Annotated in this window: 57 protein-coding genes (2 of these 57 only partly in view); 33 read left to right on the top strand and 24 right to left on the bottom strand. The window is 71.4% G+C overall.

All coding sequences use genetic code 11. The features are described 5' to 3' along the window. The 3 genes in view from ABIC47_RS06015 to ABIC47_RS06005 are tightly spaced (each overlapping or abutting the next) and all read right to left on the bottom strand, a layout consistent with a single transcriptional unit that may run on beyond the window. A protein-coding gene (locus ABIC47_RS06015) for a class II aldolase/adducin family protein (RefSeq protein WP_354478292.1) crosses the window boundary here: on the bottom strand, positions 1-280 show its beginning. The gene continues 386 nt to the left of window position 1, outside the view; only the first 280 of its 666 coding nucleotides appear in the window; its start codon is at positions 278-280; its stop codon lies beyond the left edge, outside the window. Next, positions 277-1,572: a 3-oxo-tetronate kinase gene (otnK, locus tag ABIC47_RS06010; RefSeq protein WP_354478289.1), complete on the bottom strand. Its 1,296-nt coding sequence runs from the start codon at positions 1,570-1,572 to the stop codon at positions 277-279. The genes ABIC47_RS06015 and otnK overlap by 4 nt, the downstream gene beginning before the upstream one ends. Next, positions 1,572-2,408: a DeoR/GlpR family DNA-binding transcription regulator gene (locus ABIC47_RS06005; RefSeq protein WP_354478286.1), complete on the bottom strand. Its 837-nt coding sequence runs from the start codon at positions 2,406-2,408 to the stop codon at positions 1,572-1,574. Before ABIC47_RS06005 ends, otnK begins: the two co-directional genes overlap by 1 nt. A gap of 78 nt (positions 2,409-2,486) precedes the next feature. Between ABIC47_RS06005 and ABIC47_RS06000 the strand changes: the two genes are divergently transcribed. From ABIC47_RS06000 to ABIC47_RS05970, 7 genes are read left to right on the top strand one after another with little or no spacing between them, the layout of a single operon-like run. After that, positions 2,487-3,977: an FGGY-family carbohydrate kinase gene (locus ABIC47_RS06000; protein ID WP_354478283.1), complete on the top strand. Its 1,491-nt coding sequence runs from the start codon at positions 2,487-2,489 to the stop codon at positions 3,975-3,977. Further along, positions 3,974-4,873, top strand: coding sequence for a hypothetical protein (locus tag ABIC47_RS05995; RefSeq protein WP_089879173.1), 900 nt, complete (start codon positions 3,974-3,976; stop codon positions 4,871-4,873). Before ABIC47_RS06000 ends, ABIC47_RS05995 begins: the two co-directional genes overlap by 4 nt. Then, a complete protein-coding gene (locus ABIC47_RS05990; protein ID WP_354478712.1) occupies positions 4,873-5,712 on the top strand; it encodes a hypothetical protein in 840 nt (279 codons plus the stop codon). Before ABIC47_RS05995 ends, ABIC47_RS05990 begins: the two co-directional genes overlap by 1 nt. Then, on the top strand, positions 5,709-7,181 hold the full coding sequence (gene gtfA / locus ABIC47_RS05985; protein ID WP_354478280.1) for a sucrose phosphorylase: 1,473 nt from the start codon (positions 5,709-5,711) through the stop codon (positions 7,179-7,181). The genes ABIC47_RS05990 and gtfA overlap by 4 nt, the downstream gene beginning before the upstream one ends. A 23-nt stretch (positions 7,182-7,204) precedes the next feature. Further along, positions 7,205-9,106: an alpha-amylase family protein gene (locus tag ABIC47_RS05980; protein WP_354478277.1), complete on the top strand. Its 1,902-nt coding sequence runs from the start codon at positions 7,205-7,207 to the stop codon at positions 9,104-9,106. Continuing rightward, entirely contained in the window at positions 9,103-10,986 is a 1,884-nt protein-coding gene (locus tag ABIC47_RS05975) for an MBL fold metallo-hydrolase (RefSeq protein ID WP_354478274.1), read from the top strand. Before ABIC47_RS05980 ends, ABIC47_RS05975 begins: the two co-directional genes overlap by 4 nt. A 9-nt stretch (positions 10,987-10,995) precedes the next feature. After that, the gene (locus ABIC47_RS05970) at positions 10,996-11,757 is read left to right on the top strand and encodes an alpha/beta fold hydrolase (RefSeq protein ID WP_354478271.1); all 762 of its coding nucleotides are present in this window, start codon (positions 10,996-10,998) and stop codon (positions 11,755-11,757) included. 115 nt (positions 11,758-11,872) lie between these two features. Here ABIC47_RS05970 and ABIC47_RS05965 read toward each other — a convergent pair whose 3' ends face one another. Then, positions 11,873-12,367: an SRPBCC family protein gene (locus ABIC47_RS05965; protein ID WP_018192733.1), complete on the bottom strand. Its 495-nt coding sequence runs from the start codon at positions 12,365-12,367 to the stop codon at positions 11,873-11,875. Next, positions 12,364-12,741, bottom strand: a complete 378-nt coding sequence (locus tag ABIC47_RS05960; protein WP_354478268.1) for an ArsR/SmtB family transcription factor — start codon at positions 12,739-12,741, stop codon at positions 12,364-12,366. Before ABIC47_RS05960 ends, ABIC47_RS05965 begins: the two co-directional genes overlap by 4 nt. Before the next feature lie 199 nt (positions 12,742-12,940). On the opposite strand from ABIC47_RS05960, the gene ABIC47_RS05955 reads away from it, so the two are divergent. Genes ABIC47_RS05955 through ABIC47_RS05940 form a run of 4 tightly spaced genes read left to right on the top strand, consistent with a single transcriptional unit; the run spans position 12,941 to position 19,116 of the window. Next, the gene (locus ABIC47_RS05955) at positions 12,941-13,942 is read left to right on the top strand and encodes an ROK family protein (RefSeq protein WP_018192731.1); all 1,002 of its coding nucleotides are present in this window, start codon (positions 12,941-12,943) and stop codon (positions 13,940-13,942) included. Next, positions 13,935-14,519 (top strand): D-sedoheptulose-7-phosphate isomerase, encoded by a 585-nt coding sequence (locus ABIC47_RS05950; RefSeq protein WP_018192730.1) that lies wholly within the window; start codon positions 13,935-13,937, stop codon positions 14,517-14,519. The genes ABIC47_RS05955 and ABIC47_RS05950 overlap by 8 nt, the downstream gene beginning before the upstream one ends. Further along, positions 14,516-17,266 carry an alpha-mannosidase gene (locus ABIC47_RS05945; protein ID WP_354478264.1) on the top strand — a complete coding sequence of 917 codons (2,751 nt, stop codon included), beginning with the start codon at positions 14,516-14,518 and terminating at the stop codon, positions 17,264-17,266. The genes ABIC47_RS05950 and ABIC47_RS05945 overlap by 4 nt, the downstream gene beginning before the upstream one ends. Then, positions 17,263-19,116, top strand: a complete 1,854-nt coding sequence (locus ABIC47_RS05940) for a YyaL domain-containing protein (protein WP_354478261.1) — start codon at positions 17,263-17,265, stop codon at positions 19,114-19,116. Before ABIC47_RS05945 ends, ABIC47_RS05940 begins: the two co-directional genes overlap by 4 nt. A 68-nt stretch (positions 19,117-19,184) precedes the next feature. Here the strand turns inward: ABIC47_RS05940 and ABIC47_RS05935 are convergent, their stop codons facing one another. Next, the gene (locus ABIC47_RS05935) at positions 19,185-19,370 is read right to left on the bottom strand and encodes a hypothetical protein (protein WP_354478258.1); all 186 of its coding nucleotides are present in this window, start codon (positions 19,368-19,370) and stop codon (positions 19,185-19,187) included. 88 nt (positions 19,371-19,458) lie between these two features. On the opposite strand from ABIC47_RS05935, the gene ABIC47_RS05930 reads away from it, so the two are divergent. Beyond that, the gene (locus ABIC47_RS05930) at positions 19,459-20,046 is read left to right on the top strand and encodes a CGNR zinc finger domain-containing protein (RefSeq protein ID WP_354478256.1); all 588 of its coding nucleotides are present in this window, start codon (positions 19,459-19,461) and stop codon (positions 20,044-20,046) included. 89 nt (positions 20,047-20,135) lie between these two features. Here ABIC47_RS05930 and ABIC47_RS05925 read toward each other — a convergent pair whose 3' ends face one another. The 3 genes from ABIC47_RS05925 to ABIC47_RS05915 form a co-directional block, all read right to left on the bottom strand. After that, positions 20,136-21,707 carry a transporter gene (locus ABIC47_RS05925; RefSeq protein ID WP_354478254.1) on the bottom strand — a complete coding sequence of 524 codons (1,572 nt, stop codon included), beginning with the start codon at positions 21,705-21,707 and terminating at the stop codon, positions 20,136-20,138. Continuing rightward, positions 21,689-22,462 (bottom strand): ABC transporter ATP-binding protein, encoded by a 774-nt coding sequence (locus ABIC47_RS05920; protein WP_018192723.1) that lies wholly within the window; start codon positions 22,460-22,462, stop codon positions 21,689-21,691. Before ABIC47_RS05920 ends, ABIC47_RS05925 begins: the two co-directional genes overlap by 19 nt. A 301-nt stretch (positions 22,463-22,763) precedes the next feature. Continuing rightward, positions 22,764-25,049: a glycoside hydrolase family 38 N-terminal domain-containing protein gene (locus ABIC47_RS05915; protein ID WP_354478251.1), complete on the bottom strand. Its 2,286-nt coding sequence runs from the start codon at positions 25,047-25,049 to the stop codon at positions 22,764-22,766. 261 nt (positions 25,050-25,310) lie between these two features. On the opposite strand from ABIC47_RS05915, the gene ABIC47_RS05910 reads away from it, so the two are divergent. After that, a complete protein-coding gene (locus ABIC47_RS05910) occupies positions 25,311-26,681 on the top strand; it encodes an extracellular solute-binding protein (protein WP_354478248.1) in 1,371 nt (456 codons plus the stop codon). A 349-nt stretch (positions 26,682-27,030) separates the two neighbouring features. Here ABIC47_RS05910 and ABIC47_RS05905 read toward each other — a convergent pair whose 3' ends face one another. The 3 genes from ABIC47_RS05905 to ABIC47_RS05895 all read right to left on the bottom strand — a co-directional run bounded on the left by ABIC47_RS05905 (position 27,031) and on the right by ABIC47_RS05895 (position 30,361). Beyond that, entirely contained in the window at positions 27,031-28,284 is a 1,254-nt protein-coding gene (locus ABIC47_RS05905; protein WP_354478245.1) for an MFS transporter, read from the bottom strand. A 134-nt stretch (positions 28,285-28,418) separates the two neighbouring features. After that, positions 28,419-29,393, bottom strand: coding sequence for a carbohydrate ABC transporter permease (locus tag ABIC47_RS05900; protein WP_018192719.1), 975 nt, complete (start codon positions 29,391-29,393; stop codon positions 28,419-28,421). Next, a complete protein-coding gene (locus ABIC47_RS05895) occupies positions 29,393-30,361 on the bottom strand; it encodes a carbohydrate ABC transporter permease (protein ID WP_089879095.1) in 969 nt (322 codons plus the stop codon). The genes ABIC47_RS05900 and ABIC47_RS05895 overlap by 1 nt, the downstream gene beginning before the upstream one ends. A 478-nt stretch (positions 30,362-30,839) precedes the next feature. Between ABIC47_RS05895 and ABIC47_RS05890 the strand changes: the two genes are divergently transcribed. The 9 genes from ABIC47_RS05890 to ABIC47_RS05850 all read left to right on the top strand — a co-directional run bounded on the left by ABIC47_RS05890 (position 30,840) and on the right by ABIC47_RS05850 (position 39,422). Further along, entirely contained in the window at positions 30,840-31,874 is a 1,035-nt protein-coding gene (locus ABIC47_RS05890; RefSeq protein ID WP_018192717.1) for a LacI family DNA-binding transcriptional regulator, read from the top strand. A 621-nt stretch (positions 31,875-32,495) separates the two neighbouring features. Then, entirely contained in the window at positions 32,496-33,650 is a 1,155-nt protein-coding gene (locus ABIC47_RS05885; RefSeq protein ID WP_354478241.1) for a BadF/BadG/BcrA/BcrD ATPase family protein, read from the top strand. Next, the gene (locus tag ABIC47_RS05880) at positions 33,647-34,906 is read left to right on the top strand and encodes a 6-phospho-beta-glucosidase (RefSeq protein WP_354478238.1); all 1,260 of its coding nucleotides are present in this window, start codon (positions 33,647-33,649) and stop codon (positions 34,904-34,906) included. Before ABIC47_RS05885 ends, ABIC47_RS05880 begins: the two co-directional genes overlap by 4 nt. Continuing rightward, positions 34,903-36,453 (top strand): FAD-dependent oxidoreductase, encoded by a 1,551-nt coding sequence (locus tag ABIC47_RS05875; RefSeq protein WP_354478235.1) that lies wholly within the window; start codon positions 34,903-34,905, stop codon positions 36,451-36,453. The genes ABIC47_RS05880 and ABIC47_RS05875 overlap by 4 nt, the downstream gene beginning before the upstream one ends. Before the next feature lie 74 nt (positions 36,454-36,527). Further along, positions 36,528-36,845 (top strand): DUF7882 family protein, encoded by a 318-nt coding sequence (locus ABIC47_RS05870; protein ID WP_018192713.1) that lies wholly within the window; start codon positions 36,528-36,530, stop codon positions 36,843-36,845. Between the two features lie 74 nt (positions 36,846-36,919). Beyond that, entirely contained in the window at positions 36,920-37,402 is a 483-nt protein-coding gene (locus ABIC47_RS05865) for a hypothetical protein (protein WP_354478232.1), read from the top strand. After that, on the top strand, positions 37,383-37,832 hold the full coding sequence (locus tag ABIC47_RS05860) for a DUF6098 family protein (RefSeq protein ID WP_354478230.1): 450 nt from the start codon (positions 37,383-37,385) through the stop codon (positions 37,830-37,832). Before ABIC47_RS05865 ends, ABIC47_RS05860 begins: the two co-directional genes overlap by 20 nt. Next, entirely contained in the window at positions 37,825-38,460 is a 636-nt protein-coding gene (locus ABIC47_RS05855) for a hypothetical protein (protein WP_354478227.1), read from the top strand. The genes ABIC47_RS05860 and ABIC47_RS05855 overlap by 8 nt, the downstream gene beginning before the upstream one ends. Further along, entirely contained in the window at positions 38,457-39,422 is a 966-nt protein-coding gene (locus ABIC47_RS05850; RefSeq protein WP_354478224.1) for a glycosyltransferase, read from the top strand. Before ABIC47_RS05855 ends, ABIC47_RS05850 begins: the two co-directional genes overlap by 4 nt. Before the next feature lie 5 nt (positions 39,423-39,427). On the opposite strand, the gene ABIC47_RS05845 is transcribed toward ABIC47_RS05850, so the two are convergent. From ABIC47_RS05845 to ABIC47_RS05820, 6 genes are all read right to left on the bottom strand, one after another. Further along, positions 39,428-40,303: a hypothetical protein gene (locus ABIC47_RS05845; RefSeq protein ID WP_089879070.1), complete on the bottom strand. Its 876-nt coding sequence runs from the start codon at positions 40,301-40,303 to the stop codon at positions 39,428-39,430. Positions 40,304-40,325: 22 nt separating this feature from the next. Further along, a complete protein-coding gene (locus ABIC47_RS05840; protein ID WP_018192707.1) occupies positions 40,326-40,589 on the bottom strand; it encodes a DUF7218 family protein in 264 nt (87 codons plus the stop codon). Between the two features lie 61 nt (positions 40,590-40,650). Next, positions 40,651-41,304 (bottom strand): hypothetical protein, encoded by a 654-nt coding sequence (locus ABIC47_RS05835; protein ID WP_354478220.1) that lies wholly within the window; start codon positions 41,302-41,304, stop codon positions 40,651-40,653. A gap of 97 nt (positions 41,305-41,401) precedes the next feature. After that, positions 41,402-42,925: an FAD-dependent oxidoreductase gene (locus ABIC47_RS05830; protein WP_354478217.1), complete on the bottom strand. Its 1,524-nt coding sequence runs from the start codon at positions 42,923-42,925 to the stop codon at positions 41,402-41,404. A gap of 45 nt (positions 42,926-42,970) precedes the next feature. Continuing rightward, positions 42,971-43,252, bottom strand: a complete 282-nt coding sequence (locus ABIC47_RS05825) for a hypothetical protein (RefSeq protein ID WP_018192703.1) — start codon at positions 43,250-43,252, stop codon at positions 42,971-42,973. Positions 43,253-43,333: 81 nt separating this feature from the next. Next, positions 43,334-43,672 carry a hypothetical protein gene (locus tag ABIC47_RS05820; RefSeq protein WP_020076312.1) on the bottom strand — a complete coding sequence of 113 codons (339 nt, stop codon included), beginning with the start codon at positions 43,670-43,672 and terminating at the stop codon, positions 43,334-43,336. 87 nt (positions 43,673-43,759) lie between these two features. Here ABIC47_RS05820 and ABIC47_RS05815 point away from each other — a divergent pair, with 87 nt between their 5' ends. The 4 genes from ABIC47_RS05815 to ABIC47_RS05800 all read left to right on the top strand — a co-directional run bounded on the left by ABIC47_RS05815 (position 43,760) and on the right by ABIC47_RS05800 (position 47,069). Beyond that, the gene (locus tag ABIC47_RS05815) at positions 43,760-44,371 is read left to right on the top strand and encodes a flavodoxin family protein (protein ID WP_018192701.1); all 612 of its coding nucleotides are present in this window, start codon (positions 43,760-43,762) and stop codon (positions 44,369-44,371) included. 22 nt (positions 44,372-44,393) lie between these two features. Continuing rightward, positions 44,394-45,185 (top strand): putative protein N(5)-glutamine methyltransferase, encoded by a 792-nt coding sequence (locus ABIC47_RS05810; RefSeq protein ID WP_354478212.1) that lies wholly within the window; start codon positions 44,394-44,396, stop codon positions 45,183-45,185. Positions 45,186-45,239: 54 nt separating this feature from the next. Next, positions 45,240-46,055, top strand: a complete 816-nt coding sequence (locus tag ABIC47_RS05805; protein ID WP_354478209.1) for a TspO-related membrane protein — start codon at positions 45,240-45,242, stop codon at positions 46,053-46,055. A gap of 90 nt (positions 46,056-46,145) precedes the next feature. Further along, positions 46,146-47,069 (top strand): AEC family transporter, encoded by a 924-nt coding sequence (locus ABIC47_RS05800; protein ID WP_354478206.1) that lies wholly within the window; start codon positions 46,146-46,148, stop codon positions 47,067-47,069. Between the two features lie 33 nt (positions 47,070-47,102). On the opposite strand, the gene ABIC47_RS05795 is transcribed toward ABIC47_RS05800, so the two are convergent. Both ABIC47_RS05795 and ABIC47_RS05790 read right to left on the bottom strand, forming a co-directional pair. After that, on the bottom strand, positions 47,103-47,618 hold the full coding sequence (locus ABIC47_RS05795) for a tetratricopeptide repeat protein (protein WP_354478203.1): 516 nt from the start codon (positions 47,616-47,618) through the stop codon (positions 47,103-47,105). Positions 47,619-47,627: 9 nt separating this feature from the next. Next, positions 47,628-48,161, bottom strand: a complete 534-nt coding sequence (locus tag ABIC47_RS05790; protein WP_231374520.1) for a TOPRIM nucleotidyl transferase/hydrolase domain-containing protein — start codon at positions 48,159-48,161, stop codon at positions 47,628-47,630. 65 nt (positions 48,162-48,226) lie between these two features. On the opposite strand from ABIC47_RS05790, the gene ABIC47_RS05785 reads away from it, so the two are divergent. After that, positions 48,227-48,517: a hypothetical protein gene (locus ABIC47_RS05785; RefSeq protein WP_018192695.1), complete on the top strand. Its 291-nt coding sequence runs from the start codon at positions 48,227-48,229 to the stop codon at positions 48,515-48,517. A gap of 1 nt (position 48,518) precedes the next feature. Here ABIC47_RS05785 and ABIC47_RS05780 read toward each other — a convergent pair whose 3' ends face one another. Beyond that, positions 48,519-49,064: a hypothetical protein gene (locus ABIC47_RS05780; protein WP_354478199.1), complete on the bottom strand. Its 546-nt coding sequence runs from the start codon at positions 49,062-49,064 to the stop codon at positions 48,519-48,521. A 35-nt stretch (positions 49,065-49,099) separates the two neighbouring features. Next, positions 49,100-49,369, bottom strand: coding sequence for a hypothetical protein (locus tag ABIC47_RS05775; protein ID WP_018192693.1), 270 nt, complete (start codon positions 49,367-49,369; stop codon positions 49,100-49,102). Positions 49,370-49,453: 84 nt separating this feature from the next. Between ABIC47_RS05775 and ABIC47_RS05770 the strand changes: the two genes are divergently transcribed. Further along, positions 49,454-50,383: an aldo/keto reductase gene (locus ABIC47_RS05770; protein ID WP_020076319.1), complete on the top strand. Its 930-nt coding sequence runs from the start codon at positions 49,454-49,456 to the stop codon at positions 50,381-50,383. A gap of 174 nt (positions 50,384-50,557) precedes the next feature. Further along, positions 50,558-51,766 (top strand): GDSL-type esterase/lipase family protein, encoded by a 1,209-nt coding sequence (locus ABIC47_RS05765; protein ID WP_354478194.1) that lies wholly within the window; start codon positions 50,558-50,560, stop codon positions 51,764-51,766. Positions 51,767-51,775: 9 nt separating this feature from the next. Here the strand turns inward: ABIC47_RS05765 and ABIC47_RS05760 are convergent, their stop codons facing one another. Further along, positions 51,776-52,684, bottom strand: a complete 909-nt coding sequence (locus ABIC47_RS05760) for a 5'-3' exonuclease (RefSeq protein WP_354478709.1) — start codon at positions 52,682-52,684, stop codon at positions 51,776-51,778. Positions 52,685-52,773: 89 nt separating this feature from the next. Between ABIC47_RS05760 and ABIC47_RS05755 the strand changes: the two genes are divergently transcribed. Then, complete coding sequence (locus tag ABIC47_RS05755) at positions 52,774-53,223, top strand: SRPBCC family protein (protein ID WP_018192689.1); 450 nt, start codon at positions 52,774-52,776, stop codon at positions 53,221-53,223. On the opposite strand, the gene ABIC47_RS05750 is transcribed toward ABIC47_RS05755, so the two are convergent. Further along, entirely contained in the window at positions 53,220-53,579 is a 360-nt protein-coding gene (locus ABIC47_RS05750) for a nuclear transport factor 2 family protein (protein WP_089879034.1), read from the bottom strand. The genes ABIC47_RS05755 and ABIC47_RS05750 overlap by 4 nt on opposite strands. A 46-nt stretch (positions 53,580-53,625) precedes the next feature. Between ABIC47_RS05750 and ABIC47_RS05745 the strand changes: the two genes are divergently transcribed. The 3 genes from ABIC47_RS05745 to ABIC47_RS05735 all read left to right on the top strand — a co-directional run. Further along, positions 53,626-54,030, top strand: a complete 405-nt coding sequence (locus ABIC47_RS05745) for an NUDIX domain-containing protein (RefSeq protein ID WP_354478189.1) — start codon at positions 53,626-53,628, stop codon at positions 54,028-54,030. A gap of 73 nt (positions 54,031-54,103) precedes the next feature. Next, entirely contained in the window at positions 54,104-55,318 is a 1,215-nt protein-coding gene (locus tag ABIC47_RS05740; RefSeq protein ID WP_354478186.1) for an alpha/beta hydrolase family protein, read from the top strand. Between the two features lie 53 nt (positions 55,319-55,371). Further along, positions 55,372-55,475, top strand: partial view of a VOC family protein gene (locus ABIC47_RS05735; protein WP_354478183.1) — the start only. The gene runs 262 nt beyond the window's last position; only the first 104 of its 366 coding nucleotides appear in the window; it begins with the start codon at positions 55,372-55,374; the stop codon falls past the right edge of the window.

Genomic DNA, 55,475 nt, shown 5'->3' with positions numbered 1-55,475 from the left:
CGGCGTACATCGCGGCGTGCAGCGGCAGCTCCTTGGTGGGTCGCGGTGCGCCCTCCTGATCGGCGGGCGTCGCGGCCAGCTGCTCTTCGGTGACGGAGCGCAGGGAGGAGCCGGTCGGCGTCGCGATGATGCGGGAGCCGACGCGCACGCTCACGTTGCCCGAGCTTCCGGGCGACAGGCCGGCCGCTGACAGGTGGCGGCAGGCGCGGACGACCGCCGCGCGGGCCTCCGCCTCGCGCGCATCCCTCTCCCGCAGGGCCGTGTCCTCGGAGCGCGTCACGGTGCCACCTCCCACGCGTCGGTGAACAGGGTCGGGCGACCGAAGTTTCCCGACTTGAGCAGCACGGCGACGGTGCGGCCTGAGCCTGTGCGGGCGACCGCCCACGGCACGCCGGGGGCGGCCTGCACGCCGATCCGCAGGCGCTCGATGCCCAGGCGGGTGGTCACGGCGCCGGAGGTCTCGCCTCCCGCGACGAGCAGATGACTGACCTCCAGCTCGTCGACGGCCCAGGCCGCGAGTTCGGAGAGGGCGTTCTCCAGCAGTGCCGCGGCCCGCTCGGCGCCCAGTTCGCGCTGTGCGGTCGCCACATCCGGCGACGCGTGCAGCAGGACGGGCGTCAGCCGGTCGGTGCGCGAGGCGAGGGCATCGCGGAGGCGGTCGAGCGTGCCGGGGTCGCGAGCGAGGTCGAGCGGGTCGAGTTCGTGGCGTTCGCCGGTGAAAGCAGCGATCTGACTGCGGGTGGCGGCGGAAGCGCTTCCGGCGAGGATGAGACGGCCTGTCACGGGGACGGCCGGGAGGGAGGCGGCGGGTCCGGTGGCGCCGAACTCGCGGACCGCGACGCGCGCCAGCGCGGTCCCCACCCCTGCGCCGCCGCCCGCGACGACGGGACGCTCGGCGGCCACGCGGAGGACGGCCGCCGCGACGGTGTCGAGGTCGTCTTCGGTGAGGGCGTCCACGAGGGTGTGTCCGTCGCCGATGCGGTCGACGACCGCGTCGGCCCCGCGCTGCACGTCCAGCCAGCGCACCAGGGAGACGGGCGCGGAGGTCTGCGGGGCGAGCAGGCGGACGACGTTCGAGTCGCGCATGGGCGTCAGCGGGTGGTCGCGCATCGGGGACTCGGCCAGCGGCACCCCGTCGGCGAAGAGCACGCCCTGGTACTGGGTGCGCGCGGCGTCCGGGGTCGCGGGAGTCCCGATGGTGACAGCGGTCGGCGCATCGGCTGTGGCGCCTTCCGCAGCGACGGCCGCGAGCGCGTCCGCGATCGGCCCGATGTTGCCCTCCGGCGTCGAATCGAAGGTCGAGCAGTACTTCTGGTACAGCAGCGTCGCGCCCGCGCCCACGAGGAACCGGGCGGCCTCCGACGAGGCGGCGACCGCGTGCGCCACGGGCGCGGTCCGTACCTTCAGGGCGACGACCGCGCACGACGAACCGGCCGGGGCGAACACATCATCCGGCGATACGTCCGAAACCGGGGTGCCGAGCAGCACGCTCGCCGGGAGCCCCGCTTCGGCGACGCGTCCGGCCAGGTCGCAGGCTCCGGTGACGTCGTCGGCGACAGCGCCGAGCCGCATCACGAGACACCGACCCCCGGTGCGTCGGTGGTGGCGCTGGTCGCGCGGGAGGTCAGAGCGTCCGGCGCGAGGTGCTCGCCGGCGACCACGACGGTCGCACCGGCGTCGCGCAGCGCCTGCAGGTCGTCGGGGTGGGCGCCCGGGTCGGTGAGGATCACATCCACCAGGTCCAGGCCGCCGACGCGGATCGGGGCGCGCGCTCCGAGCTTGGAGTGGTCGACCAGCAGGATGGTGGTGCGGGCCGCGCGGGCGAGCTCCTGCTTGAGTTCGGCGTCGAGTGCGTTGGCGCAGAGGATGCCGGTGGTGTCGACCGCCGTCGCCGAGAGGACGGCGATGTCGACGGAGTAGTCGGCGATGGTCCGGCGTGCGGTGGCGCCGGCGAAGGAGCGGGTCTCGCTCTGGTACACGCCGCCGACGGCGACGAGCTCGACGTCGGCACGCTCGATGGCGGCCTGGATGACCGGCGCGGAGTGGCTCACGATCGTGGTGCCGGGCTGCAGCATCCCGGTCAGGGGTGCGACGGAGGTGCCGGCGTCGAGGGCGACCGTGACGGCGCCGTCGAGAAGGTCGAGGCAGGCCTCGGCGATGGCGTGCTTCTCGCCGCTGCCGGTGACGGCGCGCTCGTCGAAGGGACGCCCGTGGCCGAGGTTCGGGAGGCTGGCGCCGCCGATCACCCGCCGGGCGAGCCCCTCCCCTTCGAGCTGCCGGAGGTCGCGGCGGATGGTCATCTCGGAGACGCCGAGCTCTTCCGCGACGCGCGACGACGACACGTAGCCCTCGGCGGAGAGCCGTCGGAGCAGCTCCTCTCGGCGGGCGGGGGCATCGGTGTAACGCACCCGTCCATCCAAGCGGCTGCCCCGAACACTTGTCAACAAACGCACAAATCTTGACGTGAATGTTCAGAAGTGAACAGAATGGAGCACGTGACCTCCGCCTCTCTCGCCGCCCTCGGCGTGGACGTCGGCACCACCAACACCAAGGTGGTCCTGGCGCTGCTGGGTGATTCCGCGCGCGAAGAGCGGACGCTGACCGTCCCGACGCCCGGAAACGGCGCGGGGCTCCAGGCGGTCGTGCTGGGGGCGATCCGGGAGATCGCCGCCGACAGCCCGTACCCGATCGCCGCGCTCGGCGTGGCCTCGATGGGCGAGACCGGCTGCCTGGTCGCCCCGGACGGACGCCCCCAGGGCGACCTCCTGCGCTGGGCCGACGGAGACACGCCGACCGCCGACCGCCTGGTCGCGGCCGCCGGCGCCGAAGCGCTGTACGCGGCGACCGGCGTGCCCGCCCCGGCCAAGTCGCCGCTGACGCACTGGCTCCGGCTGGCGGCAGACGGGGATGCGCGGCTCGCCGATGCGCGCTGGCGCGGCGCCGACGGACTGATCGTCGAGGCGCTCACCGGAGAGGCGGCCACGGACCACACGCTCGCCGCCCGCACCATGGCGTATCGCCTGCCCGAGCGCGGGGGCGCGCTCGCCGCATCCTTCGACCCCGAGCTGCTCGCGCTCGCCGGCGTGACCCCTGAGCGCTTCCCGCGCGTCGTCGAGCCGGGCGGTATCGCCGGGACCCTGACCGTCTCGGCCGCTGCCGCGCTTGGCCTCCCAGCCGGGCTGCCCGTGGTCGTCGCCGGCCACGACCACGCCGTCGGCGCCTGGGCCGCGGGAGTCCGCGCACCCGGCCAGGCCGCCGACTCGGTCGGCACCGCGGAAGCGCTGCTGCGGGTCGCCGACGACGTCTCCCGGCAGGGCGCGCGCCGCCACGGGATGAGCCTCGCGCGCACCGTGGACGGCGCCCACGAGACGCTGCTGGCGGGCAATCCCACCGCCGGTGCGCTGGTGGAATGGGCGTTCGCCGAGCTGCTGCCCGGGGCCGATCGCCACGATGTGCAGGAGCAGGCGCTCGGGCTCGCGGGCGGCCCGGTCGAGGCCGTCCTGCTCCCGTACCTCCGCGGGCGCCAGTCGCCCGCGCCGGACCCCTCCGCGACGCTGCGCCTCGTCGAGCTCGCGTCCGCGGGCGACGCGGGCACCGCATCCACCGGGCTGGCCGACCCCGCGGCGACGCTGACCGCCGTGCTCGCCGGACTCGCGCTCCAGCTGGCGTGGATGGATGCGGCCCAGACCGACCTCGCCGGCCCGCGTTCCGGCGACCTCGCCGTGCTCGGCGGTCCGGGTGCGGCCAACGGTGCCTGGTGGCGGCTCAAGCGGCGTTTCGTCCCCGGCGCGTTGCGTCGCGTGGACGCTGCGGAGCCGGTCGCCACCGGCGCCGCCATGCTGGCCGCCCACCGCGTCACCGGCCTCACGACCTCGCTGCCCCTGCGCAGCGCCGACAGCGCCGCGTCCGCGGGCGATCCGGCACTGCTGGACGCCTTCGTGCGCGCGGCCACGCTCCACGACAAGGAACACGCATGACCGACACCACCTCCCGCCCGGCGCTCGACCTCGACGCCATCGCCCGTCCCAGCGGCGGCCTCGCGATGGTCGCGATGGATCAGCGCGAGAGCCTCCGCCACATGTTCGACCTGGCGGGCGCGGGACGCCCGGCGGACGACGTGCTCATCCGGTTCAAGCTCGACGTCGCCGAGGCGCTCGGCCCGCTCGCATCCGGTTTCCTGATCGACCGGCACTACGGGTTCGAGGCCGTGCGCGACGCGCTCCCCGCCGAGACGGGCCTCATCCTCGCCGCAGACGCCCTGACGCAGGAGGACGGCGGTCCGGTCGAGGAGACCGCACTCGACGAGGTCGTCCTCGACCAGACCGATCTGGCCGGCGTCTCTGCGCTGAAGCTGCTCGTGATCTGGCGGCGCGACGCCAAGCGCGAGCAGCGCGTCCGGCTGGTCGAGCGGTTCGTCGCCGAGTGCCGCACGCGTGGCGTGCTCTCCGTGCTGGAGCCGGTCGTCCGGGCCACCCCCGAGGAGCTCGACGCCGGCACCTGGGATCTGGATGTCGCCATCCGCGAGGCGGCGGAGGAGCTGTCGCCGCTCGGCCAGAGCCTCTACAAGGTGCAGGTGCCGATGTCGGGCACCGGTGATGAAGCAGCGCAGCGCGAGGCGAGCGAGAAGCTCAACGCCTCCATCACCGGGCCGTGGGTCGTGCTCTCGCAGGGCGTCGATCGGCCGGCGTTCCTGCCCGCGGTCGAGGCGGCCTGCCGGGCGGGTGCGAGCGGCTTCCTCGCCGGTCGTGCCCTGTGGAGCGACGTCGTCGGCCGCGACGACGTGCCGTCGGCTCTGCGCGAGCTGTCGGTCCCGCGTCTCGAAGCGCTCATCGAGGTCGTCGACCGCGAGGCCCGGCCGTGGCGGGAGGCGTGATGATCGCGGGACTGCTGCACACCGTCCCGGCGCTCGCGCCGACGTTCGACGCGCTCGTCGCCGATGCCGTTCCCGGTGCCTCCCGTGAGCATGTCGTCGACGCGTGGATGCTCGAGACGGCCATCGCCGAGGGCGTCACCCCCGCGGTGCGCGAGCGCGTCGCCGGGCACCTCCGTCACCTCGCCGAGTCCGGCGCCGACGCCGTGCTCGTGACCTGCTCGTCGATCGGCGAGGCCGCGGAGGAGGCGGCTGTCGCGCTCCGCATCCCCGTCATCCGCGTCGACGCCGCCATGGCCGCCGAGTCCGTCCGTCTCGCCGCCCACGCCAACAGCTCCGGAGTTTTTCGGCCTGACACGCCGTCCGAGGGCGGAAAAACTCAGGAGCTGTCGGCTGGGGGGATCGCGGTGCTCGCGACGAACACCGCGACACTCGGGCCGACCACCCGGCTGATCGAGCGGGAGGCGGCGGCGCGCGGCGTCGCGGTCGACGTCACCGCGACGGTCGTCGAGGGCGCTGCGGCCGCACGGGCCGCCGGCGACCAGGCGACCCACGACCGGCTCATCGCCGACGAGGTGCGCCGGCTCGCGGAGAGCGGAACGGCCTCCGTCCTCGTCCTCGCCCAGGCCTCCATGGCCCCGGCCGCCGAATCGGCCGGCGTCGACCTCCCCGTGCTCACCTCCCCGGCCGGCGGCGTCGCCGGCCTGCGGGAGGCCCTGACCCCGTCGGACCCGGGAACGCCGGACGCCAGCGCGAACCGGCCGGCGCCTCCCGGGTCCGGCGGTACCTCCACCGCGGCGAGCCAGGCGGACGGGACCCCGGCGGACGGAGCCCGCGCATGACCGGCGTCGACCTGCTCGCCTACGCCGACCGCCTCGGCGGCGACTTACCCCGCCTGCGCGCCCTGCTCGGGGGCCCGCTGCGCGACTTCGCCGGGGTGCACATCCTGCCGTTCTTCGTGCCTTTCGACGGCGCCGACGCGGGCTTCGACCCCATCGACCACGGCGCGGTCGACCCTCGCCTGGGCACCTGGGACGACGTTCGTGCCCTCGCCGCGGAGCGCGAGGTGACCGCCGACCTGATCGTCAACCACGTGTCGAGCGACTCCGCCGAGTTCGTGGACTGGCTGGCGAACGGCGAGCAGTCCGCCCACGACGGGATGTTCCTCACCTTCGACACGGTCTTCCCCGACGGCGCGACCGAGGACAGCATCACGGCGTTCTACCGCCCGCGGCCCGGTCTGCCGTTCACGGCGTACCGGATGGCGGACGGCCGCCGCCGGTTGGTGTGGACCACCTTCATGCCGACCCAGGTCGACCTGGATGTGGCCAACGACCGGGCCCGCGCATACCTGCGGCGCATCCTCGCGACCCTGCGGTCGGGCGGGGTCACCACGGTCCGTCTGGACGCAGTCGGTTACGCCGTCAAGACGCCCGGAACGGACAGCTTCATGACCCCGGAGACGCTGGAGTTCGTCCGCGAGATCGTCGCGATGGCCCGCGATGAGGGGCTCCGCGTGCTCGTGGAGGTGCACGCCCACTACACGCAGCAGCTCGCCATCGCGCCGCTCGTCGATTACGTCTACGACTTCGCGCTCGCACCGCTGCTGCTCCACAGCCTGGGCACGGGCACCTCCGATCGCCTCGTCGAGTGGATGCGCATCCGCCCGCAGAACGCGATCACCGTGCTCGACACCCACGACGGCATCGGCATCATCGACGCCGGACCCTCCGGCGACCGGCCCGGGCTCATCGACCAGGGCGAGATGGCCGCCATCTTCGAGCGCGCCGCCGTCGCGACCGGCGGCCACTCGACCGTCGCCTCCGTCATTCCCGCGTGGATGAGCCTTCCGCACCAGATCAACGCGACCTTCTTCTCCGCGCTCGGCGCCGACGCCCGCAGCTACCTGCTCGCCCGGGCGGTGCAGCTCTGGCTCCCGGGCACACCGCAGCTGTACTACGTCGGGCTGCTCGGCGGTCTGGATGACGTCGCGCTCTTCCAGCGGACCGGCCAGGGCCGCGACGTCAACCGTCACGTCTACACGCCCGACGAGCTGGAGGTCGCGCTCGCGAGCGAGGTGACGCGCGCGCAACTCGCGCTCGTCCGCCTGCGCTCGACGCATCCGGCTTTCCAGGGCGAGTTCCGCTACCGTGTGGAGGCGGACGGCTCGCTCGACCTCGAGTGGGTGCTCGGCGACGAGCGCGCCACCCTCGCCGTCTCGTTCGCCCCCGAACCCGGATTCCGCATCCGCCTCGCGGGTGCCGGCGGCCAGCTCACCGCCGACTCCGTGCCCGCCCTCGCCGCTCTCTGACCCCTCTTCCCCCACCGAGGACCATGCAGACCATCCAGGACATCACCGTCACCCGCAGCGCGACCGAGGTCGTCCTCGTCGCGCCCGCCTACACGCTCGGCGTCGCGCTCACCCGGCCGCGCGCGACCATCGCCGGCCCGAACGGGGAGCTCTGGAGCGATCTGTCGCTCCTCGCGAGCGTCGACCGCGTCGGCCTCCCGGACGAGTCGTCCGGCCCGACCGCGGTCACCGTTGAGGAGCAGGAGGACGGCACGGTGCGCGTCACCGTGCTCACCGATTCCAGCGCGTGGGCGACCAAGGCCGTCGTCCTGAACTGCACGCCGAGCGAGGTCCGCGCCCGCGTCGAGGTGACGACGGAGGACGACGACGCCCGGATCACCGACCTGACGATCTTCGGCGGTCAGGCGGCCCTGCCGACGGGGGCGGCCGGCACGTTCCGCTCGGGCATCCGCTTCCCGTCGGTCTTCGTGCCGACGCCGACCGAGCCCATCCAGGTCGTCCGCGCCTCCAACACGCAGGCGCAGCTCGGCGTCGTCGGCGACGCCGAACCGGGCCGGCTGAACGGCATCTTCTCGCCGCCCCCGCTCGTGTTCGGCCTCGGCCGGCCGTCCATCGCACCGGACGCGCCGCACGGACCGACCGACATGCCCGTCGGCGACTGGCTCGGCGTCTCGGTGGTCGCGCCGATCTCGCAGCTGGGCTTCACGACGTTCCGCTATGACGCGATCGACGGCGGCTTCCTGTTCCGCCTCACCTACGAGGGCCACACGCGGGTCCGGGCGGGTGGATGGGTGTCCCCCGAGTTCGTGCTGCGGCCCGGCGGCGCACCGCTGAGCCTCATCCGCGACTACCGCGACGACCTGCTCGAGCGCGGCTGGGCCGAGGAGCCGAGTGCCGGCGCCGAGTGGTGGCACGAGCCGATCTTCTGCGGCTGGGGGGCGCAGTGCGCGCTCGCCGTCCGGATGAGCCACGAGGGCGAAGCGCTCGCCACCGACAACGCGGACGGCTTCGTGCTGCCGGCCGGTGCCGCCTTCGCCCCCGACCTCGCCCGCCAGTACCTCTACGACCGCTGGCTGAACCGTCTCGCCGAGCGCGACATCCACCCGGGCACCGTCGTCATCGACGACCGCTGGCAGGCCGACTACGGCACAAACACGGTCGACACCGAGAAGTGGCCGGACCTCCGCGCCTGGATCGACGCGCGGCACGCCGCCGGTCAGCGCGTCCTGCTGTGGTTCAAGGCGTGGGACCCGGCCGGCCTGCCGCCGGAGCTGACCGTGCGCGACGCGCACGGTCGCCCCGTCGCCGTCGACCCGTCGAATCCCGCCTACCTCGACGCGCTGCGCGACCAGGTCACGCGGATGCTGTCGGTCGACGGACTCGACGCCGACGGCTTCAAGGTGGACTTCACCCAGCGCGCGCCGTCCGGTGTCACCCTCCGCACGCACGGCGACGACGTGTGGGGCATCAGCGCGCTGCACGCGATCATCGCGACCATCCACGACGCGGCCAAGGCGGCCAAGCCGGATGCGCTGGTCGTGACGCACACCGTGCATCCCTCGTTCTCCGGGATCACCGACATGGTGCGCCTCAACGACGTGCTCGAGGACTCGGTCCACGGCGACCCGGTGCCCGTCGCCGACCAGCTGCGCTACCGCCACGACATCGCCGCGGCCGCCCTTCCCGGCCACCCGATCGACACCGACCAGTGGCCGATGCCGAACCGCGACGAGTGGCTCGCCTACTCGCGCATCCAGCCCGAGCTCGGCGTTCCGGCCCTGTACTACGTGGAGTCCATCGACAACAGCCGCGAGACGGTGACCGACGCCGACCTGGATGAGATCGCCGGTCTCTGGAGCGCCTACCGGGCGACGCGTGCGAGCCGTGCCGGCGAACCCGCCGAGAAGGAGCCATCCGCCGTATGAGCGCGTTCACCGAGGTCGCCCCGGGCGTCCACCGGTTCACGGACACGTGCAACGTGTACGTGGTGATCCCGCCGGCCGGTTCGGCCGGCGGTGCGCGTTCCGGCGCCATCGCCATCGACTTCGGCTCGGGCGACGTGCTCGACCACCTCGGCGAACTCGGCCTCGAGACCCTCGACGCGGTGCTCATGACGCACCACCATCGCGACCAGGGGCAGGGCCTTCCGCGCGCGGTCGAGGCCGGCATCCCGATCTTCGTGCCTCCGGTCGAGCAGGACCTCTTCGCCCGCGTCGACGAGATGTGGTCGGCCCGCGCGCTGTACAACGACTACAACCTGCGCCAGGACCGATTCTCCCTACTCGACCCGGTGCCGATCGCCGGGACCGTGCCCGAGTACCGCACCGCGCGATTCGGCGGCGTCGACGTCAAGACCGTCCCGACGCCCGGCCACACCATGGGGTCGGTCACCTACCTCGTCGACAGCGGGGACGCGCGGGTCGCCTTCACGGGCGATCTCATCTACGCGCCGGGCAAGGTGTGGTCGCTCGCGGCCACGCAGTGGTCGTACACCGAGAACGAGGGACCGGCGATGAACGTGCTCTCGTGCCTGCTGCTGCAGGAGGAGGAGCCGACCATCCTGCTCCCGTCGCACGGCGAGCCCATGCCCGAGGCCGTCGACGCACTCGACCAGCTGGCCACCCGGATGAGCAGCTACGTCGACTCGCGCCGCACCCACCCGTGGGATCTGCGCGACTGGCTGGAGCGTCCCTTCGTCCGGCTCACCGACCACCTGCTGCTCAACCGCACCGCCAACTCGTGCGTGTACGTGCTGCTCAGCGACTCCGGCGCCGCGCTGTTCATCGACTACGGCTACGACATGTCCACCGGCTGGCCCGCCGGCACCGACCGCGCCGCACGGCGTCCGTGGCTCGCATCGATCCCGGCGCTCAAGCGCGACTTCGGGGTCACCTCGGTGGAGGTCGTGCTCGGCACCCACTACCACGACGACCACATCGCGGGGCTGAACCTGCTGCGCGACGTCGAGGGCACCGAGGTGTGGCTGCCCGAGAACGTCGCACCGATCATGGCCGACCCGATGCGCACCGACCTTCCGTGCCAGTGGTTCGAGCCCATCCCGGCCGACCGGGTGCTCGGTCTCGGCGAGACGGTGCGCTGGCAGGAGTACGAGATCGTCACGCACGAGCTGCCCGGCCACACCCTCTACGCCGCCGCGTTCGAGTTCGAGGTCGACGGCGTGCGGGTGCTCGCCACCGGCGACCAGCAGACCGCGGAGGGGCGGCTCGGGGTCCAGCGCGAGATCCTCAATTACCAGTACCGAAACCGGTTCCGGCGTGACGACTTCATCCAGAGCGCAGCGCTGTACCGTCGCGTCGCCCCCGGTCTCATGATCACCGGGCACTGGCAGGGTCGCGAGGTGGACGAGGACTACCTGCAGCTGCTGACCGAGCAGGGCGACGAGCTGGCCGCCATCCACGACGGGCTGCTGCCGGACGACGGGATGCTGCCGCCCGCCGACGGCAACCTCGTGCTGGTGGAGCCGTTCTATCAGCGCGTGTCCCCGGGCGCGGAGCTCGACTATGAGGTCGTCGTCGTGAACGCCTACGACGAGCCGCGCAAGGTGGTGGCGCGGCTGGTGACGCCCGCGGGTTGGAGCGACCCGGACCCCGCGTCAGTCGTGGCGGGAGCGGGCGAGACCGTGCGGCTGCGGTTCTCCGTGCGGGCGACGGCCGACGTGCGCAAGCGTCAGCGGATCGCGGCGGATGTCACGATCGGCGCCGCCCGCTACGGCCAGGCGGGGGATGCCGTGGTCGACACGGTCGCACCGGGCGCAGTCCTCGACACCTCGGTGCCGCTCCGCTAGCCTGCGGGCGTGGAACGCATCCCCCTGTATCGCGAATGGCACGGCGACCCGGACTCGCCGCATCCACCTCTGCTGCTGATCCACGGCGGCGGTTCCACGATCGAGTCGAACTGGGGGATGCTGCTGCCGCTGCTCGCGCCGACGCGGTCGGTGCTCGCGGTCGAGCTGCAGGGGCACGGCCGGACGACCTCGGGTGACCGTCCGGCGAGCTTCGAAGGCTCGGCGGATGACGTCGCGGCCGTGCTGGACGAGCTCCGGCTGGGCCCGGTGGATGTGCTGGGCTTCAGCAACGGTGGTCAGGTCGCTCTGCAGCTGGCGGCGCGGCATCCGTCCGCGGTGCGGCGGCTGATCGCGGCTTCGGCCCCGGTGCATCGAGCCGGGATGGTGGACGGCTTCTGGGACGGGCTCGCCGCCGGGACGTTCGACGACCTGCCCGCGCCGTACTGGGAGGCCGACCTCGCGGTGAGCCGCGACCCGGAGCACGCGCGGCGGATGTTCGACCTCGACCGCGAGCTGATGCTCGGGTTCCAGGACTTCTCCGACGACCTGCTCGCCTCCGTGTCGGCGCCCACGCTCGTGGTCGGGGGGGATCGTGACGTGGTGCGGGCGGAACACTTTGTCGAGCTGGCGTCCCTGCTGCCGGACGCGCGCCTCCTCATCGTCCCCGGCATCCACGGCGACTACCTCGGCGAGCGCCTCGCCGCCGCGGGCGACCCGGGCCCGCTCCGCCGCACGCTGCCGCACCTCCTCGCCTTCCTCGACGCCCCCTGACCTCGCAGGGCGTTCCGTCTCTCGCCCCTCTCCGCCCCCGTCGAGTACGCACAAATTGCACGCCCGCGGTGCTCGGGGCGTGCAATTTGTGCGTACTCGACGGTGGATGGCTGGGTCAGCGGGTGACGTCGGCGGCGAGGAGGTCGTCGATCTGGGAGACGGCCTCGCGCATGCCCTCCTCCATGCCCATGGCGACCATCTCGTCCAGCTGCTTCGTGCTCGCGAACTGGGTGAGCTGCGTCATACGGGTGCGGCCGTCGCGTTCCTCGAGCGTCGTCGTCATCCGGACGGGCTCCCCGGGCGCCGGGTTGCCGTCGTCGTCGGCGAAGCCGTCGTCGAGCGAGATCCGAACCGGAGGCTCGATCTCGACGAACCGCCACCAGCCATGGGCTTTCGTGCCGTCAGGCCCGGTCATGTAGTAGGACGCCCGTCCCGCCGGCTCGAACTCGAACACCTCGAACGTGGCCGGCCAGGTCGGCGGTCCCCACCACCGCTCCAGCTGGCGCGGGTCGGACCACAGCTGCCACACGCGCTCCGGCGGCGCGTCGTACTCGGTGACGAACGTGAGCGTCAGCGCATCCACGTCCTTGTTCGACTCGATGAAGGTCATCGCTCGTTCCTCTCTGGTTCGGTGGTGCTCAGCGTGGTTGGGGCCTCCTCGGCGAGGATGCCGTCGATGGCGCGATCGCGACGGCGCCAGATCTCCTCGTAGGCGTCGAGCAGCCGGGATGCCCGCCGGATCGTCTCCGGGTCGCCCGACACGACGCGCTCGCGTCCGCGGGTCCGCTTGCGGACGAGTCCCGCCCGCTCGAGCACGGCGACGTGCTTCTGCACGGCGGCGAAGCTCATGTCGTACCGCCGGGCGAGTTCGCTCACCGAGTGCTCCCCCTGCAGCGACCGCGCGACGATATCCCGCCGGGTCGCATCCGCCAGTGCCTGGAAGATGCGATCGACCTCAGCATCCGTCAACTCATCTACAACCATTTGGTTGTACGTTAGCGCGACGCGGCACTGTGCGCAATCCCCGAATCTCGCGAGGCGCTCAGGCTGCGAGCGACGGCTGCGGACGCGCCCAGTGAACGCGCCGTGTTGACCCGCCCGCCCGCGGCGTCCTAGTATCTGTGGGAACGATCCCACACGATCCACCGACGCTGGCGCGGTCGTGCACCCTCGGAAGGACATGATGGCAAACGGCCTCCGCGCCGTCCTCTCGCTCGACATCGGCGGCACGAAGCTCGCCGTCGGTGTTGTCACGGAAGACGGACGAACCCACGCACTGATCGTCGAACCCACTCGTCGGGAGGAGGGCCCGGGTGCGATCGTTCCCAGGCTGTTCGACATGGGTCATCGCGCGATCGCCGAATCCGGCCTCGAGGTGGAGGCGGTCGGCATCTCCTGCGGCGGTCCGCTCGACGCCAAGGCCGGTGTGCTGACCGGCCCTCTGCACCTCCCCGGGTGGATCGACCTGCCGATCGTCGAGCTCGCCGAGCGCGAGTTCGGTATCCCGGCCGTGCTCGAGAACGACGCGACGGCCGGCGCCCTCGGCGAGTTCCGCTACGGCGCCGCGCGCGACGCCGACACCATGGTCTACCTGACGATCTCCACCGGCATCGGCGGCGGCGCGGTCATCGACGGCCGCCTGCACCGCGGCGCGGCCGGCAACGGCGGCGAGTTCGGCCACGTGATGGTCCGCACCGGCGGCCGTCCGTGCCTGTGCGGGCGCCGCGGCTGCCTCGAGGGATACGCCTCCGGCACCTCCATCGCCCAGCGCGCCCGCGAGGCCGTCGCCGAGCGCGGCGCCGGCTCGACGCTCGCCCAGCTGCCCGTCGTGCGGGCGGAGGATGTGGTCGCGGCCGCCGCCGACGGCGACGCCCTCGCCATCGAGCTCTGGGACGAGACGGTCGACGTGCTCTCCGTCGCCCTCACCGACCTTGTCAACGTCTTCGAGCCCGACCTCGTCGTGCTCGGCGGCGGGGTGACCCGCTCCGGCGACGCCCTGCTCGTTCCCGTGCGCGAGCGAGTCGCCGCCGACGCGATGCCGCCCGCTGCCGCCGCATCCACCGTCGTACTCGCCGCCTTGGGCGACGTCGTCTGCGTCGTCGGCGCCGGTGCCGTCGCGTTCGACCGCCTCGACCAGCTCGCCGGTGCGGGCGCAGGCGTCCGGAAGGGAGACCACCGTGGCTGAGTGGATGCGACAGCAGCTGGAGGCGCACATCCAGGTCGCCGAGCAGGGCGAGGCACTGCTGCCGGCCCTGCGTGAGGTCGGGAAGCTGCTCTGCGACGCGTTCGCCGAGCGCGGCATCCTGTACACGTTCGGCAACGGCGGTAGCGCGGCGGATGCGCAGCACTTCACCGGTGAGATCATCGGGCACTACAAGCGCGACCGTCGGCCGCTCGGGGCGGTCACGCTCAGCACCGACCCCACGACGATGACCTGCATCGCCAACGACTACTCGTACGACGACGTGTTCTCGCGCCAGGTACTCGGCCTGGCTCGTCCGGGCGACGTCGTCGCGGCCTTCACGACGAGCGGCCGGAGTGCGAACATCGTCTCAGCGCTCGAAGCGGCGAAGTCGGTCGGCGCCACGACGGTGCTGTTCGGCGGAGGCGACGGCGGCCCGGCGAAGGAGTTCGCCGACTACGCGCTGCTGAGCCCGTCCACGACCACCCCGAGGATCCAGGAATTCCACACGTTCATGCTCCACGTGCTCTCCGAGATCGTGGACGCATGGGCCGACGGCGACGAGGAGTACGCACTGTGACCACCCCCGAGCAGGCAGCCGTCGATTCCGGACTTTCTCCGGCCGACACGCCGCGTGTGGGCGGAGAAACTCCGGAACAGATCGCGGTGGATGCGGCGCAGGAGCCGCGCGAGAGCGCATCCGGGAACGAGGTCGCCGGCGAGACGGGCGCCCCCGACACGAACGGCAAAGCCCCCGTCGCGAACGCGCCCGCCGGCACCCAGCCGCGCGACCTCCCGCCAGCGAAGCGCCCGACGGCGACCCCGCAGCGCACCCTCCACATGATCGGCAACGCGCACCTGGACCCGGTGTGGCTGTGGCCGTGGCAGGAGGGATACCAGGAGGCGCGTGCGACCTTCTGGTCGGCCATCCACCGCATGGAGGAGTACCCCGACTTCGTCTTCACCTGCGACCAGATCGTGCTGCTCAGCTGGGTGGAGGAGTCCGACCCCGAGCTGTTCGAGCAGATCAAGCGCCGTGTCGCCGAGGGCCGCTGGGTGAACGTCGGCGGCTGGTGGGTCGAGCCGGACAACAACATGCCGATGGGTGAGAGCTTCGTGCGCCAGGGTCTGTACGGCCAGCGCTACCTCGAGTCGCGCTTCGGGAAGCCGTCGACCGTCGGGATGAATGTGGACCCGTTCGGTCACAACGCGATGCTCCCGCAGATCCTGCGCGGCCAGGGGATGGACTCGTACACGTTCCTGCGGCCCGGCCCGCACGAGTCCGACCTGGCTCCGAGCCTGTTCTGGTGGGAGGCGCCCGACGGCTCGCGCGTGCTGGCCTACCGCATCCCGTTCGAGTACTGCAGCCCGCCCGGGTCCGTCGACGGCCAGACCGAGAAGGCGCTCGCCTCCCTCGACCGCACCGTCGGCTTCGGCGAGAACGCGACCGCGATGGTGTTCTACGGCGTGGGCAACCACGGCGGCGGCCCCACGATCGCCAACATCGAGTCGATCCACCGCTACGACCGCATGGGCTCTTTCGGAAGGATGACGATGTCGTCACCGCGCACGTACTTCGACGAGGTGCTCGGCCGGGGCGAGGCGTTCCTCGACACCCTCCCGGTGCGCCGCGACGACCTGCAGCACCATGCGCCCGGCTGCTATTCGGCGCACTCGGGCATCAAGGCGTGGCAGCGTCGCGCGCAGTTCGCCGTGCTGAACGCCGAGCGCTGGGCGGCGGTGGTCGCCGCGACCGACGGCGTCGACTACCCGCGCGAGCAGCTGGAGACCGCCTGGAAGCAGGTGCTGTTCAACCAGTTCCACGACATCCTGCCCGGTTCGGCGATCGAGCCGTCGTACGACGACGCACGTGACCAGCTCGGCGAGGCCGTCGCGATCTCGAAGCGCATCATCACGCGGGCGCACAACGTCCTCGCCCGCCAGGTGCAGGTCGACCGGGAGGACGGCACGCAGCCGGTCCTGGTCTTCAACCCGCATCCCTGGCCGGTGTCGGTGGATGTGGACTTCCAGTACGGCGCGCAGCGCGCCGGCGTGCACGTGGTCGACGAGAACGGCGAGCCCGTCGTCTTCCAGAACTCGCAGTCGACCGCGACGACGGACGATGTCTCGCGCGGCGCCGTGGTGTTCCGCGCCGACGTCCCGGCTCTCGGCTACCGCCTCTACCGCCTGCGTCCCGGCGCCGGCCCGGGTGCGGCATCCGATGGCCTGACCGTGACGGCCGACACCCTCGAGAACGAGCACGTCCGCATCCGCATCGATCAGGAGACCGGCTGGATTTCGTCCTACCTGGTCAAGGCGACCGGCGTGGATGTGATGGCCGGCGTCGACGGCGCCCAGCACACCCAGATCAACGACGACCCGACCGATACGTGGGGCCACCGGGTCATCTCGTACGCCTGGCCGGGCGCGACGATGGAGCTGAAGCGCATCGTGGTCCGCGAGACCGGCCCGCTGCGGTCTCGCGTCCGGGTCGAGCGGGCATGGGGCGCATCCACTCTGGTGGAGGAGCTCATCCTCGACCACGATTCGCCCGTGCTGAGGGTCAACGTGACGCTCGACTGGCGCGAGCAGGCGCACCTGTTGAAGCTGCGCTTCCCGACCGTTCTCGACGACCCGACGGCGACGTACGAGATCCCGTTCGGCCACCTGGAGCGCCCGGTCGACGGCGCCGAGGAGCCCGCGCAGTCGTGGGTGGATCTGACCGGCACGATCGACGGCGCCGCTGCCGGCCTCACGGTGATCACGACCAACAAGCACGCCTACGACGTGTCGCCGGGAACCGCCGACAACGGCGAGCAGCCGAGCATCGGCGTGACCGCCGTCCGCAGCCCGGTCTACTCGTGGCACGACCCGCGCCTGCTCGACCCGGAGGGCATCTACTCCTTCCAGGATCAGGGCGTCCAGCGGTTCAGCTACGAGCTGGTGCCGCACGCAGGCGATTGGCGTGAGGCCGACCCGATCCGTCGCGCGCTCGTGCTCGGCAACCCGGTGCGGGCGATGCAGGAGTCGTTCCACGACGGCGTGCTGCCTCCGGTGAACTCGTTCGCGAGCGACGGCGGCGCTACCGTCATGGTGACCGCGCTGAAGGGCACCGAGGACGAGACGGATGCCCCCGGCGGCGCGGATGTGGTCGTGCGGGCCGTCGAGACACGCGGCGAGGGCGGACGCTCGCGCATCGAGCTCCCGCTGCTCGGGCGCACCATCGAGGAGGACTTCGGCCCGTCGCAGCTGCGCACCTTCGTGGTGCCGGCCGACCCGGCCCAGCCGGTCCGCGAGGTCGACCTGATCGAGCGCCCGCTGCCGTGAGTGCGCGCCCCGAGGTCCGGGCGACCGTCGTCGGTCCCGCTTCCGCGGCGGCCGAGGTGCAGCTGGAGTGGAGCGAGGCGGAGCCCGGCTGGCGGCTCGCGGTGCGCGTGACGTACACCGGTGCGGAGCCGGCCGACGGGTCGGTACTGGTGGAGGCTCCGGTGCACGGCGCTGACGATCCCTGGTGGCTCGTCCCCGGCGCCTTCTACGGCGAGAACCGGCCGGCCGAGAACACCCGGGCGTTCCCGCGCTTCGAGATCGGGGCGAGCACGCCCGAGCAGCACGCGGCCCTGGTGAGCGACGCCTGGGAGTTCCGCGCCGACCGTGCGGCGACGCCGGCGGTGTTCGCCTGGGCGGGGCCGGACCGTGGAGGAGTCGCGCTCGCCGCGGCCGAGACCTCCGCCCTCGGCCTCACCGGCGTCGGGCTCGCGCACGACCAGGAGTGGGGCGACGCGACGGTCAGCCTGCGCTTCCCGTACCGCGAATACCCGGTCACGTACTACGGCGACGACCGCCCGCGGCCGGCCGATGTGGCGACGCACCGCTTCGTGCCTGGGGAGACCGTGGAGCTCGCGGTACGCGTGTTCGCGCTGGACGCATCCCGCCACGCCTACGCCCCGATCCTGCGCGCGCTGCACGCCGAAGCGGCCGAGCACACGACCGAGAATCCGTGGGTGGATGTGGCCACCGCCGCCGACCTCACCGCCGCCGGCCTGCTCGACTGGCACTACGACCCCGACCCCGGCGTGCTGCTGGAGACCGTCGGCTTCGACCGCGAGGTCAGCGGCCGGGACGGGCTCAGCGTCGACCGGCAGGCCATGCACGTCGGCTGGGTCAGCGGCATCCCGTGGGCGTACGCGCTCCTCGCGCACGGGCTGCGGACCGAACGGCGGGCCGAGGCGGACGCGGCGCGTCACGTCATCGACTTCATCACCGCGTCCCTGTCGCCCTCCGGAACCTTCTGGGGCGTCTGGTACCGCGACCACGGCTGGACGCAGAGTTGGACCGAGCTGAAACGCGGACTCCACTCGCGCACCCTCGCCGAGGCGACGCTGTTCCTCGTCCGCGCACAAGCGCTCGACCCGCACGAGCAGTGGGAGCGCGCCATCCGCTCGAACCTGGATGTCGTCGTCGGCCGTCAGCGCGACGACGGCAACCTCGGATCGGTCCACCATGCCGAGACCGGGGAGGTGCTGTCCTGGTCGGGCGCCTCGGGTCTGACGTGGATCGCCGCCCTGGTGGAGGCGGCCGAACGCGACGAGCGCTACCTGCCCGCGGCGCTCGCCGCCGGAAGGTATTACGAGCAGTTCGTCGACCGGGAGTTCCTCCACGGCGCCCCGGAGGACGTGGACCTCGCGCCGACGTCGGAGGACGGCTACGCCGCCGTGATGGCCTACGTCGCCCTGCACCGCGCGACCGGTGATCGGCACTGGCTCGATGTGGCGCGGCGCGCAGCCGATTGGATGCTGACCTTCCGCTACACGTACGACGTCACCTTCCCGGCGCACACCCTGCTCGGGGCGTACGGCTTCCGCACCCGCGGCGCCGACAACGCATCGCCGTCGAACCAGCACCTTCACGCCTACGGGCTCGTCTGCACGGCCGAGCTGCGCGAGCTCTCGGCGGCCCTCGGCGACCCGCACTATGCGGAGCGCGCCGACGAGACGCTGGCGTGCTTCCGCCAGTTCATCGCCCGCGAGAACGGCGACTTCAACGCCTACCGCGGCATGGTCAGCGAGCGGTACTACCAGACGGCGTGCTTCCAGCCGAAGGGGATGCTGCTGACGCTCTCGCACGCTTGGAGCGTCGGCGTGACCCTGCTCGCCTGCGAACAGACGCTGGCGGGCTGAGTGCCGAGGTGCACGTCGTGGTCGCTATTTCGCCCGAATAGGCGCCACGAGTCGCACCTCGATGCCGCTCAGCGGTGGAGGCCCCAGAACGCCCACGGCGACACGTGGTCGATCCACGGATCGCGAGCGGCTCGCGGTCGCAGCCGCCCCACCCGTAGCGCCCGGTAGTGGATGCGCATCCACCTCCCGATCCTCTCGGCCGGGATCTCCGGCCGATGTCCGATGGCGATGATCTGCTGTGTTGTCCGATCCACGATGACCTCCTACACCGGCTAAGCGTTAATGCCGGTGTCATCACCATGCCCACTGTCGGAACACCTGTCAAGGGCGTATGGTGGTGTGATGGGTCGACAGACGGATCTCGCGTTCGAACGGGAGAACGAGATGATCCCCGCCCAGCTGCGGCTGGTGCGGGACTTCGTCAACACCGTCGAGTATCAGGAGGACGAAGAGGGCTGGGAGAGCCCGGACGACCTCGCTGCGTGGCTGCGGAGCCGCGACCTCCTCGGGGAGGGCGTCGCCGCCACCGAAGACGACCTGGCACTCGCGAAGACCGTGCGCGAGGGCCTGCGCTCGGTGCTCGCCACGCACGCCGGACACGACGCCGACCCCGACGCACTCCACAGCCTCGACGGCGCGCTCGCCGAACTGCCGCTCCGGCTGTCGTTCGGCGGCTCCGGGTCATTCGCGCTGGCGCCCGCGACCGATCGCGGCGCCCGCGCCGCCCTGGCCGGAGTGCTGGATGCGGTGCGCGCCTCCCGCGAGGACGGCAGCTGGTCGCGGCTCAAGGTCTGCGATCGCGTCACCTGCCGGTGGGCGTACTACGACTACTCGAAGAACCGGTCCAGCCGGTGGTGCACCATGGCGGGCTGCGGGAACGCGGTCAAGATGCAGAAGGCGCACGCGCGGCGCGCATCCACCTCGGCCTGAGCGGTCCGCGATGCCCGAGGTGCACGCACGTGCGGGCGACACGCCGCGTCAGACCGCAACAACGTGCACCTCGGGGCGGGGATGCGTGCTCAGGCGTCCTTCCGCAGCTGCAGCAGCAGCTCCGGAGCCCGCGCGTCCAGCACGCGGCCGCCCACGCGCACGCCGACGACGAGCAGCACCGCGCCGAGCACGATCCCGGCGGCGAGCCCGAGCCAGCCCCAGATCGCCTCGCGGGTCACGAGGGAGACGATCAGCAGCACGATCTCGGGCAGGCACAGCACGGCGATGACGCCCCACGCCGCGAACGTCGGCCCGAGCAGCGAGATGTTGCTGCCCGGCCGCGACCGGAACGGGTTGTCGCCGGGCTCAGGTACCGGGAAGACGAACCGCGCCGAGGTCACCGAGCAGACGGCGGCGCCGCTGAGCAGCATCCCGAGCGACAGCCCGAGCAGACCGGGTGCGGGCAGCCAGTCGCCCTCGAAGGCCGTGGCGCCGACCGAGATGATGACGACCGCGGGGATCGCGAACGTCAGCAGGGCGGATGCGCGACCCCAGCGGTCCGCGCGACCCGGCACGGCCTTCGACACGTGGAGCGCGAACGCGGTCGAGTCGTATGACACGTCGGCGATCATCCCGATCCCGAGCGTGAACGCGACCACCGGGCCGGCCGCGAAGAAGTAGCCGGTCGAGTGGTTGATGCTCGAGTAGAACCACATGATCGCCGGGAGCAGCGGGATGATGAGCAGCTGCCGAAGGTATCGCGGATCGCGGAACCAGTAAGTCAGGCAGCGCGCGGCGATGGCGCCGGCCGGAGTCCCGGGCAGGATGCCGAACAGACCCGACTTGCCGGGCGCACGCACGCGCGACGAAGCCCGAGCGGGGGTGACCAGGGAGCGCGCGAGCCCCCAGCGCCAGACCGCCCAGAGCACCGCGAAGGTCGCAACGGCGATGAGCAGCCGCAGCAGCGCGCCGAGCGGGTCGCCCGCGGCGACGGCTCCGGGGACGGCCCACACCGCGCCGAGCGGCGACCAGCCGAGGCCCGCGGCGACCGCGGGCAGAGCGTCTGCCGACGACTGCAAGCCGCTGGTGATCCCGATGATGATCGGGCCGGCGAGGATGAGCGGGATCAGGATGAGGAGCCCGCTGGCCTCGCGGAAGCGGCGGCCCGACGACAGCCCGCTCGCGATGGAGGTGACCGCGCGTGACACGACGATGCAGGTCGCGGCGCCGAGCACGCCCGTGACCAGGGCGATCAGCGCGATCCCCGGCGAGTGCAGCCAGGGCAGGGCGGTGCCGAGGGATGCGAGAGTCGTCGCCGCGCCGGCCACACCGACCGCGCCGCTCAGCAGCATCCCGATCATCAGCGGCCGCAGCGCGATCGGGTAGACCGCGAGATGGCCCGGGTCGAGCGTCTGCTCGACGCCGGAGAGCAGCAGTGGCAGCACCGCCCAGCCGAGGACGGCCGCCGAGCCCGCGAGCACCACGGCGGTCGTCGCGACCTCCGCAGGAGCGAACGACAGGCCGACGAGGGCGCCGAGCACGACGAGGAGGCCGACGGCCCCGTAGATCGCGCCGATGATCACGGCCACCAGCTGCCCGGTGCTGCGGCGGAACGAGTTCTTGAGGACGAGCAGGCGCAGCCTTACGAGTGTCGCAACCACTCCGGCCCCTCCCCGACACGGCGTCCGCCGACGAGCTCGACGAACCGGTCCTCGAGCGTGGATCCGGCGCGCACGTCGTCCACCGAGCCGGCCGCGACTACGCGTCCTGCCGTGATGACGGCGACGTGGTCGCACATCCGCTCCACCAGGTCCATCACGTGCGACGAGACCACCACGGTCCCGCCGCCGTCGACGTAGGTGCGGAGGATGTCGCGGATGTTCGCCGCCGAGACCGGGTCGACCGACTCGAACGGCTCGTCCAGCACGAGCACGCGCGGGGCGTGCACCATCGCGGCGGCGAGGGCGATCTTCTTCGTCATGCCCGCGGAGTAGTCGACGACGAGCGTTCCGCCCGCCGACTCCAGGTCGAGCAGCTGCAGGAGGTCGTGGGTGCGCTGCTGCGCGGTCGGGCGGTCCATACCGCTCAGGAGCCCCGCGTACTCGACGAGCTGCTGCCCGGTCAGCCGGTCGAACAGCCGGACGCCGTCCGACAGCACGCCGACCATCGCCTTCGCGGCGAGCGGGTTCTTCCACATGTCGACGCCGTGGATGAGCACTTCGCCGGCATCCGGACGCAGCAGGCCGGTCGCCATGCTGAGCGTCGTCGTCTTGCCTGCGCCGTTCGGTCCGACCAGCCCGTAGAAGCTGCCGGACGGCACGTCCAGATCGATCCCGTCGACCGCGACCTTCTGCCCGAACCGCTTGTGCAGCCCGCGGATCCTGATCGCGAGGTCGTCGTCCTCCGCCACGCGCACCCCCTCACGTCGTCCGTGCCGCCCGCACGTCGGACAGCCCGTGCGAACCACCCTATCGGCGGGCTCCGACGCCGTGTCCAGGAGTACGGGCGATCCGACACGGCGGATCCGGCGGATGCGGCGGGGCAGGACAGGACGCGGCATGCCGCGCGCGCCCCTGGTCGCCGTCGGCACGCCGCGCCTGTTCTCCGGCGGGGGAGGGAACGCCCGCCAGGGAGTCGTCCGGAGGCCTGGATGCGATCGGATGGCGGATCCGCCCGGTTGTAAGGGCCTTCCCAGGTTCGGCCGAGGGATGCGGCGGTCAGCTCCCCAGCGGTCCGGTGTACGAGCGCGCCTGCAGCGGCAGCGCGAGGTCGGCGCCGAATGCTGCGACCTCCGCGCGCAGGTCCGCCGCGTCCGATCCCTCCGCCGTCTCCACCGGCCGGAAGCGGTAGTGCAGCGTTCCGGTGAAATCCTGCCGCGCCTGGAAGTTGGTGAAGTGCAGGTTGTTCATCACCCAGCTGTTGATGTGCCCCGCCGGCGCATCGAGGGTGCGCGCCCATTTCCCGGTGTGGAAGCCGCCGAGCTGGACGAGCGGCGCATCTACGGTGCCCCAGAGCACCGCCGGGCCGCCCTCGGCGCTGCGCACACCGACCGCGTGCTGCACGGAGTACCAGTCCTTCGATGTGTCCGGCAGCTGCTCGCTCTCGGCCGCGAAGACCGCGCCCGCGGTCTCCAGCAGGAACTCCGGCCGCTCGACCGCGAACGGGAAGGCGACGAACAGGCTCTCTGGGCCGAAGTGCTCGGGCTTCGCGATGTGCACGGCGAGGTCGATGTCGTCCAGCTCGCGATAGAGGGTGAGCGTATGCGTGGCCGCGAGGCTGCCGGGGAGCTCGCCCGACCAGCGGATGCGCGCGTAGGCGTCCGTCTCGATCACCTCCGGAGCCGAGGTGGATGCGGCGTATGAGCGCTCGAACTCCGGGCCGGGGAAGCCGGGGTTGAAGTTCTTCGGGTTGTCGAAGATCGCGTGCGAACGACCGGCCGCGGTGACCGTCTCGGCGACGACGGCCCCGAGACCGTGCGGCGCGTGCGCATCCACCAGCTCCCGGCCGGTGCGGACGTCGACGAGCGAGACGACACCGCCGCGCTCCGGGTCGACCGTCGCTCGGAAGCGCCCGGCCTCGATGGTCGTGCCCGTCGTGGCGGCCGGCTCCACGCCGGGCGCCGGGAGCACGACGACGGACGATGCGGGCACGTCGGCCACCACCGTCACCCGGCGTGTCCCTCCGACCTCCGCCTCGACGGCCTCCCGGCGCGGACGGTCGGTGAGGTTGGCGACGAGCACGCCGTCCGCCGGCTCGGGATCGCGGCCGGACGCCGCGAGGCGGTACAGGGCCTCGACGTTCAGGTCGCGGGCGAGGTCCCAGGCGCCGTAGGCGAAGCCCGCCTTCGCGTTCCAGTGCGAATGGCTGAAGTGCGAGTGCGGCTTGGAGTAGGTCTCCCACGAGCCCCAGGTGTGCTCGCCGAAGAGCAGGAGCTCCTCATCCACCCGGTCGAACGTGGGGGCGAGCTCGGCGTCGTCGCGCACGCGAACCGGGCCCCGGCGGTAGCCCAGGACCGTGGCGAGCGCCGGCTCGCCCTCCCCGCGCGCGCGGGCGAGGTCGAAAGCCGCGCGTGCGGAGAGCGCGAACCGCCGCGCCGCGCGGTAGACGGCGACCTCGCGGGCGGTGGAGCCGTGACCGTGCGACCACCAGTCGGCCCACTCGCCGCGGAGCACGGGCAGATCGTCGGGCGCCTGCGCGGCCAGCGCATCCATCGCCGTGTCGATCGTCGCGGTCTCCATCAGGATGCCGGGGTGCCGGTCGTTCCAGTGGCGCACCACTTCGGTGAAGAGCGCCGTCGGCCAGCGGTTGTCGTTGCCCGCGTGCACGACCGCCGTGTCGAACGGGTAATCGTCACGCGCGTCGAGGCGCTCGACGAACGCGAGGATGCGCTGCTCGGCGAGGGCGACATCCCCGTCGACGATGCCCCACTCCTCGCCGAAGCCGTAGTGCGTCGAGAGCAGGGTGAGCACGCGGCGGCCGGACGGCGCCTCCCACCAGAACAGGCTCGGCTGCTCGAGCGGTGCGCGGCCATGGTCCGGGTTGAGGGCCATGACGAGGCGGTCGATCCCGGCGTCCAGCATCGCATCGGCCACACCCCAGGCGATGCCGTTGACGTCGCCGTGCTGCTCGGTGCGCACCGGGATGCCGGCGTCGTGGATGCGCTGGAGCGACCGATAGGCGGCCTCGAACTCGGCGAGGTCGGGCAACTGCGTCATGTTGAGGTAGCCGCCGGTAACCGCGATGGTGCCATCCGCCGCCAATTCGCGCAGGCGCGCGACCTCCGCCGGCGTCGCCGTGCGGAGGAACTCGAGCACCGGCCGTGCCACCTCGAAGGTCCAGCGGAAGCGGTCGGGAGCGTCCGGCGCGGCCGTGTCCTGGTCGGCCAGCCGGAGCACTTCGCGCACGATCTGCGCGTGCATCCCGTCGATGATCCGGGGGCTGTTCGTGTAGCCGACGTCGTGGTGGGTGTGGCCGAGCAGCAGTAAACGGCGGATGCGGGGCATCGGGGCCTTCCTCCGGGGTAGATGTGGCATCGTTGCCATACGACCCTAGGGCTTGAGAAGCGCAGGCTTCAAGCGTAAGAAACGATCAAGTAACGAAAACCGGCTCTGAGGACCCGGTCCCCTTGTGAAGAGCGTCACCGCTGCATTAGCGTGCGATGTGGGAAGGTTTCCATACTGTCGCTCAGACCCCGGCGGTAGGGGATCCCGTACCTCTTCGCACGGGCGAGGACGCCCGCTGCGACACCACTGAAGGGAAATCAGATGAACAAGAGGCACACCGCCTTCGCCGCGCTGGCACTCACCGCGTCGGTGGCGCTCCTCGCCGGTTGCAGCTCCAGCGGCGGCAGCTCGTCCGGCGGGGACTTCTCCAAAGACGCCAAGGGCAGCCTGAACGCCTGGGGCTTCGACAACGCCGACGACGTCGGCACCTCCCGAATCGACTACGCCAAGAGCCAGCTCAAAGACGTCACCATCAAGATCGACCAGACGCCGTTCGACGCGCAGAAGTTCACCACCCGCGTCGCCGGCGGCAACGTGCCCGACGTCGTCCAGATGGACCGCAACTTCGTCGCCACCTACGCGGCGCAGGGCCTCATCCAGCCGCTCGACCAGTGCTACAAGGTGCACGACGTCGACCCGACGTCCAGCTACTACCCGTCCGTCATCGACGACATCACGTACAAGGGCAAGGTCTACGCGGTCCCGCAGTTCTACCAGCCGCCGGCGATCATCACCAACGAGCGCGTCATGAAGGCGGCCGGCGTGACCGACGCCGAGATCGACACGTCCAAGCCGGACACGCTCGTCGCAGCGATCAAGAAGATGTACAAGTCGTCCGGCGGCAACCCGTCCGTCCTCGGCTTCGACCCGGTCGCGGGCGGCCAGGCCGGCCTGTGGATCCTCGGCTACGGCGGACAGATCATCGGCAGCGACGGCAAGCCGACCCTCGACGACTCGAAGAACGAGAAGGGCCTCGAGGTGCTCAAGCAGATCACCGACGCCCAGGGCGGCTACGCCAAGGTGAAGAGCTTCACCGACGCGTTCGACACGTTCGGCGAGAACAACCAGTACGTGAAGGACCAGGTCGGCGCACAGGTCAACGCCCAGTGGTACGTCAACGTGCTGACCCCGTTCGTCGACAAGGTGGACATCGGCGCGGTTCCGTTCAAGGGCCCGGACGGCCAGCCGTTCACGGTCGCTTCGGGAACGTCGTTCGTCATCCCGACCGGTGCCAAGAACAAGGACGCCGCGTGCGCCTGGGCGCTCAACCTCACCAACCTCCAGGCGTGGGAGGCAGCGGGCGCCGCCCGTGCCGAGACGCTGAAGAAGACGCCGGGTGCGATCAACACCGGCCTCTTCACGGGTTCGCCGGAGGCCGACAAGACGCTGCGTGAGAAGTACGTGAAGCCGTCCGGCAACGCGGGCTTCGACAAGGCGATCTCGACCTACTACGACGTGGTGGGCAACGGAAAGTCGTTCGGTGCGTCGCCGGCCGGCCAGCAGATCCAGACGGAGCTGCAGAACGCCATCCAGTCGGTGCTCCTCGGCAGCAAGTCGCCGAGCGAGGCGCTGAAGGATGCGCAGGCCGCGGCCATGAAGGCCTACGACCAGTCGACCAAGAGCAGCAAGTAACGCGCTCGCAGACGGGGCGGTCTCCTCGCGGAGGCCGCCCCGTCTGCGTGCCCGCGTCTCGTGCCCCTCGCCGCGCGTCGAGGTGCACGTAGTTGCGGTCGCCTGCGGCGTGTCGGGCGCACCTACGTGCACTTCGCGGGCGGGCATATGCGGGATGCGCACGCCGCGCTGCGAGTACGTGCCGCAACTCGCTCCGCTTTCCCGCATCCACTCACGTCTCGCGTCGGTCCGCCTGGAGTCGAGGTGCACGTTGTTGCGGGCTCCCGCGGCGTGTCGGGCGCACCTACGTGCACCTCGCGGGCGGACAGGTGCGGGATGCGCGCGCCGAGCGCGGGAGCGCGTGGGGGCGCTACGCGTCCGCGGCGGCGGGCAGGTCCGTGACCTCGCGGACGCCGCGCAGCGACGCCCACAGGATGACGGGGCACGCGAGGAGGAGGATGCCGGCGACGATGAGCGTCCAGCGGGCTCCGATCGCGTCGCCCAGCAGGCCGCCGACGATCGCGCCGACGGGGAAGAGGCCCATCACGACGACCTGCATGGTCGCGTTGACCCGCCCGAGGACGCGGTCGGGGCAGATCTGCTGCCGCACGCTCACCTGGGTGATCGCGTAGACGATCTGCCCGAACTCGCCGGCGGCGATGCCGAGCACGATCAGGAGCGTCCACCATCCCGGCTGCGCGAAGGCGCCGAGCAGCGACAGCGGCGCCGTGACGGCGAGCGACAGCCAGACGATCCGCACCGACCCCACAGCCCGCGACAGGCGCGTGGTGAAGGCGGCGCCGACCATGACCGTGACCGAGCCGACCGCGATGACGAGGCCGATCAGCGCGGGGGAGAGGCCGAGCGTCCGCGACAGGAACACCATGTTGACCGCGGACGCGATCGCGAACGAGAAATTGCTCAGGGCGCTCGCCAGCGCCGTCGACCGCAGCACCCGCGAGCGGAACACGAAGCCGAGACCCTCCGCGATCTCCGTCCGCATCCGCCGGCGGTGCTCGGGAGCCGTCGGCTCGTCCTCCCGCGCCCGGATGCCGAGCAGGCACAGCGCGGACACCGCGAACGTCCCCGCCTGCACCAGCACGACCGTCGCCGCGCCGATCAGCGACACCAGCACTCCGCCCAGGGCGGGCCCGGCGACCTGTCCGGAGGCGCGCACGAACTCGAGGGAGGAGTTGCCGGCGAGCACGCGCTCCCGTCCGATCACCGAGGGCAGATAACTGCGATACCCGACATCGAAGAACACCCGGGCCACGCCGGCCAGAAGTGACACGACGAGCAGCTGCGCCATCGTGAGCAGCCCCAGAACCGCAGCGAGAGGGATGGTCGCCAGCAGCACCGCGCGCACCAGATCGCTGGCGACGAGGAGCGGCCGCCGACGCATCCGGTCGACCCACGCCCCGGCGGGGAGCCCGAGCACGGCGAACGCCACGGTGGATGCCGCCCCGAGCATCCCCACCTCGAACGGCGTCGCGTCGAGGCTCACCACGGCGAGCAACGGCAGGGCGACACCGGAGACCTGGGCGCCGAGCTGGCTGGTGGTCTGCCCGATGAGCAGCAGGCGGAAGTCGCGGGATGCGAACAGCGAGGGAGAAGGAGATGTCACGACGAGTGGCCTTTCGAGTCCGGAACAGGTGGTCCTCCCACCCGCCGGCTCGATCCGAGAATCGTCGCTAGGGGGGTTAAACGTTACCGGGCGCGGTGGACGATGTCCAACCGCGCCCGGTGTCCGGGATGAGGTCAGCCCTTGCGGCCCTGTGTCGCCACACCTTCGATGAAGTACCGCTGGCCGAAGCCGAACAGCAGCAGCATGGGGAGGGTCACGATGAGCGCGGCCACCATCACGTACTGGTAGTCGCCGTGACCGCCGTTGGTCGGACTGAACGTGGTCATCGCGTACGAGATGCCGAGCGGCACGGTGAAGCCGTCGACACCTCCCGCGTTCAGGTAGATCAGCGCCGCCTGCAGGTTGTTCCAGCTGGCCTGGAACTCGAACAGGAAGATGATGATGAATGACGGGATGCTGAGCGGCATCGCGATCTTCGTGAACAGCTTCCAGTAGCTCGCGCCGTCGAGTCGTGCGGCCTCGAACAGCTCCCGCGGGAGCCCCATGAAGAACTGCCGCTGAAGGAAGATGTAGAACGCCGAGCCGAACAGGTTCATACCGAACAGCGGAAGCCAGGTGCCGATCAGGCCCAGGTTCTTCCAGATCAGGTACTGCGGCACCATGGTGACCGCGCCGGGCAGCATCATCGTCGCCAGCACCAGGCCGAACAGCAGCGTCCGTCCGGGGAACTTGAAGTACGCGAACCCGAACGCGACGATCGAGCTCGAGATCGCGACCAGGCCGGCGGCGAGGACCGCGATGATGACGCTGTTGCCGATCCACGAGAGCAGCGGGAGCTGGTTCCACACCTCGACGTAGTTCTGCGGCGTGAACGTCTTCGGCCACAGCGAGTTGTCGAACACCTCCTGCCGCGGCTTGAGGCTCGCGGCGAGCAGCCAGGCGAACGGGTACAGGAACAGCAGCGCGAAGGCGATGGCGACGATCCAGAGGACCGTCTTCCCGATGATCGTCCTCGGCTTGTACCACCGGCCGCCGACGGGCTTGTCGCCGCGCCCGTTGGGGGTGCTGCCCTGCAGCTGGGCGGCATCCAGCTCGGAGGCGAGCGGGGCCAGGGCCGCGGCGGCAGTGGACTGGGTCGCGGAGGACATCACTTGTCTCCTTCGTAGTAGACGAGGCGGTTGCTGACCTTCACCTGGATGAGCGTGATCAGGAGGATGATCACGAACAGCAGCCAGGCCATCGCCGCGGCGAAGCCGAAGTTGAACTGCCGGAAGGCCTGCTGGAAGAGGTACACGCCGTAGAACAACGACGAGTCGGGGGAGGCGTTCGTCTGGTCTCGCCAGAACAGCAGGTAGGCCTGGTCGAACACCTGGAGGGCCGCGATCGTGAGCACGACCACGTTGAAGAAGATCGCCGGGGAGATCATCGGGATGGTGATGGTGAAGAACTTGCGGATGGGTCCCGCACCGTCGAGCGAGGCCACCTCGTAAAGGTCGCGAGGCACGTTCTTCAGTGCCGCGAGGAAGATCACCATGGTGCCGCTGACGCCCCACAGGGTCATCAGCACGATGGACGGCTTTACCCAGTTCGGGTCGATCAGCCACTGCGGGCCCTCGATGCCGAAGATCGCGAGGAAGCGGTTGATCGCTCCGGTGTTGCCGTTGAGCAGCAGCAGGAAGATGGATGCGGTCGCGACCGCCGGGGTCATCTTGGGGAGGTAGTAGATGGTGCGGAAGGCGCCGGCGCCGCGGCCCACCCAGTTGAGGAGGAGGGCGAGCAGCAGCGCGAAGATGATCTCCAGCGGCACCGCCATGACGGCGTAGAACAGCGTGTTGCCGAGCGAGAGCGCGACCTTGGGGTCGTTGAACAGCTCCGAGTAATTGTCGAAGCCGGCCGGCGTCGCGCTGTTCGTCGCCAGGTTGTAGTTGCTGAACGAGATGAAGAGGCTGTACAGCATCGCGCCGAGCGTGAACACGAGGAAGCCGATGATCCACGGGCTGATGAAGAGGTAACCCGCGATCGCCTCGCGCCTGTTGTACTTGGTGCCCTTCTTCTTGGCGGGCTTGTCGTTGCCCGTCCGGGTCTTGCCGCGTGACGTGTCGGAGAGGACGGCCATCACCGGCTCCTCTTCCTTGCGCCATCGAGCTCGGTGATCTTCATCGCCACCCTTTCGATCCGTCCTCCGCCTTCGTCGGCGTAGTGTGTGGCATCGTTACCACATAGCAGCGACTATAAGTCCTCCCGAGCGTGCCTGCAACCGGAGCCCAGCCCATTCCCGGGCAGGGGCGGCCTCGTCGCGGAATGCGGACGCGTCTCGGCTATGTGGGCGGTGCCGGCGGGGGAACTGCCTGTGTGACGGGAACGGTACACCCGGTTGGACCGGTCGTCACCGGTCCGGGATGCGCTCTGCGGCGGCTCTGTCGCCGCGCGATCGCCCCTCCTCCGCGCCGCGGTTCCGCCCGGGTGAGTCGCGCATCCCGCAGCCGCGGAGGCAGCGTGACGCATCCGTGACGGCACGGCAGCGGGCCGGCGCGTCGGCCATTAGGGTGGATTCGCCGGGCGTCCGGCGCTCCGGCGCCCGTGGAAAGGGTTCGATGATCGAGAACGACGCCGACGGCACACAGCGGCGCGCGACGCTGAAAGATGTCGCGCTGGCCGCCGGGGTGTCGCAGTCGACCACATCCCGTGCCCTGAGCGGCGAAGGCTACGTCGCCGCCGGGGTCCGCGAACGGGTGCTCGCCGCCGCCGAATCGCTCGGGTACGTGCCGCACGCCATGGCCCGCAGCCTGCGCAAGCAGGACAGCCGCACGATCGGCGTGCTCGTCTCCGACCTGCGCAACGCGTTCTATGCGGATCTCGCCGCCGGCATCGCCGCCCGGGCCCGCCGCGAGGGCTACACGATGATGCTCGTCGACGACCAGGGCTCCACCGAGGCCGAGATGGATGCGGCGCGCGCGTTCGTCGCGACCCGCGTCGCCGGAGTGATCGTGACGCCGCTCTCGGGTGACGTCTCCAATTACCTGATGCGCCAGCACATCCCCGTCATCGAAGCCGACCGCCAGTTCTCGGCCGGTCGCTGCGACGCGGTCATCATCGACAACGCGGGCGTGGCGAAGCGGATGACGGACCACCTCATCGACCTCGGCCACCGCCGCATCGCCCTGTTCATCGACGAGACGACCTGGACGACCGGTGGCGAGCGCGCCGCCGGCTACCGCAGCTCGCTGGAGGGATCGGGCATCCCCGCCGATCCGTCCCTCGTGATCTCGACCGGATGGGATGCGGACGGCGCCCGCAAGTCGGCGATCGACATCCTGGCCCGCCGGGACCACCCGACCGCCATCTTCGCCGCCAACAACCTGCTCGCGGAGGGCGTGTGGCGGGCGACCAACGATCTCGGCCTGCGCATCCCCGAGGACGTCAGTGTCGTCTCCTTCGACGACTCCGAGTGGATGAGCATGGTCAGCCCGGGCATCACGGCGGTGGCTCAGGATGCGGTGTCGCTGGGCGAGACCGCGCTCGACCGCCTGCTGGGGCGCCTGCAGGATCCCGCCGCCGAACCGCAGACCATCGTGCTCGAGGCGCAGGTGCTGCCCCGCGGCTCCACCGCGGCTCCGCGCGCGCTGTAGCGGCGCGCCGCGTCGCGTCGCCAACGCACATTTGGCGCAAATCTCGGTTCTGGCGGGGCGATAACGGAGATTTGGCGCAAATGTGCTCTTTGGCGGCTCGATAACGCACATTTGGCGCAAATCTCGTGTCCGTTCGCCGAGTCGACAACGCGGATTCGTGCGGAATGTGCGCTTTGCGGGCCCGCATTCCGCACATTCGGCACGAATGTCGACCCTCGGGGGCCAGGCGGGCGGGCAAATTTGGGCGCAAACCGCGCGTCGGTTCGGCGGGTGAATAACGCACATTCGGCGCGAATGTGCGCTTTGCGGGCCGCATTCCGCGCATTCGGCGCGAATGTCGACCCCCGGGAGACCAGGCGGGAGACCAGGCGGGCGGGCAAATTTGGCGCAAATCGCGCGTCGGTTCGCCCGGTCGAGTGCGCACATTCGGCACGAATGTGCGTTTTGCGGCCCGCATTCCGCACATTCGGCACGAATGTGGAGCTTGGCGGGGCGGGCAGGCCGGCAAATTTGGCGCAAATCTCGGTTCTGGCGGGGCCATAACGGAGATTTGGCGCAAATGTCGCGTCGGGATGGGCGGGCGGACCGGCAGGGTGGAAACGATCCCATATTTGCGGCAGGATGGGCGCGGCGAAAGGATCGACGCTGACGAACACGCAACACGCACCCGAGGTCGGGCTGTCCGTCGCCATCGACGGCGGCAACTCGAAGACGGAGGTCGTCGTGCTCGAGGGCGGTCCGGACGGCCTCGTCGAACGCTCCCGCGGCATCGGCCCGGGCAGCGGAGCCGGACCGCAGGCGGTCGTCGCCGCCGTCTCGGCCGTCCTCCGCGATCTCGGCATCGCACCCGCCGACGTCACCCGCGCCTCGGCTGCCGTGGCGGGACTCGACTTCCCCGGCGACGAAGACGGCCACCGCGCGGCGCTGGCCGAGTTGTTCCGACGCGCGGCGGTCGAGGTCGTCGGCGACGCGGTCGCGGTGCTGGATGCGGGAGCCGGGCTCGGCCACGCGCTCGCCGTCGTCTGCGGCGCGGGCCTGAACGCCGTCGCGCGCGGACCGCACGGACTCGCGACCGTCCCCGCCCTCGGCTGGCCGAGCGGCGACTGGGGCGGCGGCGACGAACTGGGCCGTGAGGCGGTCCGCGCAGCCGCGCGCGCCGAGGACAGCCGCGGGCCATCCACGTCGCTGCTGCCGCTGGTCCTCGCCGAGACGCGAGCCGCCGACACGGTCGCCCTCGCCCGAGCGATCCGCGACGGGTCCGTGTCGATGCGACAGGTCGGATCCCTCGCCTCGCTCGTCGCCCGAGCCGCAGCAGACGGGGACACGGTCGCATCCGACCTCATCGCGCGAGCGGCCGCCGAAGCGGTGGCGCTGGCCTCCGTCGTGGCGCGCCGTGCGTGGGCAGCCGATCCGGCCTCCGCCGAGGATGCGGACGCGCCGGATGCCGTCGTCCCGCCCGGCACCTCCGTCGTCCCGCCCCGTACCGCCGCCGTCCCGCCCGGCACCGCCGTCGTCCCGCCCGGCACCCCCGCCGTCCCGCCCGGCACCCCCGCCGTCCCGCCCGGCACCCCCGCCGTCCTCGCCGGCGGAACTTTCTCCGACCCGGGCTTCCGGGACACCGTCTCCGCGGGCCTCCGCCGCCTCGGCTTCGACCCGCGCCCGCTGGAGTTCCGCCCGGTCGACGGCCTCGTCCGCGCCCTCCGCGAGGCACCGACGCCGGCCTCACCGGAAGCCCACAACCACCCCCACCCGAACCCCGAAAGGACCCCGCGATGAAGGTCACGGTCATCGGCGCAGGCTCCACCTACACCCCCGAGCTGGTCTCGGGGCTGTGGAACGAGCGCGAGCGTCTCACGGTCGACGAACTCTGGCTGATGGATGTGGACGGCCCGCGCCTGGAGATCGTCGGCGGCATGGTCCGCCGCATGCTCGCCCGCCAGGGCGCCGACGTCCCGGTCACCCTGACGACCGACCGCATGGCCGCCATCGAGGGGTCGGATGCCGTGCTCATCCAGTTGCGGGTCGGCGGTCAGAGCGCGCGGCTGCAGGACGAGCTGTTCCCCCTCGCCTGCGGCTGCGTCGGCCAGGAGACGACGGGCGCGGGCGGTCTCGCGAAGGCGCTGCGCACCGTCCCCGTCGTCCTGGACATCGCCCGCGAGGCTCGGGAGCGCGCCAACCCGGGCGCGTGGATCGTCGACTTCACGAATCCCGTCGGCATCAACACCCGCGCGCTGCTCGACGACGGCCACCGCGCGATCGGGCTGTGCAACTTCGCGATCGGCGTCCAGCGGTGGATCGCACGCGAGCACGGCGTGGAGCCGCACCGCGTCGAGGTGGACCCGGTCGGCCTCAACCACCTGTCGTGGGTGCGGCACATCCGGGTGGACGGTGTGGATGTGCTGCCCGGCATGATCGCGGATCGTTCGGACGAGCTGGGCCGCCGCGGAGGCGTTCCGGGCGAGCTCATCCGCGACCTCGGCGTGCTCCCCTCGTACTACCTGAAGTACTACTACGCGCATGACGCCACGGTCGCCGAGATGGTCGCGGGCACGCCCCGGGCGACCGTTGTCGCGGACGTGGAGCGCGAGCTCCTCGCCCTGTACGCCGACCCGACGGTCGACACCAAGCCCCCGCAGTTGGAGGCCCGCGGCGGCGCCTTCTACAGCGAGGCGGCGACGGCGCTGCTCGCGTCGCTGGTGGCCGGCACCGGCGACAACCACGTCGTGAACGTCCGCAACAACGGGCTGATCCGCGGTCTCGCGGACGACGACGTGGTCGAGACCCTGTGCCGAGTGGATGCGTCGGGCGCGACCCCGCTGCCGCAGGAGCCGGTCGCGCCGGAGCTGCTCGGGCTCATCCAGCACGTCAGCGCGTACGAGCGGCTGGCGGCACGCGCCGCGGTGACCGGCGACCGCCAGTTGGTGCGGAAGGCGCTGCTGGCGCATCCCCTCGTCGGCCAGTGGGATCTGGTGACGGCTCTCGAGAAGGGCATCTTCGAGACGGGCGGCCGGCTCCTCCCGCAGTTCGCATGAGCGCGTTCGAGGTCGCGGTCTACGGGGCGACCTCCGCCGGCGTCGCAGCAGCCGTCGCGGCGGCCGAGGGTGGCGCCCGGACGGTCCTCGTCGAGCCCGGCCGGCACCTCGGCGGCATGACCTCCGGCGGCCTCGGCTACACCGACGTCGGAGACGTCCGCGCTCTCGGCGGCGCGGCCGCGCGCCTCCGAGCCGACATCGCGGAGCACTACGGCACCACCCCCGGGCACTACACCGGACCGGAACCTCACGTGGCCGAGGCGATCTTCCGACGCTGGCTGGAGGAGGCGGGCGTCGATGTCCTCTTCGGGGCGCGGCTGACCGGGGTCGAGGCCGTGCAGCAAGGTCACGGCCGCGAGCTGCGGTCCTTCACCGTGACCGGCGGCGACCGCATCCAGGCCGGCGTGTTCGTGGATGCGAGCTACGAGGGCGACCTGCTCGCGACCGCGGGGGTGCCGTACCGCGTCGGCCGCGAGGACCGCGGCCTGCACGGCGAGCGGTTCGCCGGCAGGCAGGAGCTCCTCCCCGGCATGCACAACATGCCGCCGTGGGTGTCGCCCTTCGCCGACGATCCGACGGGGCTCACCGCGGGACGCCTCCTGCCGCAACTCCACGACCGCCCGCTCGCACAGCTGGGGGAGGGCGACGGCGGCGTGATGTCGTACGGCTTCCGCGTCTGCCTCACCACGGCTGCCGACCGCATCCCGTTCGATCGTCCCGACGGCTACGACGACGCGTACTGGGAGCTGGGGCGTCGCCTCTTCGCGCGCGACCGACGGGAGGGCGTCGAACGTCCGGCCGGCCGGATGCTGGGGCTCGAGCCGAACCTGCCCGGCGGGATGGCGGACGGCAACTCGCTCGGTCCGGTGTCGCTGAGCGTGCTGGACGGATCGGCATGGGAGTACCCGGACGCCTCCCCGGAGCGGCGCGAGGAGATCCGTCGGCACCATGTCGACCACACGCGCGGCTTCCTCTACTTCCTGTCGCACGACCCCGCGGTGCCATCCGCGATCCGGCGCGAGCTGTCGCGCTGGGGACTGCCGCCCGGCGAGTTCGCCGACACCGGCCACCTCCCCCACCAGCTGTACGTCCGCGAGGCGAGAAGGATGGTCGGCGAGCGCATCCTGACCGAGCACGACCTGCTCGCCGGCTCGATGCCGGAGGACACCGTCGCCCTCGGCTCGTACCACATCGACATCCGCGAGGTGCAGCGTGTCTGGCGCTGGGTGTACGAGCATCCGGACCCGATCGGCACCGTCTTCACGGAGGGGTACCTCTCGGTCCCCGTGCCGGTCTACGGCATCCCGTACTCAGCACTGCTGTCCAAGCGGGAGGACGCGACGAACCTCCTGGTACCGGTCTGCTTGTCCGTCTCGGCCGTCGCTTTCGCGTCGGTCAGGATGGAGCCGCAGTACATGATGCTCGGTCAGGCCGCAGGTGCGGCGGCAGCGCTCGCCGTCGCGGCTGATACGCCGGCGCAGGATGTGCGGATCGCGCTGCTTCAGGACCGGTTGGCGGCCTCCGGACAGGTCTTCACGGTCCCTTAACCACGCTCTGGTACCGGTGTCAATCCCCCTGACGCGACAGGATTTGCGTGCCTCGTTAGGGCACTATGAGGACCATGGGAAAACTCGTCTACGGCGCGGGCCAGGAGTATGACCTCGACGATCGGGTACTCAGCCACGTCAAGCTCGCCATCGTCGCCAAGCTTCGCCGTCACGAGAGCTTCCTGCTGAATTGGGACGTCCCCGTCGAGCAGGGATCCGGCCGGGTCTCGCTCTGGATCAGCCGTGAGGTGCCGCTGGCCTTCCAGTTCAGTGGCAGCCGCCCGCCCGCCATCAACCCCCAGTGGCTCGAAGCGCTGATGCACACGTCCCAGCGCACCGGCGGCATGGTGATCATGCCCGAGGACGAGGTCGGCCGCCACCTCCCGAGCTGACCGCACGGCTCGAGCGCTTCGTCAATCCCCTGCTTTCGGAACCGACTCGACCTAGCTTTGCTTGCATGGGCGATATGACTGCGACGGCAGTGCTGATGATGCTGCCGCGCCGCGCAAGGACGCCGGTGGCGATCCTGGCGGATGGGGCGGTCCCGTCGTCGCTTCGGCTCGACGTCTTCGGCGGCCGCGACGTGTTCGTCCGGATGCGGCGCGGACCCGGAGTCCACGGCCTCAGCGAGCCGTACCGCGAAGTGTCGCGGGACGACTACCCCGCGGAGTCGGAGCCGGCACTCGTCGTGATCTCAGACCGGTATGTCCAGGCGCGCTTCGCGTGCTCCGCCTCGGTGTTCGGCGCGACGGACGTCGTCGTGTTCGTGCCGCTGGACGACGACGGCGAGGCGCCCGCTCATGTCGCCATCCCCATCCCGTCGCTCGACCGCCCGTCGTGGCACGAATTCGAGCTGGTGTCGCGCACCCGCATGGAGTGCCGCTACCGCGTGGTCCGCGAACGCGACGGTGTCCCGACCGGAGGTTCCCGTGCTCTATCAGCTCTCTGAGGTCGAGCGCCTTCTCGATGAGGCGCCCGGGGTCTACGTCCGCTACTCGGCCGGCTATGCGGCCGACCTGGAGGCCGGTCCGATTGACGCCGCGAGCGGACTCGCGCTCCCCGGGCTACCCGCCCGTCCCCTCGACCCGGAGGCGTGGTGGACGCTGCCCCGGCGGGAGTGGATCGCGCGACAGCTGACGCAGCTTCCGGCTGCCCGGCACGCCACGTTCGAGGGCCTGCACTCCGAGCGCTTCGCGTGGCTGCTGCGCGGCCGCCCCGCCGGTCACGGCCTGGACGGCGAGGCACTCGTCACCGACATCGAGGTGGTCGGTCGCCTGGCCGAGTGCCTCATCGCGGAGGCCGACCGGGTATGCGACGAGCGGTTCGACGCGGAGCCCGGGCGTCGCGAAGCGGAGCTGGTGTCGGTGGCGCATGCCTGAGGGTCTGCTCGTCGAGGCCACGGCCATCCTCCAGCTCATCTCCGACAGTCCGTCGGGCGGCACGGCCATTGTGCTGCGGACGCCCGAGGCGCCGCCATTCGTGGTGATGGGCGACGACACGGAGGAGGGCTTCTCGCGGCTGCGCCGCGGCGCGATCGCCTACGGAGTCCCCGAGCTGTATCAGGTGCTGCCGCGCGACATGCTGAGCGCCGGCCACATCCTCCACGTCCGTGACGACCACCGGCCGGCCCGCGTCGACAAGGCCGGCTCGATCTTCGGCCCCGCCCCGGACAAGCTGTGGGTGCCGCTCGACGACTCGCGACGCCCGTTCGCCCGGATGCGGGTGCCCATCCCGTCGCTGGAGCGGCCGGCGTACGTGGAGTTCGCGCTGGAGGGCGACGGCGACGTGCTGGAGTACCGGTTGAACGGCGAAGCGCGGATCGGCGACGGCTACATCTGCTCGTACTGCGGCAAGCTCTGCCCGACCAAGGAGCCGCACACGGCCGCGCACGGCGTGGCCGGGCACACGCACGCGGGCGTCGCCGCCGGCCAGGACCAGGACGGGCCGGCGCCCGAGACCGGGCCTCTGGAAGTGAGGGGCCACCCCGGCCCCGGGTCGCAGCTGTGAGCCGCGCTCTGCGGCTTCTCGTCTGGCAGGTCCACGGCGGCTGGATGGATGCGTTCGTGCGCGGGCGGCACACCTACCTGCTCCCGGTGGATGCGGCGGGCGAGGGTGGTGTCGGCGGCCGGGACTGGCCGGCGAACGTGGTCGACGTCCCGGAGGCCGAGCTGGCGTCCACGCCGTTCGACGCCGTCGTGCTCCAGCGACTGGAGGAGTTCGACCTGGTCGAGCGGCTCACCGGGCGCCGTCCCGGTGTCGATGTGCCGGTCGTGTTCGTCGAGCACAACACGCCCCAGGAGAGCATTCCGAACTCGCGGCATCCTCTCGCCGATCGGGACGACCTGCTGATCGCCCACGTCACGCACTTCAACGCGCTGTTCTGGGACACCGGCTCCACCCGCACCCGGGTGATCGAGCATGGTGTCGTCGACTACGGCAACCATTTCACCGGCGAGCTTCCGCGCGCCGCGGCGGTGATCAACGAGCCGGTGCGCCGCTGGCGTGTGACGGGTTCGGATCTTCTCGGCGGCTTCGCCGCTGTGGCGCCCGTCGACGTCTTCGGGATGCAGGTGGACGGCCTGGCGCAGGCGCTCGGCGTCGGCAGCGACCGGGTGGTCGCCGCGGGCGACATCGAGGCGCCTCGCCTGTTCTCCGAGGTCGGGCGTCGGCGTGTGTACGTGCATCCCAACCGCTGGACGTCGCTGGGGCTCTCGCTGCTCGAGTCGATGACGGCAGGGATCCCGGTCGTGGCGCTGGATGCGACGGACGCGCGCCGCGCCGTGGTGCCGGGAGTCGGCGCCATCTCCACCGACCTGGCCGAGCTGCATGACGCGGTCCGCGCGTTCGTGGACGACCCGGGTCGCGGAGCGGAGACGGGCGGACGCGCGCGCGAGTGGGCGCTGGAGCGGTTCGGTCTCGGCCGCTACCAGGCGGACTGGGACGATCTGCTGGCGCACTGGGTGGGCTGAGCGCGTCAGTCGTCGCGTGCGTCGCGCAGAGCCTTCTCCGCTTCGCGGACGGCGCGTTGCGCGTCGGAGATCCGCGAGCGCAGCTCGCGTTCGGCGGCACGCGTCTCGCTCAGGTCGTCCGTGATCCGTTGCAGCCGTCGTTGCAGCGAGTCCCGCTCCGCCTCCAGGTCGCCGCGGTGGTCGACCGTCTCGTCGAGCTCGTCGTCGAGGGCCTCGGCGTCCTCGCGGGCGCGCGCGACCGCCTTCTCAGCGGCCCGGATGCGGCGCTGCCGTTCCCGGCGCTCGCTCGGCGACTCGGTGTGCTCCTCTGCGGCCGGCTCGTCGTCCGCTTCGGCCGCGCCGGCATCCTCGTTCCCGCCGCCTCCGCCCTGCGCCTTCCGGCGGCCGGGCCGCGGCGCCGGGAAGTCCTCGATGTCGATCGGCAGCGCGACGGCGTCGGAGACGTCGACCTGCTCGAGACCGGTCGACTCGAGGGCGCGCACCAGCATCCCGCTCCGAACCGCGGCGGCCGCTGCCGGGTCGATGACGGCCGCCTGCAACGTCTCCTCGACTTCACGTTGCACCGCCGGGCTGAGGTCCAGTCCGTCTGTCGCGCGCTGCAGCAGCCGCTGGCGCTCCTGGGTGAGCGCGCGGATCTCGGCGCGGTCGCGGGAGGCGAACGCATCCCGCATCCGCGAGCCGATCTCCAGCACGTCGCCGACGAGGTCCGGGTGCTCGCGGGTGAGCGCGTTGATCGCGGCCGCCGACGCCGACGGTTTGCGCAGGGTCTTGATCTGCTTGGCCGTCGAGCGGTCGGCCTGGGCCGCGGCGGCGTTGCGCCGGGCGATGAAGTCGCCGGGTGCGACCGAGTACAACTCGCCGGCCACATCCCGCAGGTCCATGCGGCGAGTGTACGCGCGGGACTCAGTGGTTGCGGAGCTCCTTCACGAGCTCGCCCTTGTTCTTCTTGGAGTAGCCGCTGAGGCCGAGCTCCTTCGCGCGCTTCTTCAGCTCGGGCACGGTCCAGTCCTCGTACGAACCGGAGTCGCCGCCCTTGCGGCCGACCGAGGATCGGCCGCGGGATGCTGCGGCGTTGGAGATGCGAGCAGCCTTCTGCTTGGAGTCCCCCTCCTTGCGCAGCTTCTCGTAGAGCTCCTGGTCTTTCAGCTGGGGCTTGTTGCCGGGCATATCCGCTCCTTCCGTTTCGGCAGGAACAGTACGCCCGGCACAGCCGGCTGTCAGGGTGCGATCAGACGCGCGGCCCCTTCGCGGCCTTCACCGCGCCGAAGTACTCGTTCGAGGGGCGCAGCCACATCAGCACGACCGCGACGATCGTCGCAAGCACCTGCAGCAGCCCTGTCCCGAAGCCGGTCAGCAGGTTCAGCAGCGAGAGCACGGTGAGCACCGTGAGGACGATGCGCGCCCAGTTCGCGCCGCGGCGCATGAAGTAGGCGAAGAGGACGAAGACGACGGCCCAGAAGATCAGGGTGACGATCGACCAGGTCACGAGGAACGTGACGGACGCGTCCGCGACCTGCTGTGCCGTGAGACCTCGGAGGTCGGCGCCCTGCTGCTCGATGACGCGCACCTGGTCGGCGCGCGATCCCGAGACGACCGCGATCGTGATGATGCCGCTGATCACGCTCAGCACCGCACCGGCGACGTACAGCCAGAAGGCGATGTTGACCGTGTTCGGCGGAGATGTCGGCGCGACGGCGGTCGACGGACCGGTGGCCGCGGCGGGGTAGGCGCTGGGCGGCGGCGGGGGCGCAGCCGGGATGCCCTGACTGGGCGGAGGAGGAGGCGGAGGCGTGGGATCGGATGCGGGCGGCGGGCTGACCGGCTCGCCCGCCCCGGTGGGTCCGGCGGGGCGCGGTGTGCTCTCGTCGTCTGGATTCGTCATGCGGCGACCATACTCCCGGGCCGAATGGCCTGACTAGGCCTCACCGGGCGGGCCGCCGCGGGTCGACGGGCCCGTGGCTGCCCGGGGGACGCGCTCGTCAGCCCGCCGTCTCCGCCGCGCGGGCCGCGGGGGCCGGCGCGAGCGGCTGCGTGGCCGGACCTTCGAGAACCGTGCCGTCCGGTGCGAAGCGCGAGCCGTGCAGGGGGCAGTCCCACGACAGCTCGGCGTCGTTCCAGCGGACTACACCGCCGAGGTGGCTGCAGACCGCGGTGAGCGCGCAGGTCGTCCCGTCGACCGTCGAGACCGCGACCGGTGTGCGGCCGCGGCGTCCGACCGTGCCGGTGCCTTCCGCGACCGGCTCGTCTCCGACTTCCGGGCCCGCCTGGGCGGATGCCCACTCGGTCACCGCGGCCTTGCCGACGCCGGCGTTCATGGCGACGCCCGAGGCGATGTCCACGGGGCGGGTGACCCGGTGGTGCATCACGCGCGCCCACTCGAGCGTCTCCCCGGTCAGGTCGGCGGTAAGGCTGAGTGCCGAGGCGACGGCGTTCGTCATCCCCCACTTGTCGTAGCCGGTGGCCAGGTAGATGCGTCCGCGTCCTCGCGGAAGCCAGCCGACGAAGGGGATGCGGTTCGCCGACCGGTAGTCCTGCGCCGCCCACCAGTGGGTCCGCTCCGCCCCGGGGAAGGTGCGCTCGGCCCAGGTGGTGAGGTCGGCGAGCTTCTCGGCCGGGGAGTCCGCGCGACCGGCCGGGTGACCGTTGCCGCCGACGAGGAGCAGGCGGCTCCCGTCCGCCGCGGTCGCGGTGCGGAGGGAGCGGGTGGGCGAGTCGGCGGAGATGTACATGGCCTCCGGGATGTCGCCCGGAACACGGAACGCGGTGACGTACGAGCGCGTCGGCTCGACTTTGGCGAAGTACAGACCGCGGTCCAGGATGGGCGTCCCGGTCGCGATGACGACCTGGTCGGCGCGGGATGTGCCGGAGGTGCTGGTCACCACGGCCGGCTTCGCGGCGGAGACGTCGGTGACGCGTTCGCCCTCCACGATCCGGCCGCCGAGCCGCCGGAACTCCGCCGCGAGCGCGGCTAGGACCTTCAACGGATGGACCTGCGCTTGACCGCCCAGGGTGAGGGCGCCCTCCACCGCGAACGGAAGCTCGGTGGTCCGCTCCTCCACGGCGTCGAGCCCGGCGACGCGGGCGGCGGCGAGTTCCGCATCCAGCTTGTCCAGGCCGTCGAGCGTCGTCGCGTAGGTGACGGCGTCACGCGTCTCGTACGGGACGGCCTGTTCTTCGAGGAAGTCGAGCAGCCAGCCCTGGCCCGCCGTGTTGCCGTCGACGTAGGCGCAGAGCACGGCCTCGGAGGCGTGGCGGCGGATCGACGAGAGCGTCGTGCCCTGCAGCAGGCTGACCTTGCCGGTCGTGTTGCCGGTCGTGACCGCGCCGACGGTGCGGGCTTCCAGCACCAGGACGCGCATCCCCGAGCGGGCGAGCATCAGGGCGGTGGCGAGGCCGGTCAGGCCGGCGCCGACGACGATCGTGTCGTAGTGCCCATCCCACTCGAACGTGTCGGTCGGGATGTGCGGGGAGGTCTCGAGCCAGAGGGACGTCGTCGGCGGCATGAGACGAGCATCCCCCGTCGAGGACGCCGTGGGAAGCGGTTGACTTCAGGCCAGCGAGTCGAAGTCGAACCAGAATGCGTCGTCGTCGTCCTCCCCGGCGGTGGCTCCGGAGGCGACGGGGTCGCGCGGGATCGTGGCGGTCTCGATCCGTACGCGCGTCTGCGCGGTGACGAAGATCTCACTCGGAGGTCTGCTGGACTGCGAGATGGAGACGAAGTCGCCGTCGTTCCTGCTCGCCTGAACGACCCGGGCCTTCAGCTCCTCGACCGGTGCGCGGTCGACGAAGGTGAATCTCAGGTCGTCGATGTAGACGTGGAACACCTGCATTTACCTCTCCCGGTCGTCGTTTCCTGCCCGATAGTACGCGGCCCCCCGCGTTGTGCCAGTCCGACTCTGTATCGGCCGCGGTCAGAGCAGGTCGAGATCGACGTCGGGGATGTCGTCGGTGCCGTGCTCGACGTAGGTCGCCCGTTGCGGCGCGAGGGCTGCGATCCGGTGCTCGAACTCGTCGACGAACGGCTGATCGTGCAACTCGGATCCGGAATACTCGGCGTCCTCCGCCAGCATCTGGCTGGCCGGGCCGAGCAGCAGCAGGACCTCCCCGGTGCTGCCCCCGTCCACGACCACAGGGGCGCGGACTTCGGCGGCGGCGTTGTTCTGGGCCAGCGCGGCGGCGAAGCGCACGATGACGTCGGCGATGTCGTCTCCGGTGAGGAGAGAACCGCTCGCATAATGGATGCGCTTCATCACCAATCCATACGATCACCTGGGGGAAAGGTCAAGGCTTTGCGGTGTGGCCTTGCGGTGATGGAGCGGTGCGCGTTCACTCGCGGAATGACCGATCAGACCAGACCGTTGACCGCGCTCGCCCTCGTCTGCACGCTCAAGCCGTCGCCCGGCGAGTCGAGCAGTCAGCTGCTCGCGCGCCAGCTCCTCGATGAGCTGGCGACCCACGACGTGACCGGCACCGCGGTGCGCCTCGTCGACTACGACATCAAGCCTGGTGTCGAGCTCGACGAGGGCGATGGCGACCAGTGGCCGCACATCCGCGAGCAGATCATCGCGTCCGACATCCTGCTCATCGTCACGCCCACGTGGATGGGACACCTCTCGTCGGTGGCGCAGCGCGCGCTGGAGCGCCTCGACGCCGAGCTGTCGGAGACGGACGACGCCGGCAGACCGCTCGTCGAGGGCAAGGTGGGCATCGTCGGCGTGGTGGGCAACGAGGACGGCGCGCACGGAATCATCGCCGACCTCTTCCAGGGGCTCAACGATGTCGGCTTCAGCATTCCGTCGCAGGGCGCGACGTACTGGAACGGCGAGGCGATGCAGACCGTCGATTACAAGGACCTCGACGAGACCCCGGAGGCCGTGGCGAGCGCGAACGCCGTCGTGGCGAAGAACGCCGCCCACCTGGCGCGGCTGCTCTCCGAGCGCCCGTACTGACGGGCGCAGCTAGCATGGCCGCGTGAGCGAACCCGACCCCCGGATCGTCGCGCGCCTGCGGGCTGCGGGATGCGTCTTCGCCGAAGACGAGGCGCGCCTGCTGATCGAGGCGGCCGGTTCACCCGCCGAACTCGACGCCCTGGTGTCGCGTCGTGTCGCCGGCGAGCCGCTCGAGCCCCTGCTCGGCTGGGTCGAGTTCGGTGGGCTCCGCCTCCACGTCGCCCCGGGGGTCTTCGTGCCACGGCGGCGCACCGAACTGCTCGCCGGCCGCGCGGCCGATCTCGCCGCGGCCACGGTCGCCGTGTCCGGCGCCGCCGTCGTGGTCGACCTGTGCTGCGGTGTCGGTGCGATCGGCGCGGTCGTCGCCGACCGCGCGCCCGCCGCCGAGGTGTATGCCGCCGACCTGGATCCGGTCGCCGTCGCATGCGCGCGGCGCAACGTCGCTCCCGACCGTGTCTTCGAGGGTGACCTGTTCGCGGCGCTCCCTTCCGAGCTGCGCGGCCGCGTCGATGTGCTGGCCGTCAACGCGCCCTACGTCCCGACGGAGGCGATCGCCCTCATGCCGCCGGAGGCGCGCGACCACGAGCCGGGGATGGCGCTCGACGGCGGCGCGGACGGCCTCGACATCCACCGCCGCATCGCAGCGGAGGCGGCGGACTGGCTCGCACCGGGCGGGACGCTGCTGATCGAGGCCGGGGAGGAGCAGGCAGCCGTCTCGGCCGCCCTCTTCGCAGCTGCCGGGCTCACGTCGCGCATCGAATCGGACGACGACCTGGGCGCGACAGTGGTCGTCGCGTCCGCGCCGTCCGCGTAGCGCCGGCGGGCGCATCCCTTCACCGCCGCGGGCGACAGGACTACCGTGCGTGGCATGAGCACGCTCGCCGCCGCGCGGCCCATGCCGGCCGACCGCGTCCGCCAATCCCTCGTCATCGCCGGCACGGTTGTGGCGCTGATCGGTGCGGTCGTCGGCTCCGGTTTCGCCGGGGGAACGCCCATCCCCAAAGTCGCGGGCGGCGCCCTGAGCGCGGACGCGACCCTGCTGGCCCCCGCCGGACCGGCGTTCGCGATCTGGTCGGTGATCTATGGCGGGCTGGTCGCCTACGCCATCTGGCAGGCGCTGCCGTCGCAGGCCGCGCGCGACCGCCAGCGGCGTGCCGGATTCTGGGTGCTGGCCTCCCTGCTCCTGAACGCCGCGTGGATCCTCTCCGTTCAAGCCGGCCAGCTGGCGCTCTCGGTGGTCGCGATCGTGGCGCTGCTCGTCGTGCTCATCGCTGCGTTCGTCGTGCTTCGCCGTCACCCCGGCGACTACACCGCCGACGCCGTGCTCCTCGACGGCGTGATGGGCCTGTACCTGGGGTGGGTCATGGTGGCGACCGTCGCGAATATCACCTCGCTGCTGCAGGTGGCCGGGTTCGACGGCTTCGGCGGCAGTCCGCACGCCTGGGCGATGGCCCTGCTCGCGGTTTTCGCGGTCATCGGCTGCGCCCTCGCGGTGTGGGACGGCGGCCGCTTCGCCCCGGCGGTCGCATCGGCGTGGGGCCTCGCCTGGATCGGCGTCTCGCGTCTGACCGGCTCGCTCGTCTCGGCGCCGGTCGCGATCACGGCCTTCGCGGCGGCGCTGCTCCTGCTCCTGGTCGCCCTGGCCGTGCGCGTGGCGCGGCCGTCGCGCCGGGCCCGCGGCTGACGGGTTGACGCGACACGCCGTCGCGCGGCAGTCAGGGACGGCGCGTCGCGTCAACCCGATCGGCGCTGATCCCTCCCGTACGCTGGACCGGTGGGCGGCGTACTGACCGGGTTCGGGATCATCGCCTTCGTGATCCTCGTCGGCTACGTCGCCGGGCGGCTGCGGATCGGCGGTCCGACCGCCCCGTACGTGCTGAACCGGATCGCGTTCTTCGTGACGAATCCTGCTCTGCTGTTCGTCACCCTCGCCCACGCGGACCTCCGGGTGGTGTTCTCGACCCAGCTGCTCGTCGCCGCGATCGCCGCCGTCGCTTCGGCCGCCGTGTTCGTCGCGCTGTCCCGCGCGTTCTTCCGGTCGCCCGCCCCCGAGACCACGATCGGAGCGCTGGGCGCGGGATACGTGAACGCCAACAACATCGGCATCCCGGTCGCCGTGTACGTGCTCGGCAGCGCGTCCTATGTCGCGCCCGTGCTGCTGCTCCAGCTCATCGTCTTCGCGCCGATCGCCCTCACGATCCTCGACACCACCAGCCGCGGAACGATGTCGGTGCGTTCCATCCTGACCCAGCCCATCCGCAACCCGATGATCATCGCGTCGGTGCTCGGCATCCTCGTCGACGTGAGCGGAATCCGGCTGCCGGATGCCGTGTACCAGCCGTTCGAGCTGCTCGGGGGTGCCGCGGTGCCGCTGGTGCTGATGGCGTTCGGGATGTCGCTGGTCGGCTCGAAGCCGCTGCAGGCGGGGACGGGCCGCACACCGATCGTCGTGGCCGTCGCGCTCAAGTCGGCGGTGATGCCGCTGCTCGCGTTCCTGGTCGCCCGGTTCGTCTTCGGGCTGGAGGGACAGCCACTGTTCGCGGCGGTCGCGCTCGCCGCGCTGCCGACCGCGCAGAACGTCTACAACTTCGCGGCGCGCTACGAACGCGGGATGCCGGTCGCGCGCGACATCGTGCTGTTCACGACGATCTTCGCCGTGCCCTCCCTGCTGGTCATCGCGGCGCTGCTCGCGCCCTGACACGGCCCCGAGCACGGCCCCGACGCGACCGGTTCAGCGCTCGCCGTCGAGCGACCGCAGGTACCCGGCGTTGCCGCGGATGGCCGCCTCGTAACGCAGCAGGTCCGGCGTGCGGATGCGGTCGGCGGCCAGCTCCATCAGCTCGGCGACCGCGCCGTCGCTGCGGCCGGCCGCGTGCAGCGACAGCGCATGCCAGACGAGCACCGACTCCGATTCGGGGAAGAGCTCCCGCGCCCGGTCGAGCACCGCGAGCGACTCGTCGAACCGGCCGAGGTTCCGCAGCGTGCTGCCGTACTGCAGCAGGCAGCGCCGCAGGGTGTCGCCGGCGAGCCCGGCGTCGAGGGCGCGCTCGTAGTATCCCGCCGCCGTCTCCTCCTCGCCCGCGGTGTCGTAGGCGCCGCCGACCTCGTAGAGCACGTGCGGATCGGTGGGATGCTCGGCCAGCACGGCGCGCAGCGCGGCGATCGTCGGCGCCATGTCGTCGCGGTCCCTGGCGTCGAACAGTTCCCTCAGCCGCTGCAGCAGGGCGGGGTCGGTCGTCTCGGGCATCCGCCCACCCTACTGGCCGGCCCCGATCACGCCCCGGAGCGGCGCGGGCAGTTCGTGCGCGGCGAGGGCGGAGGTCAGAACGGCGCCGTAATGCTCCTTCCGGCCCGAGGTGGTGCCGAAGAACCGGTGCAGCTGCTGGTCGAGCGAACGCACCCGCTGGGCGGGCTGCTGCTGGAACATCCGGAACAGCCGGAGGTCGCCCTCCCGCTCGAGCATGTCCTCCGTCCGTCGATGCCCCAGCGCACGCACGAGCTCGGCCTCGAGGTCCGGACGGCACACGAACACGGCCTCCTCGTCGAGGCCGGCGCGCTGGAAGAAGCGCAGTTCGGCCGCATCGCAGAGTCCGCGCAGCCGCAGTCCGGCATCCCCTCCGAGCTCAGCGGCGAACCGGCGGACGCTCATCGCACCGCCCATGGGCACGACCGCGACCCCGTCGGCCGCCAGGTCGACGCCGAGGATGCGGGCGGCGGCGAGCACGGCCGCCCGATCACTGGCGCCCTCGACCAGGATCGCCGTGCTGGCATCCACCCACTGTCCGGTCACGGTCACATTGTGCACTCGCCGTCGACCCCTGTCGCGCTCGCGAAGCCGCGCGTACGGTGCGAGCCATGAAGATCATCACCTTTGCCGCAGGAGTCGCCGTCGGTTTCATCATCGGGTCGCGCGCCGGGCGCGGTGCATACGAGGACATGCGCCGCAAGTGGCGCGGGTTCGCCGAATCGGACACCGTGCAGCACGTGAAGGGCGACGTCAAGGACTTCGCCGGACGTGCCGCCTCCGACGTCGGTGACAAGGTCAGCGAGACCGTCAGCAAGGTCACCGAGAAGGCGACCTCCAAGATCGACGAGGTCACGGGCAAGAGCGGGAACGGCTCCAGCTCCACCTCGCCGGCCGTCTGAGTCAGGCTCCCTCGGGCGGGTGGGCCAGCAGGTCCACCCGCTCGCTCAGGTACGCGCCGAAGTCGCGCGCACCCGCGTCCCCCGCCGCCGGGCTCCAGCGCACCAGCGGCTGAGCATCCCGCACGAACAGTGGGCCCGTCGAGGCGCGGAGGATGGATGCGTCGAGCGGGATGACCGGTGCGTCGAAGTTCACCGTCTCGCCGTCCCGGAAGCGTCCGCGAGCCGCGGCAGCCCGCAAGGCCCTGCGCTCCTCCGCCGACCGGGACTGGTACTGCGGCCGCCCCGGAGGCGTCGCCCGGACCAGCGTCCCGGTGGCGCGCAGAACGCCCTCCACATCCAGCAGGAAGACGCCGAGACGCCACACGCTTCCGATTCCGCGCAGCACGGGCTCGCGCTGGATCAGGAACTGACGGCGGGCGGGAACGTACTCCGCCAGCGCCTCCTGACGCGCACCGGCCTCGGCGAGCGTCGCGACCGCGGAGGCGATGGCCGCACGGATGCGCTCGAGCGCCTCCCCATCCGTACCGTCGTCCGTCTCCGAGCCCACGCCGAGAAGCCTACGGGCGCATCGTCGACGCCCGGCTACACCGTCCGGATGGAGAACGAGTTGTCGTCGGTGACGAGCAGGAGCTCGACCCCGGCTTCGTGCCGAAGCACCACCAGTGCGGACGCGTCGGTCGCCGCCACCCGCTCGACCTGGTTCAGGAAGATGCGGGCCATCTCGTCGGTGACCCGGAAGTCGCGGCCCAGAGCGTGGACGATGTACCGCGACCGCGTGGTGGGGCGGCGGCCCAGCGCCGTCTCCTGCGCGAAGTCGTCGACGGCGACATGGAATTCAGGCGTCATGGTCATCGGGGGCTCCTTCTCTGGCCTCGCCGACGGTAGTCGCGGAAAACCGGTTCAGACAGGGGCTTGACGCGGAGTTAGATGGAAGGCATGAAGATGTTCACCTTCCCCCGAACCGACATCACCGCCTCCAACATCATCCTCGGCCTGATGCGCATCTCGTCCCTCGACGACGAGCAGATCCGCACCCTGGTCCGCACCGCCCGCGACGAGGGCATCACCATGTTCGACCACGCCGACATCTACGGCACCGAGCGTCACGGCTGCGAGCGCCGCTTCGGCGACGCGGGCGCCATCCCGGCCTCGGAGCGCGACCAGGTCGTCATCCAGTCGAAGGTCGGCATCCGCGAGGGCTTCTTCGACTTCTCCCGCGAGCACATCCTGCGCTCGGTGGACGAGTCGCTGGAGGCGCTGAAGACGGACTACCTCGACATCCTGCTGCTGCACCGCCCGGACACCCTGGTGGAGCCGGACGAGGTCGCGCTCGCCTTCGACGAGCTGCAGAGCGCGGGCAAGGTGCGCGCTTTCGGCGTCTCGAACCAGACGCCGGGTCAGATCGAGCTGCTGCAGCGGTCGCTCTCGCAGCCGCTCGTCGCCAACCAGGTGCAGCTCAGCATCACGCACGCCCCGCTGATCGCGCAGGGCGTCGCCGCCAACATGGCGGGACTCGACCAGTCGATCTCGCGCGACAACGGCATCCTCGACTACGCCCGCCTTCACGACATCGTGCTGCAGGCGTGGTCGCCGTTCCAGAAGGGATTCTTCGACGGCGTCTTCCTCGGCGACCGCGAGAACTACGCCGAGCTGAACGACGTGATCGACGAGCTGGCGCAGAAGTACGACGTGACCCCGACCGCGATCGCGGTGGCGTGGATCACGCGCCACCCGGCGGGGATGCAGGTCGTCCTCGGCACGACCAACGACCAGCGGGTGCGCGACTCGGCGGCCGGCTCCGAGATCCCGCTGACCCGCGAGGAGTGGTACCGGCTCTTCACGTCGGCAGGCCACATCCTGCCGTAGCGGGCTCAACAGGAGGAGGATGCGCGGCGTGGTCCGCGCATCCACCTCCTTTTCCGGTCGCCGCCGGTGTGTCGTCTTCGTAACTCCTCCCTTCCCGCCCGCCCGCGTCGCGCAGCGAACAGGACGCGCCGAGCCGATTGCGGTCACCGGTGGCGCGCGGGATACGGTCGAGAGGTGGACGACGAACGGGTGTCTCTGCCGCGCCGGCTCGCGAGGCGTGCGCAGCTGGCGCGCGTCGCCGCCGTCCGTGCTCGCCTGGTGCGCCCGCTCGACGGGCGGCAGGGTTCCGTCGCCGGGCGTCGCCCGCTGCGCGTCCTGCTGATCGGCTCCGGCCCGGTCGTGGGCTGGGGCGTCGGCAGCCACGATCTCGCGCTTCCCGGGGCGGTGGCCCGGTCGCTCGCTGCGGCGACCGACCGCGGCGCGGTGGTGGATGTGGTGCCGCACCCGTCGGCGGGGGTCCGCCGGTTGAAGCGGATGGTGGATGCGGCGGGCGTCGACCGCTACGACGCCGTCGTGCTCAGCGCCGCCGTCGCCGACGCGCTCCGGTTCGCCGAGCCGCGTCGCTGGGGTTCGCGCCTGCGGCGACTGCTCGTCGACGTGCACGAGCGCGGCCCGCGCTCCGTGCTGTGGCTGGGGGCCCAGCCCATCCGCTCGATCCGCCCGTACGACACCCCGTCCGGCCTCCTGGCCGACGCGCACGCGGAGCGCCTGAATGCCATCGCCCGGCAGGCCTGCCACGACACCGGCAGCCTGTTCGTCGCGCTCTCGGCACCCCCGCGCGTCGACGGCCGTCGCCACCGAACCCCCGGGGACTACCTGTTCTGGGCCCGGCAGATCGTGGATGCGCTGGCCCCCTCCCTGCAGGAGTGCGCTTCGCAGCGGGCGGCCCCGACCACGGAGGGCGCGGACCGCGTCGAGGCGATCGAACGCCTCAAGCTGAGCCGTCGTGGCGGAGACGCCCGCCTCGAGGGGATCGTCGGTACCGCCAAACGCACCCTGGGGACGGAGATCGCGATGTTCACCGTGCTCGACGACACGCGCGAGTGGCCGCTGGCGTCGACGGGGTCCGTGCTCGACTCGATCCCGATCGAGCAGTCGGCGTGCATCCACACCATCCAGACGCCCGACGGGATGATCGTGCCGAACGCCGTCGAAGACGAGCGGTTCGCGGGCAACTCCCTCGTCACCGGGCCGGCGGGTCTGCGGTACTACGCCGGCTACCCGGTCGAGGCGCCCGACGGCACCCGCATCGGAGCGCTCTGCGTTTTCGGTCGCGCGCCGCGGGAGCAGGCCGACGGCGAGGCCGACCTCGACGTGCTGCGCGAGCTGGCGCTGCTCGCCCAGCGGGAGCTGTGGCGCTGGGAGCCGACCTCGGAGGGGTGAGCCGCGGGGTCACCGCTCCAGCGCCGTGAGCAGCCGGTCCAGCGAACCGCCCAGCCCCCACCGCTCGGAGAGGCCGCTGAGCGCCTCGCGCTGCTCGACGCTCGGCGCCGTGAGTCGCGCATCCACCTCGGGAAGCGGCAGGTCGCGGACGACCTCGACCACCCGCGGCGCGACCGCCAGGTAGTCGACAGCCGCCGCGAAGCGTGCCCGGGCCGCCGGCTTCATGCCGCTGGAGGAATCCTCCGCCGCGGCGACGATCCCGGCGAGGTCGCCGTAGTCCGCCAAGAGCGCGGCGGCCGTCTTCTCGCCGATGCCTGCGACGCCGGGGAGGCCGTCCGAGGTGTCGCCGCGCATCGCCGCGAAGTCGGCGTACTGGTCGGCGCGCACGCCGTATTTACTCTGCACGACGTCGCCCGTGACGAGTTCGAGGTTGCTCATGCCGCGAGCGGTATAGATCACGCGGACTTGCCGCTCGTCGTCGACGAGCTGGAACAGGTCGCGGTCGCCGGTCACCACATCCACTGGGCCCGTGGTCGTCGTCGCGAGGGTGCCGATGACGTCGTCGGCCTCGTGCTCCGCCGCACCGACGATCGGGATGCCGACGGCGTCCAGTACCTCGCGGATGACCGGCACCTGCGTCACGAGGGCCTCCGGCGTCTCCTCGACGTCGACGCCGCCCGGGACGAGCTGCGCGACCCGATGTCCCTTGTAGCTCGGGATGAGGTCGACGCGCCAGCGCGGCCGCCAGTCGTCGTCCCAGCAGGCGATGAGCGCATCCGGCTGGTAGTCGGTCACCAGCTTCGCGATGATGTCGAGGAACCCGCGCACCGCGTTCACCGGCGTCCCGTCGGGCGCCTTCACGGTGTCGGGCACGCCGTAGAACGCACGGAAGTAGAGGGAAGCGCTGTCGAGCAGCATTGTTCGGCCGGTCACGCCCCGATCCTGGCACGTCCGGCCGTTCGCCGGAACGCTTCCTCCGGCGGGCACCCGAGCGCTATGGTCAGCGCATGGCCGGAACCGTCGTCGTCGAGCGCACCGAACGCATCCAGGCGGGCAGGGAGCGACTGCTGCCGCTGATCTCCCGGCTGCCCGAGTGGACGCAGTGGTCGCCGTGGGAGGACATGGACCCGGAGCTGAAGCGCGAGTACGCGGGCGAGCCGGGCGCGATCGGCTCGACGTACACCTGGTCGGGCAACCGCAAGGCGGGCGCCGGAGCCATGAGGGTGACCGCCGTGGACGACGCGGGTGTCGGCATCCACCTCGACTTCACGCGGCCCTTCCGCTCCTCGAACGAGTTGCGGTTCGTGCTGGAGCCGGAGGGCGACGCCACGCGGGTGACCTGGCGGATGGAGACGCCGCAGAAGCTCTACACGCGCTTCGTCAACCTCGACAAGCTGGTCGGCGGCGACTTCGAGAAGGGCCTCCGCAACCTGAAGCAGGTGGCCGAGGCCGGCTAAGGGCGCTGGTAGGTTCCGTGGCCGCGCGCGACCAGCCCGTCGCGGAACTCGAGCACCTCGCAGACCACTCCGCCGTTCTGGTTGCGGTAACGGATGACGAGAGTCTCAACGCCCACGAAGTGGTCGAGCACCTCGAAGCGGAGGTCAGGGAGCGCCGCCAGACCGGCCGTCCAGTACGCGCGGAGCGCGTCCTTCCCCCGGGCGACTCCGTCACTGCCGGGCAGCAGCCGCACGGCCAGCGGCGAGCTGAAGGTCACGTCGTCCGTGTAGTGGGACAGCAGGGCTTCGAGGTCGTGGGCATTCCAGTCGCGCAGCCAGCCTGCGACGAAGGTGTCGGCGAAGTCGTCCGTGAGCATGGTCCATCGTGACACGCGCTCACCCCGCCTTCGCTAGCGTGGAGGAGTGACCTCCGCTCCGCTCATCGTGTCCGCCGTCGCGGTGGTGCGCGACCGAACCGTGCTCATGGTGACCGCCCGTCGGCGCGATGTCTATTACATGCCGGGCGGCAAAGTGGATGCGGGTGAGACCGCGGCGGAGGCGGCGGCCAGGGAGGCGTTCGAGGAGGTGGCGCTCCGTCTGGCGCCCGACGACCTGGAGGAGCTCTTCGAGGTGCGGACGCAGGCGCACGGCGAGCCGGACGGACGTCAGGTGCACATGCGCGTGTTCCGCGCGGTGACCGACGAGGAGCCGGCTCCGTCTGCGGAGGTCGACGCCATCCACTGGACCACCAGCGCCGACGCGGACCGCTGCCCGCCCGCCGGAAGAGAGGTGCTGCGGCGACTGATCGAGCTCGACCTCATCGACTGACGCAGCATCCACCGGGCGGATGTGCCCCACGCGAGGGCTGGCGACCGTGCCGACCTGCGGCCAGGCTGGTGCCATGGCGCGAACGCACGAGTTCCGGTTCTCCGGCAATGCCGACTTCGACTTCGAGATCCGCACCACGATCGGTCAGGCCTTCAGCGGCGCTGCCGACATCGGAGAGGTGCTCGCCGCGGTCGAGGGGGTCGGCGAGAAGGACCACGATGGCTGGTTCCGCGCCTGGCTCGGCCTCGGCGACAGGATCGCCGCCCAGGCGGATGCGTCCGCCAGCTCTGGACACGCGGTCAGTGCCGCGAGCGCGTACCTGCGGGCGGCCTCGTACTACGCGACGGCCCTGAACGCGGTGGCCTCGTTGCCGACGGAGGAGGAGCTGCTGCCGACCTTCCGCAAACACCGGGCCGCATGGGATCGCTGGGTGGACCTCGTCGACCGGGATATCGCCCGGGTCGAGATCCCCTACGAAGACACCACGATGCCCGGTTACCTGTTCCGCGCGCCCGGTGCGGCCGGCGACGACCGCCCGCTGCTGGTCGTCGCCAACGGCAGCGACGGGGCGCTCACCAGCCTGTGGTCGTCGGCGGTGTCGGGGGCGCTCGCGCGCGGCTATCACGCCCTCGTCTTCGACGGGCCGGGCCAGCAGTCCATGCTGTTCGAGCGGAACGTGCCGTTCCGGCCGGACTGGGAGGCCGTGCTCACCCCCGTCCTCGACTTCGTACGCGCTCAGGACGGCGTCGACGCCGACCGCATCGCCCTCTACGGCATCAGCCAGGCCGGGTACTGGGTCCCGCGCGCGCTCGCCTTCGAGCACCGGTTCGCGGCCGCGATCGCCGACCCGGGAGTGGTGGACGTCTCGACCTCCTGGACGGAACACCTCCCCGCGAACATGCGCAAACTGCTCGACGAGGGTCAGGACGAGAAGTTCGACCGCGACATGCAGATGGGGATGAAGTTCTCGCACGAGCTCGCGTACACGTGGAAGTTCCGCGCCCGTCCGTACGGCACCACGGGCTACGCCGAGACGATGCGCGCTGTGCTCCAGTACAACGTCACGGAGGTCGCCGCTCGAATCACCACTCCTCTGCTCATCACCGACCCGGAGCACGAGCAGTTCTGGCCGGGCCAGTCGGAGCAGCTCGCATCGCTGACGCCGGGCGTCTCGACCCTCGTGAAGTTCACCGAGGCGGAGGGCGCGGACTTCCACGTCCAGCCGCTCGCCCGCGCGCTCACCGAGCAGCGGATGTTCGACTGGCTGGACGACCGGCTGGGCCGCTGACCGGCGCGCGGGCGGCTCTTGCCCGTGTCGGTGGCGTGGAGTTGGATGCTGTCATGCAGATCAGCCGCCAGATCGTGGTGTTCGACACCCCCGACATCGATCGCGAGTCGACCTTCTGGGCCGACCTGATGGGCGGGGAGGTGCGCGGCGACGAGGA

It is taken from the genome of Leifsonia sp. 563, assembly GCF_040545055.1.
In the GTDB taxonomy this organism is placed as follows: domain Bacteria; phylum Actinomycetota; class Actinomycetes; order Actinomycetales; family Microbacteriaceae; genus Leifsonia.
This window is presented reverse-complemented; position numbering and strand designations above follow the sequence as displayed.

What these genes read in the sequence shown, in the direction of transcription:
- ABIC47_RS05865 (WP_354478232.1), top strand. Translation starts at nt 36,920, where the DNA reads ATGACTGCGACGGCAGTGCTGATGATGCTGCCGCGCCGCGCAAGGACG.
- ABIC47_RS05805 (WP_354478209.1), top strand. Translation starts at nt 45,240, where the DNA reads ATGAGCACGCTCGCCGCCGCGCGGCCCATGCCGGCCGACCGCGTCCGC.
- ABIC47_RS05785 (WP_018192695.1), top strand. Translation starts at nt 48,227, where the DNA reads ATGAAGATCATCACCTTTGCCGCAGGAGTCGCCGTCGGTTTCATCATC.
- gtfA (WP_354478280.1), top strand. Translation starts at nt 5,709, where the DNA reads ATGACCGGCGTCGACCTGCTCGCCTACGCCGACCGCCTCGGCGGCGAC.
- ABIC47_RS05960 (WP_354478268.1), bottom strand. Translation starts at nt 12,741, where the DNA reads ATGGTTGTAGATGAGTTGACGGATGCTGAGGTCGATCGCATCTTCCAG.
- ABIC47_RS05990 (WP_354478712.1), top strand. Translation starts at nt 4,873, where the DNA reads ATGATCGCGGGACTGCTGCACACCGTCCCGGCGCTCGCGCCGACGTTC.
- ABIC47_RS05840 (WP_018192707.1), bottom strand. Translation starts at nt 40,589, where the DNA reads ATGCCCGGCAACAAGCCCCAGCTGAAAGACCAGGAGCTCTACGAGAAG.
- ABIC47_RS05755 (WP_018192689.1), top strand. Translation starts at nt 52,774, where the DNA reads ATGGCCGGAACCGTCGTCGTCGAGCGCACCGAACGCATCCAGGCGGGC.
- ABIC47_RS05750 (WP_089879034.1), bottom strand. Translation starts at nt 53,579, where the DNA reads ATGCTCACGGACGACTTCGCCGACACCTTCGTCGCAGGCTGGCTGCGC.
- ABIC47_RS05775 (WP_018192693.1), bottom strand. Translation starts at nt 49,369, where the DNA reads ATGACCATGACGCCTGAATTCCATGTCGCCGTCGACGACTTCGCGCAG.
- ABIC47_RS05980 (WP_354478277.1), top strand. Translation starts at nt 7,205, where the DNA reads ATGCAGACCATCCAGGACATCACCGTCACCCGCAGCGCGACCGAGGTC.
- ABIC47_RS05825 (WP_018192703.1), bottom strand. Translation starts at nt 43,252, where the DNA reads ATGCAGGTGTTCCACGTCTACATCGACGACCTGAGATTCACCTTCGTC.
- ABIC47_RS05995 (WP_089879173.1), top strand. Translation starts at nt 3,974, where the DNA reads ATGACCGACACCACCTCCCGCCCGGCGCTCGACCTCGACGCCATCGCC.
- ABIC47_RS05885 (WP_354478241.1), top strand. Translation starts at nt 32,496, where the DNA reads ATGGGCGCGGCGAAAGGATCGACGCTGACGAACACGCAACACGCACCC.
- ABIC47_RS05895 (WP_089879095.1), bottom strand. Translation starts at nt 30,361, where the DNA reads ATGGCCGTCCTCTCCGACACGTCACGCGGCAAGACCCGGACGGGCAAC.
- ABIC47_RS05870 (WP_018192713.1), top strand. Translation starts at nt 36,528, where the DNA reads ATGGGAAAACTCGTCTACGGCGCGGGCCAGGAGTATGACCTCGACGAT.
- ABIC47_RS05890 (WP_018192717.1), top strand. Translation starts at nt 30,840, where the DNA reads ATGATCGAGAACGACGCCGACGGCACACAGCGGCGCGCGACGCTGAAA.
- ABIC47_RS05915 (WP_354478251.1), bottom strand. Translation starts at nt 25,049, where the DNA reads ATGCCCCGCATCCGCCGTTTACTGCTGCTCGGCCACACCCACCACGAC.
- ABIC47_RS05815 (WP_018192701.1), top strand. Translation starts at nt 43,760, where the DNA reads ATGACCGATCAGACCAGACCGTTGACCGCGCTCGCCCTCGTCTGCACG.
- ABIC47_RS05820 (WP_020076312.1), bottom strand. Translation starts at nt 43,672, where the DNA reads ATGAAGCGCATCCATTATGCGAGCGGTTCTCTCCTCACCGGAGACGAC.
- ABIC47_RS05910 (WP_354478248.1), top strand. Translation starts at nt 25,311, where the DNA reads ATGAACAAGAGGCACACCGCCTTCGCCGCGCTGGCACTCACCGCGTCG.
- ABIC47_RS05965 (WP_018192733.1), bottom strand. Translation starts at nt 12,367, where the DNA reads ATGACCTTCATCGAGTCGAACAAGGACGTGGATGCGCTGACGCTCACG.
- ABIC47_RS05955 (WP_018192731.1), top strand. Translation starts at nt 12,941, where the DNA reads ATGGCAAACGGCCTCCGCGCCGTCCTCTCGCTCGACATCGGCGGCACG.
- ABIC47_RS05740 (WP_354478186.1), top strand. Translation starts at nt 54,104, where the DNA reads ATGGCGCGAACGCACGAGTTCCGGTTCTCCGGCAATGCCGACTTCGAC.
- ABIC47_RS05855 (WP_354478227.1), top strand. Translation starts at nt 37,825, where the DNA reads ATGCCTGAGGGTCTGCTCGTCGAGGCCACGGCCATCCTCCAGCTCATC.
- ABIC47_RS05830 (WP_354478217.1), bottom strand. Translation starts at nt 42,925, where the DNA reads ATGCCGCCGACGACGTCCCTCTGGCTCGAGACCTCCCCGCACATCCCG.
- ABIC47_RS05880 (WP_354478238.1), top strand. Translation starts at nt 33,647, where the DNA reads ATGAAGGTCACGGTCATCGGCGCAGGCTCCACCTACACCCCCGAGCTG.
- ABIC47_RS05975 (WP_354478274.1), top strand. Translation starts at nt 9,103, where the DNA reads ATGAGCGCGTTCACCGAGGTCGCCCCGGGCGTCCACCGGTTCACGGAC.
- ABIC47_RS05760 (WP_354478709.1), bottom strand. Translation starts at nt 52,684, where the DNA reads ATGCTGCTCGACAGCGCTTCCCTCTACTTCCGTGCGTTCTACGGCGTG.
- ABIC47_RS05795 (WP_354478203.1), bottom strand. Translation starts at nt 47,618, where the DNA reads ATGCCCGAGACGACCGACCCCGCCCTGCTGCAGCGGCTGAGGGAACTG.
- ABIC47_RS05875 (WP_354478235.1), top strand. Translation starts at nt 34,903, where the DNA reads ATGAGCGCGTTCGAGGTCGCGGTCTACGGGGCGACCTCCGCCGGCGTC.
- ABIC47_RS05930 (WP_354478256.1), top strand. Translation starts at nt 19,459, where the DNA reads ATGGGTCGACAGACGGATCTCGCGTTCGAACGGGAGAACGAGATGATC.
- ABIC47_RS06000 (WP_354478283.1), top strand. Translation starts at nt 2,487, where the DNA reads ATGGAGCACGTGACCTCCGCCTCTCTCGCCGCCCTCGGCGTGGACGTC.
- ABIC47_RS05845 (WP_089879070.1), bottom strand. Translation starts at nt 40,303, where the DNA reads ATGGACCTGCGGGATGTGGCCGGCGAGTTGTACTCGGTCGCACCCGGC.
- ABIC47_RS05900 (WP_018192719.1), bottom strand. Translation starts at nt 29,393, where the DNA reads ATGTCCTCCGCGACCCAGTCCACTGCCGCCGCGGCCCTGGCCCCGCTC.
- ABIC47_RS05770 (WP_020076319.1), top strand. Translation starts at nt 49,454, where the DNA reads ATGAAGATGTTCACCTTCCCCCGAACCGACATCACCGCCTCCAACATC.
- ABIC47_RS05835 (WP_354478220.1), bottom strand. Translation starts at nt 41,304, where the DNA reads ATGACGAATCCAGACGACGAGAGCACACCGCGCCCCGCCGGACCCACC.
- otnK (WP_354478289.1), bottom strand. Translation starts at nt 1,572, where the DNA reads ATGCGGCTCGGCGCTGTCGCCGACGACGTCACCGGAGCCTGCGACCTG.